Origin of the sequence: Brevibacillus aydinogluensis (genome assembly GCF_961514395.1) — a bacterium.
In the GTDB taxonomy this organism is placed as follows: Bacteria; Bacillota; Bacilli; order Brevibacillales; family Brevibacillaceae; genus Brevibacillus; species Brevibacillus aydinogluensis.
Window position 1 is genome coordinate 1,470,517 of sequence record NZ_OY569118.1, and the last position, 54,847, is coordinate 1,525,363.

The 54,847-nt window shown below is 56.9% G+C and carries 61 protein-coding genes (2 of these 61 running past the window's edge); 42 read left to right on the forward strand and 19 right to left on the reverse strand.

Translation table 11 applies throughout. The annotated features are described in order from the left end of the window. On the reverse strand, window positions 1-391 hold the 5' portion of the coding sequence (locus Q7F15_RS07210) for a hypothetical protein (RefSeq protein ID WP_171564257.1). Its footprint begins 107 nt before the window's first position; the window shows 391 of its 498 coding nt (coding positions 1-391); it begins with the start codon at window positions 389-391; its stop codon lies off the left edge, out of view. Between the two features lie 343 nt (window positions 392-734). On the opposite strand from Q7F15_RS07210, the gene Q7F15_RS07215 reads away from it, so the two are divergent. From Q7F15_RS07215 to Q7F15_RS07235, 5 genes are read left to right on the forward strand one after another with little or no spacing between them, the layout of a single operon-like run. Then, window positions 735-1,595, forward strand: coding sequence for a DUF7847 domain-containing protein (locus tag Q7F15_RS07215; RefSeq protein ID WP_304415306.1), 861 nt, complete (start codon window positions 735-737; stop codon window positions 1,593-1,595). Further along, the gene (locus tag Q7F15_RS07220; protein WP_230077125.1) at window positions 1,579-2,223 is read left to right on the forward strand and encodes a DUF4129 domain-containing protein; all 645 of its coding nucleotides are present in this window, start codon (window positions 1,579-1,581) and stop codon (window positions 2,221-2,223) included. Before Q7F15_RS07215 ends, Q7F15_RS07220 begins: the two co-directional genes overlap by 17 nt. Beyond that, window positions 2,207-3,343: a DUF4350 domain-containing protein gene (locus Q7F15_RS07225; protein WP_304415307.1), complete on the forward strand. Its 1,137-nt coding sequence runs from the start codon at window positions 2,207-2,209 to the stop codon at window positions 3,341-3,343. Before Q7F15_RS07220 ends, Q7F15_RS07225 begins: the two co-directional genes overlap by 17 nt. 7 nt (window positions 3,344-3,350) lie before the next feature. Next, on the forward strand, window positions 3,351-4,271 hold the full coding sequence (locus tag Q7F15_RS07230) for an AAA family ATPase (RefSeq protein ID WP_304415308.1): 921 nt from the start codon (window positions 3,351-3,353) through the stop codon (window positions 4,269-4,271). After that, window positions 4,222-5,592, forward strand: a complete 1,371-nt coding sequence (locus tag Q7F15_RS07235) for a DUF58 domain-containing protein (RefSeq protein ID WP_304415309.1) — start codon at window positions 4,222-4,224, stop codon at window positions 5,590-5,592. The genes Q7F15_RS07230 and Q7F15_RS07235 overlap by 50 nt, the downstream gene beginning before the upstream one ends. Here Q7F15_RS07235 and Q7F15_RS07240 read toward each other — a convergent pair. Further along, the gene (locus Q7F15_RS07240; RefSeq protein ID WP_171564251.1) at window positions 5,559-6,539 is read right to left on the reverse strand and encodes a stage II sporulation protein M; all 981 of its coding nucleotides are present in this window, start codon (window positions 6,537-6,539) and stop codon (window positions 5,559-5,561) included. The two genes, Q7F15_RS07235 and Q7F15_RS07240, sit on opposite strands and share 34 nt — an antisense overlap. Window positions 6,540-6,628: 89 nt before the next feature. On the opposite strand from Q7F15_RS07240, the gene Q7F15_RS07245 reads away from it, so the two are divergent. The 7 genes from Q7F15_RS07245 (at window position 6,629) to Q7F15_RS07275 (ending at window position 14,363) form a co-directional block, all read left to right on the forward strand. Further along, window positions 6,629-7,450 carry an RDD family protein gene (locus Q7F15_RS07245; RefSeq protein WP_171564250.1) on the forward strand — a complete coding sequence of 274 codons (822 nt, stop codon included), beginning with the start codon at window positions 6,629-6,631 and terminating at the stop codon, window positions 7,448-7,450. A gap of 106 nt (window positions 7,451-7,556) precedes the next feature. Then, complete coding sequence (locus tag Q7F15_RS07250; protein WP_171564249.1) at window positions 7,557-8,072, forward strand: coiled-coil domain-containing protein; 516 nt, start codon at window positions 7,557-7,559, stop codon at window positions 8,070-8,072. Beyond that, window positions 8,053-9,132: a phosphodiester glycosidase family protein gene (locus tag Q7F15_RS07255; protein ID WP_171564248.1), complete on the forward strand. Its 1,080-nt coding sequence runs from the start codon at window positions 8,053-8,055 to the stop codon at window positions 9,130-9,132. The genes Q7F15_RS07250 and Q7F15_RS07255 overlap by 20 nt, the downstream gene beginning before the upstream one ends. A 201-nt stretch (window positions 9,133-9,333) precedes the next feature. Then, window positions 9,334-11,364, forward strand: coding sequence for a gamma-glutamyltransferase (ggt, locus tag Q7F15_RS07260; RefSeq protein WP_304415310.1), 2,031 nt, complete (start codon window positions 9,334-9,336; stop codon window positions 11,362-11,364). A gap of 270 nt (window positions 11,365-11,634) precedes the next feature. Further along, a complete protein-coding gene (locus Q7F15_RS07265; RefSeq protein ID WP_304415311.1) occupies window positions 11,635-12,642 on the forward strand; it encodes a M15 family metallopeptidase in 1,008 nt (335 codons plus the stop codon). 213 nt (window positions 12,643-12,855) lie between these two features. Beyond that, window positions 12,856-13,389 carry an RNA polymerase sigma factor gene (locus Q7F15_RS07270; protein ID WP_304415312.1) on the forward strand — a complete coding sequence of 178 codons (534 nt, stop codon included), beginning with the start codon at window positions 12,856-12,858 and terminating at the stop codon, window positions 13,387-13,389. After that, window positions 13,380-14,363: a hypothetical protein gene (locus Q7F15_RS07275; protein ID WP_304415313.1), complete on the forward strand. Its 984-nt coding sequence runs from the start codon at window positions 13,380-13,382 to the stop codon at window positions 14,361-14,363. The genes Q7F15_RS07270 and Q7F15_RS07275 overlap by 10 nt, the downstream gene beginning before the upstream one ends. Before the next feature lie 174 nt (window positions 14,364-14,537). Here Q7F15_RS07275 and Q7F15_RS07280 read toward each other — a convergent pair whose 3' ends face one another. Next, a complete protein-coding gene (locus Q7F15_RS07280; RefSeq protein WP_171564245.1) occupies window positions 14,538-14,876 on the reverse strand; it encodes a hypothetical protein in 339 nt (112 codons plus the stop codon). 149 nt (window positions 14,877-15,025) lie between these two features. Continuing rightward, entirely contained in the window at window positions 15,026-15,592 is a 567-nt protein-coding gene (gene lepB, locus Q7F15_RS07285; protein ID WP_171564244.1) for a signal peptidase I, read from the reverse strand. 384 nt (window positions 15,593-15,976) lie between these two features. Here lepB and Q7F15_RS07290 point away from each other — a divergent pair, with 384 nt between their 5' ends. The 3 genes from Q7F15_RS07290 (at window position 15,977) to Q7F15_RS07300 (ending at window position 17,298) form a co-directional block, all read left to right on the forward strand. Then, on the forward strand, window positions 15,977-16,399 hold the full coding sequence (locus Q7F15_RS07290; RefSeq protein WP_230077900.1) for a MarR family winged helix-turn-helix transcriptional regulator: 423 nt from the start codon (window positions 15,977-15,979) through the stop codon (window positions 16,397-16,399). Window positions 16,400-16,479: 80 nt separating this feature from the next. After that, window positions 16,480-17,001 carry a hypothetical protein gene (locus Q7F15_RS07295; RefSeq protein WP_230077117.1) on the forward strand — a complete coding sequence of 174 codons (522 nt, stop codon included), beginning with the start codon at window positions 16,480-16,482 and terminating at the stop codon, window positions 16,999-17,001. A gap of 123 nt (window positions 17,002-17,124) precedes the next feature. After that, on the forward strand, window positions 17,125-17,298 hold the full coding sequence (locus tag Q7F15_RS07300; RefSeq protein WP_230077116.1) for a DUF4025 domain-containing protein: 174 nt from the start codon (window positions 17,125-17,127) through the stop codon (window positions 17,296-17,298). 186 nt (window positions 17,299-17,484) lie between these two features. Here Q7F15_RS07300 and Q7F15_RS07305 read toward each other — a convergent pair whose 3' ends face one another. From Q7F15_RS07305 to Q7F15_RS07315, 3 genes are all read right to left on the reverse strand, one after another. After that, window positions 17,485-17,994, reverse strand: a complete 510-nt coding sequence (locus Q7F15_RS07305) for an isoprenylcysteine carboxyl methyltransferase family protein (RefSeq protein ID WP_230077115.1) — start codon at window positions 17,992-17,994, stop codon at window positions 17,485-17,487. A 7-nt stretch (window positions 17,995-18,001) separates the two neighbouring features. Beyond that, complete coding sequence (locus Q7F15_RS07310) at window positions 18,002-19,066, reverse strand: type III polyketide synthase (RefSeq protein WP_304415314.1); 1,065 nt, start codon at window positions 19,064-19,066, stop codon at window positions 18,002-18,004. A 159-nt stretch (window positions 19,067-19,225) separates the two neighbouring features. Then, on the reverse strand, window positions 19,226-20,479 hold the full coding sequence (locus Q7F15_RS07315; RefSeq protein ID WP_230077113.1) for an MDR family MFS transporter: 1,254 nt from the start codon (window positions 20,477-20,479) through the stop codon (window positions 19,226-19,228). Window positions 20,480-20,824: 345 nt separating this feature from the next. On the opposite strand from Q7F15_RS07315, the gene Q7F15_RS07320 reads away from it, so the two are divergent. The 3 genes from Q7F15_RS07320 to Q7F15_RS07330 all read left to right on the forward strand — a co-directional run bounded on the left by Q7F15_RS07320 (window position 20,825) and on the right by Q7F15_RS07330 (window position 23,304). Next, a complete protein-coding gene (locus Q7F15_RS07320; protein WP_171564238.1) occupies window positions 20,825-21,469 on the forward strand; it encodes a GGDEF domain-containing protein in 645 nt (214 codons plus the stop codon). A 205-nt stretch (window positions 21,470-21,674) separates the two neighbouring features. After that, window positions 21,675-22,292, forward strand: a complete 618-nt coding sequence (locus Q7F15_RS07325; RefSeq protein WP_171564237.1) for a DUF47 domain-containing protein — start codon at window positions 21,675-21,677, stop codon at window positions 22,290-22,292. Next, a complete protein-coding gene (locus Q7F15_RS07330) occupies window positions 22,285-23,304 on the forward strand; it encodes an inorganic phosphate transporter (protein ID WP_171564236.1) in 1,020 nt (339 codons plus the stop codon). The genes Q7F15_RS07325 and Q7F15_RS07330 overlap by 8 nt, the downstream gene beginning before the upstream one ends. Before the next feature lie 68 nt (window positions 23,305-23,372). On the opposite strand, the gene Q7F15_RS07335 is transcribed toward Q7F15_RS07330, so the two are convergent. The 4 genes from Q7F15_RS07335 to Q7F15_RS07350 form a co-directional block, all read right to left on the reverse strand. Further along, window positions 23,373-23,612, reverse strand: coding sequence for a hypothetical protein (locus Q7F15_RS07335; protein WP_304415315.1), 240 nt, complete (start codon window positions 23,610-23,612; stop codon window positions 23,373-23,375). A gap of 180 nt (window positions 23,613-23,792) precedes the next feature. Beyond that, on the reverse strand, window positions 23,793-24,422 hold the full coding sequence (locus tag Q7F15_RS07340) for a Crp/Fnr family transcriptional regulator (RefSeq protein WP_171564234.1): 630 nt from the start codon (window positions 24,420-24,422) through the stop codon (window positions 23,793-23,795). A 65-nt stretch (window positions 24,423-24,487) separates the two neighbouring features. Beyond that, window positions 24,488-25,135 carry a Crp/Fnr family transcriptional regulator gene (locus tag Q7F15_RS07345; protein ID WP_212131899.1) on the reverse strand — a complete coding sequence of 216 codons (648 nt, stop codon included), beginning with the start codon at window positions 25,133-25,135 and terminating at the stop codon, window positions 24,488-24,490. 33 nt (window positions 25,136-25,168) lie between these two features. Continuing rightward, window positions 25,169-26,011: a methyl-accepting chemotaxis protein gene (locus Q7F15_RS07350; RefSeq protein ID WP_304415316.1), complete on the reverse strand. Its 843-nt coding sequence runs from the start codon at window positions 26,009-26,011 to the stop codon at window positions 25,169-25,171. Window positions 26,012-26,278: 267 nt separating this feature from the next. Between Q7F15_RS07350 and Q7F15_RS07355 the strand changes: the two genes are divergently transcribed. The 12 genes from Q7F15_RS07355 to Q7F15_RS07410 all read left to right on the forward strand — a co-directional run bounded on the left by Q7F15_RS07355 (window position 26,279) and on the right by Q7F15_RS07410 (window position 37,080). Then, on the forward strand, window positions 26,279-27,619 hold the full coding sequence (locus Q7F15_RS07355; protein WP_249178835.1) for an MFS transporter: 1,341 nt from the start codon (window positions 26,279-26,281) through the stop codon (window positions 27,617-27,619). A gap of 167 nt (window positions 27,620-27,786) precedes the next feature. After that, window positions 27,787-29,265 carry a 4-hydroxyphenylacetate 3-hydroxylase family protein gene (locus tag Q7F15_RS07360; protein WP_171564231.1) on the forward strand — a complete coding sequence of 493 codons (1,479 nt, stop codon included), beginning with the start codon at window positions 27,787-27,789 and terminating at the stop codon, window positions 29,263-29,265. A gap of 36 nt (window positions 29,266-29,301) precedes the next feature. Next, window positions 29,302-29,859: an NADPH-dependent FMN reductase gene (locus Q7F15_RS07365; RefSeq protein WP_171564230.1), complete on the forward strand. Its 558-nt coding sequence runs from the start codon at window positions 29,302-29,304 to the stop codon at window positions 29,857-29,859. Continuing rightward, on the forward strand, window positions 29,846-30,055 hold the full coding sequence (locus tag Q7F15_RS07370) for a tautomerase family protein (RefSeq protein WP_212131901.1): 210 nt from the start codon (window positions 29,846-29,848) through the stop codon (window positions 30,053-30,055). The genes Q7F15_RS07365 and Q7F15_RS07370 overlap by 14 nt, the downstream gene beginning before the upstream one ends. After that, window positions 30,052-30,597 (forward strand): 3-hydroxyanthranilate 3,4-dioxygenase, encoded by a 546-nt coding sequence (locus tag Q7F15_RS07375; RefSeq protein ID WP_304415317.1) that lies wholly within the window; start codon window positions 30,052-30,054, stop codon window positions 30,595-30,597. Before Q7F15_RS07370 ends, Q7F15_RS07375 begins: the two co-directional genes overlap by 4 nt. After that, entirely contained in the window at window positions 30,582-31,592 is a 1,011-nt protein-coding gene (locus tag Q7F15_RS07380) for an amidohydrolase family protein (protein WP_212131903.1), read from the forward strand. Before Q7F15_RS07375 ends, Q7F15_RS07380 begins: the two co-directional genes overlap by 16 nt. Before the next feature lie 2 nt (window positions 31,593-31,594). Then, window positions 31,595-32,056: a RidA family protein gene (locus Q7F15_RS07385; RefSeq protein ID WP_171564226.1), complete on the forward strand. Its 462-nt coding sequence runs from the start codon at window positions 31,595-31,597 to the stop codon at window positions 32,054-32,056. A 12-nt stretch (window positions 32,057-32,068) separates the two neighbouring features. Then, entirely contained in the window at window positions 32,069-33,538 is a 1,470-nt protein-coding gene (locus tag Q7F15_RS07390; RefSeq protein WP_304415318.1) for an aldehyde dehydrogenase, read from the forward strand. A gap of 26 nt (window positions 33,539-33,564) precedes the next feature. Then, window positions 33,565-34,350 carry a 2-keto-4-pentenoate hydratase gene (locus tag Q7F15_RS07395; protein WP_304415319.1) on the forward strand — a complete coding sequence of 262 codons (786 nt, stop codon included), beginning with the start codon at window positions 33,565-33,567 and terminating at the stop codon, window positions 34,348-34,350. Then, the gene (locus Q7F15_RS07400) at window positions 34,343-35,230 is read left to right on the forward strand and encodes an acetaldehyde dehydrogenase (acetylating) (RefSeq protein WP_171564223.1); all 888 of its coding nucleotides are present in this window, start codon (window positions 34,343-34,345) and stop codon (window positions 35,228-35,230) included. The genes Q7F15_RS07395 and Q7F15_RS07400 overlap by 8 nt, the downstream gene beginning before the upstream one ends. 22 nt (window positions 35,231-35,252) lie before the next feature. After that, window positions 35,253-36,281 (forward strand): 4-hydroxy-2-oxovalerate aldolase, encoded by a 1,029-nt coding sequence (dmpG, locus tag Q7F15_RS07405; protein ID WP_304415320.1) that lies wholly within the window; start codon window positions 35,253-35,255, stop codon window positions 36,279-36,281. A 13-nt stretch (window positions 36,282-36,294) separates the two neighbouring features. After that, entirely contained in the window at window positions 36,295-37,080 is a 786-nt protein-coding gene (locus Q7F15_RS07410; protein WP_304415321.1) for a 2-keto-4-pentenoate hydratase, read from the forward strand. Between the two features lie 266 nt (window positions 37,081-37,346). Here the strand turns inward: Q7F15_RS07410 and lgt are convergent, their stop codons facing one another. Both lgt and ligD read right to left on the reverse strand, forming a co-directional pair. Further along, window positions 37,347-38,147: a prolipoprotein diacylglyceryl transferase gene (lgt, locus tag Q7F15_RS07415; protein WP_171564221.1), complete on the reverse strand. Its 801-nt coding sequence runs from the start codon at window positions 38,145-38,147 to the stop codon at window positions 37,347-37,349. A 116-nt stretch (window positions 38,148-38,263) separates the two neighbouring features. Continuing rightward, complete coding sequence (gene ligD / locus Q7F15_RS07420; RefSeq protein WP_171564220.1) at window positions 38,264-39,169, reverse strand: non-homologous end-joining DNA ligase; 906 nt, start codon at window positions 39,167-39,169, stop codon at window positions 38,264-38,266. 161 nt (window positions 39,170-39,330) lie between these two features. Here ligD and Q7F15_RS07425 point away from each other — a divergent pair, with 161 nt between their 5' ends. The 4 genes from Q7F15_RS07425 to Q7F15_RS07440 are packed head-to-tail and all read left to right on the forward strand — an operon-like array spanning window position 39,331 to window position 43,718. Beyond that, entirely contained in the window at window positions 39,331-40,950 is a 1,620-nt protein-coding gene (locus Q7F15_RS07425; RefSeq protein ID WP_304415322.1) for a spore germination protein, read from the forward strand. 4 nt (window positions 40,951-40,954) lie between these two features. Next, window positions 40,955-42,118, forward strand: coding sequence for a Ger(x)C family spore germination protein (locus Q7F15_RS07430; protein ID WP_304415323.1), 1,164 nt, complete (start codon window positions 40,955-40,957; stop codon window positions 42,116-42,118). After that, entirely contained in the window at window positions 42,111-42,347 is a 237-nt protein-coding gene (locus Q7F15_RS07435; RefSeq protein WP_304415324.1) for a hypothetical protein, read from the forward strand. The genes Q7F15_RS07430 and Q7F15_RS07435 overlap by 8 nt, the downstream gene beginning before the upstream one ends. Before the next feature lie 12 nt (window positions 42,348-42,359). After that, a complete protein-coding gene (locus Q7F15_RS07440) occupies window positions 42,360-43,718 on the forward strand; it encodes a GerAB/ArcD/ProY family transporter (RefSeq protein ID WP_171564216.1) in 1,359 nt (452 codons plus the stop codon). A gap of 4 nt (window positions 43,719-43,722) precedes the next feature. Here the strand turns inward: Q7F15_RS07440 and Q7F15_RS07445 are convergent, their stop codons facing one another. From Q7F15_RS07445 to thiC, 3 genes are all read right to left on the reverse strand, one after another. Then, on the reverse strand, window positions 43,723-44,673 hold the full coding sequence (locus tag Q7F15_RS07445; protein ID WP_304415325.1) for an ATP-dependent DNA ligase: 951 nt from the start codon (window positions 44,671-44,673) through the stop codon (window positions 43,723-43,725). A 137-nt stretch (window positions 44,674-44,810) separates the two neighbouring features. Further along, window positions 44,811-44,981, reverse strand: a complete 171-nt coding sequence (locus Q7F15_RS07450) for a hypothetical protein (protein ID WP_171564214.1) — start codon at window positions 44,979-44,981, stop codon at window positions 44,811-44,813. Between the two features lie 51 nt (window positions 44,982-45,032). Beyond that, window positions 45,033-46,814, reverse strand: coding sequence for a phosphomethylpyrimidine synthase ThiC (gene thiC, locus Q7F15_RS07455; RefSeq protein ID WP_304415326.1), 1,782 nt, complete (start codon window positions 46,812-46,814; stop codon window positions 45,033-45,035). A gap of 436 nt (window positions 46,815-47,250) precedes the next feature. Between thiC and Q7F15_RS07460 the strand changes: the two genes are divergently transcribed. Next, on the forward strand, window positions 47,251-48,129 hold the full coding sequence (locus Q7F15_RS07460; protein ID WP_171564502.1) for a cation diffusion facilitator family transporter: 879 nt from the start codon (window positions 47,251-47,253) through the stop codon (window positions 48,127-48,129). Window positions 48,130-48,391: 262 nt separating this feature from the next. Next, window positions 48,392-48,601 carry a YcdB/YcdC domain-containing protein gene (locus tag Q7F15_RS07465; protein ID WP_304415327.1) on the forward strand — a complete coding sequence of 70 codons (210 nt, stop codon included), beginning with the start codon at window positions 48,392-48,394 and terminating at the stop codon, window positions 48,599-48,601. A 299-nt stretch (window positions 48,602-48,900) separates the two neighbouring features. On the opposite strand, the gene ku is transcribed toward Q7F15_RS07465, so the two are convergent. Beyond that, window positions 48,901-49,827, reverse strand: a complete 927-nt coding sequence (gene ku / locus Q7F15_RS07470; protein WP_304415328.1) for a non-homologous end joining protein Ku — start codon at window positions 49,825-49,827, stop codon at window positions 48,901-48,903. 133 nt (window positions 49,828-49,960) lie between these two features. On the opposite strand from ku, the gene Q7F15_RS07475 reads away from it, so the two are divergent. Both Q7F15_RS07475 and Q7F15_RS07480 read left to right on the forward strand, forming a co-directional pair. Next, window positions 49,961-50,188: a hypothetical protein gene (locus Q7F15_RS07475; protein ID WP_212131906.1), complete on the forward strand. Its 228-nt coding sequence runs from the start codon at window positions 49,961-49,963 to the stop codon at window positions 50,186-50,188. Window positions 50,189-50,309: 121 nt separating this feature from the next. Further along, complete coding sequence (locus Q7F15_RS07480) at window positions 50,310-50,810, forward strand: GNAT family N-acetyltransferase (RefSeq protein ID WP_212131907.1); 501 nt, start codon at window positions 50,310-50,312, stop codon at window positions 50,808-50,810. Between the two features lie 109 nt (window positions 50,811-50,919). On the opposite strand, the gene Q7F15_RS07485 is transcribed toward Q7F15_RS07480, so the two are convergent. After that, a complete protein-coding gene (locus Q7F15_RS07485) occupies window positions 50,920-51,063 on the reverse strand; it encodes a hypothetical protein (RefSeq protein ID WP_171566931.1) in 144 nt (47 codons plus the stop codon). A 383-nt stretch (window positions 51,064-51,446) separates the two neighbouring features. Here Q7F15_RS07485 and rsmD point away from each other — a divergent pair, with 383 nt between their 5' ends. After that, window positions 51,447-52,055 (forward strand): 16S rRNA (guanine(966)-N(2))-methyltransferase RsmD, encoded by a 609-nt coding sequence (gene rsmD, locus Q7F15_RS07490; protein WP_171566932.1) that lies wholly within the window; start codon window positions 51,447-51,449, stop codon window positions 52,053-52,055. Further along, on the forward strand, window positions 52,052-52,537 hold the full coding sequence (gene coaD, locus Q7F15_RS07495) for a pantetheine-phosphate adenylyltransferase (RefSeq protein ID WP_171566933.1): 486 nt from the start codon (window positions 52,052-52,054) through the stop codon (window positions 52,535-52,537). Before rsmD ends, coaD begins: the two co-directional genes overlap by 4 nt. A gap of 4 nt (window positions 52,538-52,541) precedes the next feature. Here coaD and ylbJ read toward each other — a convergent pair whose 3' ends face one another. Further along, window positions 52,542-53,771, reverse strand: a complete 1,230-nt coding sequence (gene ylbJ / locus Q7F15_RS07500) for a sporulation integral membrane protein YlbJ (RefSeq protein ID WP_171566934.1) — start codon at window positions 53,769-53,771, stop codon at window positions 52,542-52,544. Between the two features lie 218 nt (window positions 53,772-53,989). On the opposite strand from ylbJ, the gene Q7F15_RS07505 reads away from it, so the two are divergent. Then, window positions 53,990-54,784: a patatin-like phospholipase family protein gene (locus Q7F15_RS07505; protein ID WP_171566935.1), complete on the forward strand. Its 795-nt coding sequence runs from the start codon at window positions 53,990-53,992 to the stop codon at window positions 54,782-54,784. Next, window positions 54,781-54,847 carry the start of a SepM family pheromone-processing serine protease gene (locus tag Q7F15_RS07510; protein ID WP_304415329.1) on the forward strand. Its footprint extends 1,010 nt past the window's final position, so the window shows 67 of its 1,077 coding nt (coding positions 1-67); its start codon is at window positions 54,781-54,783; its stop codon lies off the right edge, out of view. The genes Q7F15_RS07505 and Q7F15_RS07510 overlap by 4 nt, the downstream gene beginning before the upstream one ends.

Below are 54,847 nucleotides of genomic sequence, written 5' to 3' on the forward strand. Positions count from 1 at the left end.
CGCGAACCAGGTTCCCGAACCGGTAACGGCGACTTTGCGCTCCCCAATCGACGGACAGGATGACTTCAACGGCTTTTTGGTTTTTCATGCAGCGTTCCAGTTCCTTTCGCAGGCTGTTCATGCTGATCGCATCCGCCGTCTCCGGAGAGTCGACATCTACTTTGACGACAGGAGCCGGGATGATGGCGGGCGGGGGTGCGTCCACACGAACCTCGGGTGCCGTGACGTTCACCTGTGGGGTCGGAGTGGTGACATTCACCCGCGGCGGTCGGACATATACGCGCAGCGTCTTGTCATTTTTCTTTATGCGCCGCGTTGTTCTAACGGTGAGAGAACGGGAGCGGGATGCGGAACGGGCTATCCTCTTTTTTGCTGCTTTGGCCGCTTTCATTACTGACACCTCCATCTGTGCATGGTGTAGTATATGCACGGCGGGAATGCAGGAATTGGACAAATATCCAGCAGGTGAAAAAATGAGCCAGTCCTGGCGGAACTCGACACATTTTTCCAAACATAGAGGAATTTTTTAAAAACGTAGGAAAATCGTGTATAATGGTCGGGGAATCGCTAATACATAGGTGGAGGTCTCGTGCATGAATTACTCGCAGTTTAAACCGATGGGAGTGGGAAGCCTGCTGGATCGGAGCTTTTCTCTCTATCGGCATCACTTTGTTCAATTTTTTCTATTGACGTTGCTGCTACTTGGACCATGTCTCCTGATGCAGGAGGTATTAATGACAGATCTTGACAGCGTGCCTCTGGTGAAGAGCGATGAAGAATCGTCGACTTTTTGGGAAATCTGGCAAAACCGCCTGGTTGAGCCCGACCCCGCCCTGAACGACAACGTGGGGGATAACGTGGGGCTCCTGCTGTTGAACCTGCTTGTCATTGTGCCGCTGACGTTGCTGTTTGCCTATCCGCTGACGCTCTCGGCGACACTGCTGATGACCAGAGCGGGGGTGACAGGGGAGACGATCAGCATGAAAGCGGCGCTGAAGCAGGCGCTGAGCCGGGTGTGGCCGCTCGCCGGCAGCACGTTTGTATTTGGACTGTTCATTTCAGGCATCCTGGTTATTTTGACTGTGCTTTTTATGGTGGTCGGCATCAGCATCGTAGGCATGGCGACCGTGGATGACAGCGATCTTTCACCGCTCGCCCTCATCGGTTGGCTAATCGGCGGGTACATCGCACTGATTATCACAGTCGTGCTTGTATCGAGCTTTTTTGTGATTCGTTGGGGGTTTTACCTGCCGGTAGTGTTGCTGGATCATGAAGGGCTTGGTATTGGAAGGAGCTGGAAGATAACAAAGGGCAACTTCTGGCGCCTGGCAGCGCTGTACCTGGTGATGACGGTGATCTACACCATCTTCTCTGGCGGCATTTCCGCCTTGTCGCTCGTCGTTTTTGGCACGTCCATCCTGAGCAAGCTGATCCAGGTGCTGGTCTCGTGCCTGCTGATGCCGTGGATGATGATTGTCTACGCTCTTTCCTATCTGGATCTGAAGCTGCGTTATGAAGGAACAGACGTGGAGGCGCTGCTGAAGCGGCAGGCTGCGGCTTCGGCTGCGGCGGAGTTGAATGGCAGCCATGATTGATGCGGATCAACTCTCCCGCGACAAGGAGCGGCTGGCGCAGATATTGTCTGCCGATGAGTATGCCGTTCGGGCAGAGGAGGGAAAAAGCTGGCTGGATGTGCTGATGGAGCCCATCGTGGAGATGATCAGCCGCCTGCTGAAGCACGCTGACGTGTCGCCGGGAGCAGTCAGCACACTGTCGGGTGTGATCATCATCGCCGCTCTGATCGGCCTGTTCGTGCTGATCATCTGGCTTATCAGCCGGATGGTGCGGACGGTACAGCGAAAAGCAGCGCCGCTTTCGAGAGGGGAACACATCCGCACGCACGCCGATTGCCTGCGGGAAGCCAAGGAGATGGGACAGCGGGGCGAGTGGCGGGAAGGCATGCGCCTCATGTTCCTGTCCCTGCTCTTGTATCTGCAGGAGCAGTCGTGGATCCGGGTGGAAAAGTGGAAGACCAACTGGGAGTATATGGATGAGCTGCGCGAACGCCAGCCGGCTTTGGAACCGCTGTTTCGCCGCCATGCACACGCCTTTGAACAGGTGTGGTACGGCAGGAAGCGCGTGGAGGAGTCGGTCTTTTGGCAGCATGTGAGCGAGCTGGAACAGCAGTGGAACGGGGAGGGACAGCATGGGGACCGTCGCTAAATACCGTCTGGCTCTCGCCGCCGCCGTACTGCTGCTAAGCGTGCTGGGCTGGCTGTTCATCAATCCGGCAGCTCCGTCGTATCCGCCGTACGTCTCGTTTTCGCCCCAGCCAACCGGTCTCAAGGCAGTCGCGACGCTGCTGGGGGAAAAGCGAAGCGGCGTCAAAGAGTGGCGTCAAGCGTGGCGCTTTTTGCCGTCGGGCAGCGGCCAGCTGCTGATCGTGGTCGAACCGCTCCAGGTGACGGACATCGAACGGGAGGATATCCTCCGCTGGGTGGAGAGCGGCAACGACCTGGTCGTGTTTGAAAAAAATCCGACCGGATGGGAGGAGGCTGACCTGTCGGCCGTTTCCGCGGGGGAGGCAGGAGATGAGGCAAAAAAAGAGAGGCCCATCTACACCTCTATCCCCGGTCAGAGCGGGACCGGGCTGGTGTATGCGCACAAGCGGCTGGACGACACGTCGGGCATGGAGAAGCTCCTCTCCGACGATCTGGGCATTATCGCTGGACGGACGAAGGTGGGGGCTGGCACGGTCACGCTGTTTCTCGTGCCCGAGTGGCTGACGAACGAGCAGGTGATGAACCACTCCCACTTCGAACTGATCTGGCCGTACTTGCAGGGGGACTGGAGCGTCATCTGGCTGGATGAATACCATCACGGCTATCGGCAGCAGCCGGGCATGCTCGCCGTCTACCCGGGTTGGTTGGTGGCGGCTCTGGCCCAACTGGGGCTGGTGCTCCTGTTTTGGCTGTGGCGGAAGGGCAAACGATTTGGCCCTGTCTACACCCTGCGGGAATGGACGGTTCGCCGTGGGGATGAAACGCTGCTGGCCGTGGCGAGCTGGTACGAACGGCGCCGCCTGACCCTGGATGCCTTGAAAATCCGGGAGGCGTACCTGCGGCAGGTCATGCAGGAGCGCTGGGGGCTTCACACCCGGGCTTCGTCCGCTGAAATCGCGGCGGCAGCCAGGGCGAGGTGGAGCGAAGCGGAGGCGGCCGCGCTCATCAGTCTGCTCGATCGGATCGAGAGGGCAAAGGCGGAGGGGCGCTGCTCGCTCAAGCAGTTGGTGGCCGAAAGCCGCATGCTGGATGACATGACAGAGCGCGTGGAAAAGGAGTGATTTAGACGTGGAACAATTGCTGCAAGAAATGGAGAAACGCGTGTTGGGACAGCGGCACAACATTCGGTTGCTGCTCGCGGCACTGCTTGCCGGCGGTCACGTGTTGCTGGAAGGGGTGCCCGGGATCGGCAAGACGAAAATGGTCCGCATCCTGGCCGGCTTGATCGGCGGCGAATACAGACGGATTCAGTTTACCCCCGACATGATGCCGAGCGACATCATCGGCAACGTCGTGTTCAACATGCAGCAAAACCGGTTTGAAACGGTGAAGGGACCGGTCTTTGCCAACCTGCTTCTGGCTGACGAGATCAACCGCACGTCGCCCAAGACGCAGGCGGCGCTGCTGGAAGCAATGGAAGAGCGGCAGGTGACGATTCACGGCGTCACCTATCCGCTGCCTGATCCGTTTTTTGTCATCGCGACGCAAAACCCGGTGGAGTACGAAGGCACGTACGCCCTGCCGGAAGCGCAGTTGGACCGGTTTCTGTTCAAACTGCAGGTCACCTATCCGTCGCATGAGCAGGAAACGCAGATTCTCAGGCAGCACGTGCCATTCTTTGCCGAGCCGGCGGAAGGGAGCGAGCCGGTCATCAGCATGGAGGAGATCGTCCGCGAGCGGCGGAAGCTGGCCGACGTGGTGGTGGAAGATTCGATCATCGAGTACATCGCCACACTGATTCGCAAGACGCGGGAGACCAATCGGCTGCTGCTGGGGGCCAGTTCGCGAGCAGGCATTGCCGTCCTGATGGCGAGCAAGGCCTGGGCTGTTTTGGATCAGCGGACGTACGTCACGCCGGATGACGTCAAGACAGTCGCGCGGCCGGCTCTGCGCCACCGGCTGATTCTTGCGCCGCAAGTGGAATTGGAGGGGGGAACCAGTGACCACATCATTGATGAGACGCTGGCCGCGATTCCGGTTCCTCGCTAGGTTTTTCTTCGACGACTTCATCTTGCCGACCAGGCGGCTGATTCTCCTGGCGCTGTCCGGCTGCCCGCTGGCGGCGCTGGGATACCTGCTCGGCTGGGGGTATGCCGTGTTCTGGATGGTGAACGGGTTGCTCGTCATCGCGAGCGTAATCGACCTGGCATCGCTTCCCAGGCGCAGGGAGCTGATCGCGGTGCGTGAACTGCCGGAGCAGATTGATCTTGGCCGGGCGCTGCCCGTCTGCATCCGCCTGGAAAACAGGAGCGGCCAACTCGTCTGGTACGAACTGCTCGACGATCTGCCGCTCTCATTTGATCGGCTGGAGCCGCTCGCGGGAGAACTGCCGCCGGGCTCCGTCACGGTCCGCTACGAAACCCGCGCCAGGGAGCGGGGGACGTACACGTTGTCTCATCTGTATCTGCGCTACAGGGGGAGCATCGGATTGTGGCAAAAGCAGGCAAAGCTGTCCTGCAAGCAGTCTGTCAAGGTGTATCCCGATCTGTCCGCCGTGCGCGGGTACCTCAACTCGCTCCAGGAAAGCCTGATCGTCGATGGCAGGAAAGTGATGCGTCGGGCCACGTCGGGTTCAGAGTTTCACGCGATCCGCGACTACGTACCGGATGACGATCCCCGCCACATCAACTGGTCGGCCTCTGCGCGGACGCGCCGCCTGATGACCAACCAGTACCGCCCTGAGCAGGGAAAAGTCGTGACAATTCTCCTGGACTGCGGCCGGATGATGGGCGTGGAGCTGAACGGCCGGACAAAGCTGGACTTGTCGTTGGAAGCGGCGCTGACGCTGGCCGCCGTTGCCCTGCGGCAGGGGGATCAGGTGGCGCTGCTCGCCTTTTCCCATGAAACCAAGGTGTACGTGCCGCCGGGCAGAGGGCTTGCCCACCTGCACACCCTGCTGGACGCGGTCTTTGACCTGCAGAGCGACTTCGTCGAATCCAATCCGTTGCAGGCGCTGGAGTACCTGTTTCGGCAGCAGAAGCGGCGCAGCCTGACGGTGCTGTTTTCCGACATGGAAAACTACCTGCTTGAAGATCAGATGGCTGCGTACCTCAGGCGGTTTCGGCGCAGTCACCTGTTGTTATTGCTCTCCCTGGCCGACCCGCTGCTGCACGCCTGGAACAAGGCGGAGACTGTCAGCAGCCGCCTGGCGTATATCAAGGCCTTGGCCCAGCGCTTCCAGCTCGATCGGAAAGCGTTTCAGCAAAACATGATCGGCGCGGGCATCCAGGTTCTGGACGTCCCGGCCGATCAGCTCACGCTGGCGGTAGTGAACCGCTACTTGGAGATCAAGGCGAGAGAAGCGCTGTGACGCTGCCGCTTCAGCCCGTATATGTACCAGCCGACAATGACGATGAGGGTGAGAATCGCCACCGCGTATTTCGCCTCGAGGGAGAGTGCGGAGGGCGTGATGTACCCTTCGATGATACCGGCGACGACAAACAGCGGCAGCGTTCCGAGCAGCAGTTGGGCCGATTCCTTGGCCGCCTGCAGGAACTGGTATTTGCGGTGGTATGGTCCAGGTACGAGCATGCGGTAGCCCATGTGCAGACCGGCCCCGCCGGCGATGAAAATGGCCGTCAGCTCGATCACGCCGTGCGGCAGGATGTAGGCCCAGAACGCGTAGCTGGCGTTCGCCTGCCAGTAGACCGCGGCCAGCGCTCCGACCAGCAGGCCGTTGAACAGCAGCAGATAGAGCGGCACCAGGCCAAGCGTCACACCGCTGATGAAGGCGAGAATCGCTACCTTGATGTTGTTGAGCATGATCTCCGTGGAGATCAACGGACTGTCAATCGCTGCGTGTCCCTGGCCGAGCTGGCTGGGATCGATCCGTTCGGCCATCCCTTCCGGCAGGACGTAGTAGAGATTCAGCGGATCGGCCATGACGGCGGCAAATCCGGAAACGCCGCCGATCAGAAACAGGACGGCCGCCCAGCCGATAAACGGCAGGCGTTTGCGGATCAACTCCAGCAGGTTGACCCAGAAAAAACGGGAGAGCTGTCCGCCGCTGGTCGACTGCTGCTTGTACGCGATGTTGTGGGCACGGGCCACCAGTCGGTTCAAGTAGCGGGTCACCTCATCGTGCGGGTGATAGGTGCGGATGTAGGCCAAATGGGCAGAGGTCTTTTTGTACAGCAGCGTCAGCCGGTCAATGTCAGCCGCGCCAATCTCCCGCGGCCGCTTGTGAAAACGATCCAGCAGCCGCTCCAGTTCGGCCCAGGTGGATTTGTGGGTGTGCCAAAACGACGTCACATTCACGATGAACCCTCCGTTTGCGTGGTCTATTTACAAATAATAGGAATATGAATGGTACTTACTCGTTTCGGAGAAGGGAGAACGTTTTACCCATGAGTGATCAGAAAAGCATCGACCGCCCATACAGAGAAACGGCCATCGTCACTCCCGAGCACGTACAGCTCCGGTTTCAAACGGCCGGGTTGGGCAGCAGGGCGGCGGCCCAGCTGATTGACACGCTGCTCCTTCTCTTGGTTAATCTTACTGTATTTGTGTTGATTGTCATAGTCGTATTTGGCAGTGAAGAGGAATTTTTCCAGGATGAAAATAGCTACGCCCTGGCTATCCTGCTGATCGTCCTGACTGTGTTGAATTTCGCCTATTTTTTGCTGATGGAGTACTTCCGCGGCGGACAGACGCTGGGAAAGAAGTGGATGGGCCTTCGCGTCATCCAGGAAAACGGCCAGTCGCTGACGTTTTTGTCCGCCGTGATTCGCAACTTGTTCCGCATTATTGACAATCTCCCGGCCGGCTACTTTCTCGGCGGATTGGTCGTGTTTTTTCATCCCCGGGACAAACGGATCGGCGACATGGTGGCCGGAACGATTGTCGTGTTGGAAGACGAGGGGATGCGTCTATCCCGAAGACACAAGAAGCGGAAACTTGCCCGCTGGATGGCGGATGCACCGCCCTTTGTGTTGACCGAACAGCAGAAACAGGCAATCACCCGGGAAGACTGGCAGCTTCTCTCCGCCTATGTTGATCGCCTGATGACCATGGCGGAGGACAGGCGAATGATACTGGCCCTGGAAATCACACGACGGCTGTGCGACAGGTTGGATTGGCCTGACCGGAAGACGGCGATGGCTTTTCCGATCGGATTTTTGCTGCAACTGCACGAGCAGCTTCAACATGAGTGGAAGATTGGGCCGTAATCAGAAAGATCGGAGCGTTCCGATCTTTTTTGCAATGCGGTGTCGCCTGCCGTGATTGTGTTATAATAAAATGTCAACTCATGTCGCACAAGAGGAGGGAGAGCAGATGAGCGACAAGTACGTTACCGCTTCATCGACTTCATCGACCACACTGCGCCTCCCGGAACAGGGGAAGCAGGGAGGAAAGCGCAGGAGAAACGGCCTGTTCACCAGTTTGGTGCGGGCGGTCGCTCCCGGGACGGACGATAAGCGCTCGCTTGTGCCCACAGTCATCGCTGTGCTGTTGTGGCTGGGACTGGCCGGCGTCGGATACGCGTTTGCCGTTCACACGCTGGACAAGCAGCAGCAGTTCGTGACCCAGCGCCTTCAAGAGGTGCAGGCTCAGAACGAGCAGCAGATGAAGCAGGTAGAAGAACAACTGGCGCTCGTCCAAAACGAAATGAAACAGGTGCAGAGCGGATTGGCGACGCTCCAGGAAGATCTGCAGCTGACAGGCGAAACCATCGGCGGCACCAACAAGACCAAACAAGCCCTGCAGGATCGGATCGATCAGCTCAACAAGCAGTTGGGTGAGCTGAAGGCGTCGCTGAAAAAACTGGAGGATGCGGCCCGTGCCTGGTAAGATTCACCGCTTCTTCGCGTTTCTTTTGGCACCGGCGGTGGGGTTCCTGCTGGCGTTTTCCCAGGCCAACCCGGTGGACAAGCTGCCGGTGGAGCAGTTGACGCCGCCGGTGGAGGCGACCGGCAATCAGGTGGCGGCGCTGATGAAGCAGCTCGATGACACAAATGACCAACTGCGCGAGGCGTCATCCATCATGGAAGAGCTTCGCAGCCGGGCGGACAAGGAGAAACGGGAGTACGAGGAACAGCACAAATCAATCAACAACCTGTTGGAGACGAGCAAAACGCAGACGCAAAAGTCAGCCGACGTGCTGGACACGATCTTGTCCAGCATGCTGGGCAATCCGGTCGGGCAGAGCTTTGGCCCCAACTCCATCGTCAAAGTGTATTCCTTGGAAGAAGCCGGATACCGCGGTTACATGGCCAAAGTACGGCTGAAAAACCCCAACGCGCTGCGGATGGTGCTGGCGCATGACGCGGTCAAAAGCAAGGGAGAGACGACCAGCAGCGCCGGCAAACGCACGGGAGCGGTGCTGGCGATCAACGCCGGCGGCTTCATGAAGGATAAAAACGGCTATCTGACCCCGCTTGGGATTACTGTCGTTGACGGCAAGATTCGCACCTTTTCGACGAACACCAATCTGAGCTTCGTCGGATTCAACAAGCAAGGGCGGCTGGTCGGCGGCAAAATCACCTCGCAGCAGCAAATCACCCAGCAGGGGATTTTGCAGGGGGCCAGCTTCCTGCCGACGCTCCTCAAGGACGGCAAGCGCATGCCGATTCCGCGCGAATGGGCCAATGCCCGGCAGCCGCGTACGCTGATCGGCCACTTTGACAACGGCGACCTCTTGCTGATCGTCATCGACGGGCGGCGCAAGGGGTGGAGCAACGGCGTCACGCTGGAAGAAGCGCAGCGCAAACTGCAGGAATTCCACGTGGTGGACGCCTACAATCTGGACGGCGGCGGTTCCAGCGCCTTCTACTACAATGGCAAGATTCTGAACAAGCCTTCCGACGGCAGGGAGCGTCCGGTGGTCAGCAATCTGGTGATCATGCCGTAGCTGGACAGCTCGGCAGCGGATGCCGAAAACAGCCTGATTGAACATCGCTTCGAAGAACAGTCACTCGTCATGCGGGTGGCTTTTTTCGTTGGGTTCAGTCCTTTTGTCCCAGATGCACTCGCGCCTTTCTCACGTTGACCGGGCCTAATATTCAGAAATATAATAATTTTCATAGATCACCGGAGGGTGAGGAGGGATTTAATGAAAAAGGCAAAAGTGCTTCTTGCGTCCTTGGCGGCGCTGGTGTCGCTGGCAGCGCCGGTGCAGGCGGCCGTGCCGGGAATTCCTGCAGGTGCGGACGGAGCGACACAGGGCATTGTGGCGGTTTCCCACCCGGCGGCGGCACAGGTGGGCCGGGACATTCTGCAAAAAGGCGGCAATGCAGTGGACGCCGCAGCGGCGATCCAATTTGCCCTCAACGTGGTGGAGCCGCACATGTCGGGGATTGGCGGCGGCGGTTTCATGATGATTTACCTCAAGGATCAGGACAAAATCACGGTCATTGACAGCCGGGAAATGGCTCCTCAGGGAGCAGACGCCCGGATGTTTCTGGATGAAAAGGGTGAGCCAATCCCGTTTGCCGAACGGCACACCAACGGCAAGGCGGTCGGGGTGCCCGGCACGCTGCTCGGTGTGGATAAGGCGCTGACATCATACGGCACGATGTCGCTCGCCGAGGTAATCGAGCCGGCGATCGAGCTGGCAGAGAAGGGCGTTGAGGTAAACGGGGTGACCGCCCGATATATCGCCGCCACGAAGGACAAACTGCTGAAGCACAAGACGGCCGGAGAAGTGTTTGTGCCAGGCGGTACGCCCTTGAAAAAAGGCGATCTGCTGATCCAGCCCGATTTGGCGAAGACCTTCCGACTCATCAAGGAAAAGGGGACGGACGCCTTTTACAAGGGAGAAATCGGTGAGGCACTCGTGCGCGAAGTACAGCGGACCGGCGGTTCCATGACCATGGACGATTTGCAGCGGTACGAGGTCAATGAACGCGAGCCGGTGCGCGCCAAGTTCCGCGGCTACGAAGTGGTCTCCATGTCTCCCCCCAGCTCCGGCGGATTGACGGTGATCCAGATTCTCAAGCTGATGGAGGGCTTTGACAACAAAAAGGCCGGGTTTGGCTCGGTGGAATACCTGCACAATCTGATCGAGGCCAACCGTCTGGCTTACGCGGACCGGGCCGCGTACATGGCGGACGAAGACTATTACCCCGTGCCCAAACAGGGCCTGATCCACGACGACTACATAAAGGAGCGGCGCTCATTGATCCGGCCGGATGCGGCCAACCCTGAGATTACTGCCGGCGATCCCTGGAAGTACGAAACAGACAAGAAGCCGGTGCCGGCCCTGAATCTGACCGACCCCCAACCCGTCAAGCAGACGACCCACTTTGCCGTGATGGACAAATGGGGCAACCTCGTCTCCTACACGACGACGATCGAAGACGTCTTCGGCAGCGGCATCATGGTCCCCGGATACGGATTTATGCTGAACAACGAGCTGACCGACTTTGACGCCGTGCCGGGCGGAGCCAACCAGGTGGAACCGGGTAAGCGTCCGCGCTCCAGCATGAGCCCGACCATCGTGCTGAAGGACGGCAAGCCGTTTATGGCAGTGGGATCGCCCGGCGGCTCCACGATTATCGCCTCCGTGTCGCAGACCATTTTGAACGTGATCGAGCACGGCATGGAGATCCAGGACGCCATCCTGGCGCCGCGCATCTTTACCAGCAGCTATCCCAACGTCACCTGGGAGGCAGGCATCGACCAGGACGTCATCCTCCAACTGATGGCCAAGGGGCACGTGTTCAACGAGCATCCGGAAGACATCGGAAACGTGCAGGCAATCATATACGACTTTGAGACCGGCAAAATGTACGGAGGAGCCGACAACACGCGGGAAGGAACCGTGCTTGGGGTGGACGCGGTGGCGTATACGTCGGCGGAGCCGGAGCCGCTTCCCCCGGTGGAAAAAGGACCGTTCGTGCTGAAAGTGAACGGCCACGTCTACCCGTACACGGCTGACCAGAAGGCGTTGATCAACGGTACCGCGTACGTCGAGGCGGAAAAACTCCTTCTCGGACTGGGCGGCGATCCCTCCCGCTTCCAACAGGACGTCGTCACAGTGGGCGGCAAAGCGTTTCTGCCGGTGAAAAAAGTGGCCGAAGCGCTCGGTTACACGATTAGCTGGGACGCGAAAGAAGCAGCCGTCCTCCTCAAAAAACCGTAAACAGATTATTCCCTTCGAGGCCCTGCCGAACATGGCAGGGTCTTTTGGTTGTTTGCACATGTGGGAAGAAGCGGTATGACGTATTGGTCAGGCAGGGGTGTATAATTAGGGGGGATTATGCGCGCATCGTCGGCAGGCTGTTTCCCGTTTTGTACGGTTGAGGGAGCAAACCTGGCAAAAAGCGTAACATTTAAGGCTATGATTCCGTCATTCTACATGGTAATGTAGAACAATACACATGTGTGTGCAAGGAACCAGGAGGTATATCGCATGAAAACACGAAAACCCGCCGGTCTAGCAGTTGCAGCCGTACTCTCCGCCGTGCTGTTGGGAGGATGTGAAGGGCTGCAGCCGACCGCTCCGGCGGACTCGCAGCCGACTTCGACGGATGGGGCTAACGCTCCGTCATCCTCATCGATCAGCCTGGCCGCCGTTCCGGACAGCATGGTGCTGGCACCGGGGGCCAAAAAGACCTTGCCGTACGGGGATGGCGTCACGTATCATTCTTCTGCGCCCGATGTCGTGACAGTCGGTTCCAACGGGGAGCTTTCCGTATCTTCCCAGGCAAAGGTCGGTTCCACAGCGACTGTTACCGTGGAGTATCAGGGCGAACGCAAAGACGTGACGATCACCGTCAAACCCTCTCTCGCTGCGACCGTGACGATGGTGAACGGCATTCCGACCGTTACCAATCCGGACGATTTGGTCGTGGTGGTCAACAAGGAACGGGCCCTGCCCGCCGATTACGTGCCGCCTCGTCTGGTCGAACCCAACGTGCCGTTCACGTTTTCCGGCAAGGCGGAGAAGCGCCTGTTGCGCGAAGAAGCGGCCCGTGCCCTGGAGGAGCTGTTCGCCAAGGCGAAACAGGATGGCATTCAGTTGTACGGTGTCTCCGGTTACCGTTCGTATCAAACGCAAAAGGGACTGTTCGAAGGTTACGTGAAAACGCAGGGAGCTGAGCACGCGAACCGCTACAGCGCCCAGCCGGGGAAAAGCGAGCATCAGACCGGCCTGGCTATCGACGTAGCAGGCACCGATCCCAGCACCTTGCTGGAGGAGCCGTTTGCCGATACCCGTGAAGGCAAATGGCTGGCGGAGCACTGCGCCGAATTCGGGTTCATCATCCGCTATCTGAAAGGGAAAGAAGAAATCACCGGCTACGCCTACGAACCGTGGCATATCCGCTATGTCGGAAAAGAAGTGGCCAAGGAGATCATGTCCTCTGGTGTTACGTTGGAAGAGTACTTCCAGGACAGCGGTCAGGTGCAGGCTCGTTAGGCATCCGATATACTGACAGATTGACGAAGCGGCTTTCCGCCCCGGTGTGGGGACGGACAGCCGCTTCTTTCGTCGTCGGTTCGTGCGGCTGCCGGAGTGAGACGACCGCCTGGAACGAATCCCGGCGGTTTTTTATTCTGTAAGAAAAAAATGGCCGCTTGTATCTAACTAAATAGAAAGAAAGGAGGGAGAACGCTGGAACAGAACCATCTGTTGACGGACGGTGCCGTACTGAACCAGACCAGGGATGCCGCATTCGAACAACTGATGCAGACGCAGATGGCTCGGGTGTACCGGCTGTGCTGCTGGTTGGTCAACGACCGGACGGCTGCGGAGGACATTACCCAGGAGGTTTTCCTCAAGGTGTACAAGCATCTGTCTGCGTTTCGGGGAGACAGCCGGATTGAGACATGGCTCTATCGGATTGCGGTCAATGAGTCCAAACGGTACCTGCGCTCTGGGGTGTTTCGCAAACGGTTTTCCGCCTCCCAGGCAAACCGTGTAGCGTGCGCCGACATCGAGAAGGAGGTCATGCGGAAGGACGAACAGGCCGCGTTGTCACGGCTGATCGACACGCTGCCGTTTCGGCACAAACAGGTACTCATTCTCCACTACTACGAAGAACTGAGAGCGGAAACGATCGCCGAAATCCTGGGCATTACACCCGGAGCAGTCTACACCCGCCTGCACAGGGCGCGGGAAAAGCTGAAAGCATTGATGCGCAAGGAGGAGGAGCGATGGATTTAGACAAAAGGCTGCGCGAGCTGGCAGCGGCGAAGCGGAAGGCATTTCAACCGTCCAGGGCGGACATGGAGCGGATCGAACGGAACATCCGCGAAAGGATCGGACAAAAACAGGGGAGGTTCCGTCGTGCCGCAGTCTCCATCGCGGCCGTGGCGACAGCCTGCGGGGCGGGCGCGTTCCTCCTGACGCCTGTTGTTATGGACTGGCAGCGCGATGCGGGAGGCGGCCGCGTTCCTGTCGTGGAGCCGGCAGACCCATCTGTTGAGGAGCAGTTCCCGTTTGCTGAGGAATTCATCCGATTCCTGAAGTCGTATACCGACCTGGAGCTTACACAAATCGAGCCGTCGCCATTTGCAGACGTTTTTGCGGCAACGAATCAAGCCGTTCGGCTGACCACCAACCAAGGGAAGCTGGACGTCGTGTTTTTCCCCAATCCGGGGCAAGCGGAAAAGGTGGAGATCGACGAGGATTTTTCCGTGCCGGGCCACATTACCTTAACCTTCACTGGCGCTGAGCTAAAGACGGGCTTTACTCCGATGAAAGCATCGGGGCCGACCTATGTGTACGCGCATGATAAGCTGTTGCTGCTGACGAACAAGAGCGGATTCCTGCATTCGTTCCAAATCAAGTTGTTTCTCCACGACGTGTACCGGGATGTGTTTGAAAGTTTCGGCATCGATCCGGAGGAGTATGAATTCGACCGAGGGATCAAGCAAGGGAAGCAGGCATCTCACCTGTCGGAAAAAGCGTGGAAAGGATTGGATGCAGCCTGGACACAGGTAGCCGTAAACGGAAAGGTCGGCGACATCATCCCTGGCCTGTTTCTTAAACACGATGGCCAGGAAGCGCTGATTGTCTACAAGTCGTCCGATGCAGTCAATCACCTATACCGTTACGCGTGGGAGGAAGAGCGGGGCGAGTGGGTGCTCACGGCACACGGCAGCAAGCAGGGGAAAACCATCCGGAAACGCCCATGACTGACGATTCCCCGTTTCCTTGCCGTCGCTGTCTGGCGGAATCTGGGATACGTGCGGTTTAAGGAACCTGTTCCAAAACGAAACACAGCTCTCCGCGCAATCCGGACGGGAAACGCGGAGAGCCGTGTGCTGTTCGCGACAGTCAATGTCCGCCGCACCGTGAATGCGGCCGAATCAGTGACGGGTCTGGTAGGTTGGCAGGGGTGACGGCTGCTGCTGCAAGGGAATCTGCTGTGTGACTGACTGCTGCAGCTCCCGCTCCATTTGCTCGCACAGTGTGATCGCGTGCTGCATCTGGCGAATCGCCATGTCATGACCTTGCAGAGCCTGCTGAATCATCTGGACCGCCTGCTGCTCGCGAGCAGCCAACTGCTGCAGCGTGGCGGCGTTTTGCTGTTCCTGCTGCAGAAGCTGACGGTAGGTGGCGCTTGCTTGCATTGTCTGTTGGATCAACTGCTGGATGGTCTGTTTGCACTGAGACAATTCTTGTTGGGCATGGGTGATCGTATGCACGAAAAAACGACCTCCTGATTGTGGGATTGATGCATGCGATTACCCTTTTATGTTGTGCAACATACGGAAAATTATCAGTCGTGTTGGTCAGATGCGCCCGTGACACCGCATGTGTTGTTCTCATGCAAAAACCAGCATCCCGGCTGCACTTACTTGGGCAGGCGGATGCTGTTCAACGGCCAGTAGACCAGTTCCGCCCGGCCGACCACGTGCTCCAGGCTGACGGGGCCGATGACCCGGCTGTCCATGCTGTTGTTCCGGTTGTCGCCCATGACGAAGACGTGGCCGGGGGGGACGGTGATCGGGCCAAAGTCTTCGGTGAGTGTGATGCCGTTCGCTGCCGCTTTCAACTTGTTGGCGGTGAGGTATTCCTCTTGTACAGGCTGGCCGTTGACATACAGCTGATCGTCTTTCGCCTCCACGGTATCACCCGCGACGGCGACGACTCGCTTGATCCAGTTTTCCCCGCTCGCGTCGGGGTGGATGATCACGATTTCGCCTCTTTTTGGCTGCTGCAGGTAATAGATTGCCTTGTTGACGATCACCCGTTCGCGGTCGTGCAGGGTGCTCTCCATGGAACGCCCTTGAACGACGTAAGGGGCCATCACAAACACATAGATAAAGGCGGTCAAGCCGCCAATCAAGACGAACGATTTCAACCAGTCTGCCAATTCCGTTTTCCATTTTGCCTTTGCCGTGCTTTGCGTATGTTCCATATGCCAATCTCCTATGTATCAGGTTTGTCGGGAGGCCGCCGGTTGGTTTCGAAAACAGGAGGCGCTGCCGTATCTATTATTATACATACGATACAGACGGAAACGGAAGTTGTTTTGTGGAAATAGGTGGAAAATAGGCTGTATTTCGCCAATTGTCCGTCACGAATTTGTCACGGAACTCGCCCCTTGCATCGTTTGCCATTTTGCGGTAAGATGTCAATGTAAAAAGTTTTACAGTAAAAATATTAAACGGTAAACGTATTGTCCTACTCACATCCCCTTTTTCAGAGGCCGACTGAATAACGCTTGCGCAGACTGTTAACAGCCGATATATTTTTATAGTAAAAGTATGAATTTTTGAAAAAGGGTGATGATGTGAGCGAAATGTCCCGCGCCGGTAAAATCGAGGAACTGGATCAGGTGTTTGTTGAGTTGGCTCGCTTCTTCATCAGCCATTGGCTGCTGGAAGAAGAAGTAATTAGCCCCAAGCAGTTCATCTTGCTGCGGGTGCTCTATGACAGAGAGCGCAGCACGGTGTCCGAATTGGCCGCTCTCTTGAAGCAGTCGAACAGCGCCACCACCATCGCACTGAATCGACTGGTCAAGGCGGGCTACGTCAATCGGCTCCGTGATGAACAGGACCGGCGGGTCGTCTGGGTTACGCTCTCGGACAAAGCGGTTCCGCTGATGGAGCGATTGTTGTCCAGACGGAGGGAACTCCTCACCAAACTGCTGGAAAACCTGACCGACAGCGAACTGGAACAGTTTACACTCTATCTCCGAAAACTGAAGCAAGGCTTGCAGTAACCTACTTGCCGTATCGGAGCAGCGGGCGGGGGATATTTCACAGGACAGCGTGAACCAACAGAAGATGGGAGTGTACGAAAATGAAAAAATCGACAACACTGTTGATGGGAACCATGGTTCTCGGCGCCACTCTGTTCGCGAACGCTGCTTATGCAAACGAAGCTGTTCAGGCTCACGGTTGGATCAACATGCCGGCAGAGGATCAATGGGTAGTCCAGCCGGGAAACAACGCGACTGTCACCAACCAAAGCGGCTGGATCAACATACCGACAGAGGATCAGTGGGTGGTCCTGCCGGGAAGCAACGCGACTGTCACCAACCAAAGCGGCTGGATCAACATGCCGGTTGAGGATCAGTTCGTAGTTCAGTCGAGCGTTACAGCACAAGTAACCACGCAAAACGGCTGGATTGCCATGCCGGTAGAAGATCAAACGATCATCCTGTCGCCCAAAAGCGAGCAACCCACCGGCGTGGCTCACGGTTGGGTGGCTGCTCCGGTAGAGGACAGCGTGATCGTGGTGAAACCGGCTGCCAGCACCAACGATACCACTCAGGCTCACGGCTGGAGTTGGTCGGTGCCGTATGCGAACAACGACAAGTAAACACGCTCTTGCCCCTAACCCCTTCTCGATGCAGAAGGGGTTTTTTGACGCGCTCGCTTTGGCTAAATGGCAGGGAAGCCGCACACACTACGAATTGACCTAAATCAGGAAGGAGGAACTGACATGGCAGATGAGCGCCAAAATGAATTGGACCGCACTGCTGACACATCGATCAGGACATTTGCGTCAGAGTCCAGAGCAGATGCGGAGCAATCCCAGGAGGTGAACATCACCCAAGAGCAGGTGAGCGATATGTACAAAATGGGGACGATCGACGATGCCCAAGGACTGAACTGATGTCCTGATCTCGACCGTCCCCGCTTGCCTGCCGGGCGGGTACAGCAGACGGCAGGCTTGATCGTCTGATCCATCTCCTCTGATCCGTCTCCATCAAACAGCAACAACCCGGACTGCATATTTGTCCGGGTTGTTTGTTATGTCAAAGCGGCAGTCGTCCTTTCCCCTGATCACAATGCGTACCGCTTACGGCCGGTCGTAGACAGCCCGCTCTTCCGCGGGTATCCGGACGCGCCACAGCAGCCAAAAGTTGGCCAGGGAAAAGACGACGGCGGTCACGACGGCGGAAAAAGTGAGCGGCAGGACGAGCAGTTCAATCGACACCACCAGGTAGTTGGGATGGCGCAGGAAGCGGTACGGGCCGCGCCGCACGGGTTCGCTGCCGGGAAGGATGTAGATGCGCGTGTTCCAGCGTTTTCCCAGGCTGACGATGCACCAGTACCGCAGTCCTTGGGCCAGTGCAAATACGGAAAATGTCCAGGCCCACCACGGCGCGGTCCTGCCTTCATGGAGGAGTCCCTCCGCGAGCAGGCTGACAAGAAACAGCACATGCAGGGTGACGATGTACTTGTAGTGTTCGGCCCCTACTTCCCGTCCGCCCGCGGCGAGGATGTGGCGGGCGTTGCGCCGCGCGAGGGCCAGTTCCAGCAGGCGTTGGGCGACGACGACGGTATAGACGGTGACAAAAAAGCTCACGCTCTGCTCACCTCGCTTCCAACAGGATCAACTCCGAACTGAAGCCAGGTCCGAGGGCGGCCAGCAGTCCCTTTTCGCCCGGCTGCCAGTCCTCTTCCATGCACTTTTCCAGCACAAATAAAACGGTGGGCGACGACATGTTGCCAAAGTCGCGGAGGACGTCCTCGGCCAACCGTGTGGCTTCTGCCGGAATCCCCAACGCCTGCCGGTAGGCGGCCAGCACCTTCGCCCCGCCGGGATGGAAGATAAATCGCTGCACGTCCGGGACAGATACGCCAAACGGTCCGAGAAATCCCTCGACGTTGGCCCGCATCGACTGCCGAACCAGGCTGGGAATGTCGCGGGAAAAAATCACTTTCAGGCCCGGTTCGGTCAGTTCCCAGCCCATGATGTCCAGCGTATCCGGCCATGTTGTCGTGCGTGCCCCCATGAAACAGAGGCGGGGCGGAGCAGACGGCCGCTTCACCTCATCACCTTCCACCAGCACGGCAGCGGCTCCGTCAGCAAACAGGCAGGTGGCGACCAGGTTGCTTTTGGACAGGTCTTGTCGGATAAATGTCAATCCGCACAGTTCTACTGCCACCACCAGGACGCGGCTTCTGGGGTACGCCCGGGCGTATTCAAATGCCCGTGTAAGACCCATCGCCCCGCCGACGCATCCCAGTCCCCACAGCGGCACGCGGGCGATGTCCGGCCGCAGGCCCAAGCGGTTGATTAGATGGGCGTCGATGCTTGGGGTGGCGATGCCCGTGCTGGAGACGAAGATCAGGCAGTCAATCCCCGAAGCCGCCGTGTTGGCCTTGTTCAGGCAGCGCCGGGCGGATTCGGCACCAAGGGAGACGGCATGCTCCACGTACAGCCGGTTTTTTTCAGCAAACCCGTGTTCTGTTGTAAACCAGTCGAGCGGCATGCAGAAGTGGCGCTTGCGAATTTGGCTGTTGGCAAAGACGGCGAGCAGGCGATCAATGTCGGGGAAGGCTTGTTGGAAAAACGCACGGGCGACCGCCATGGAATCGTCCTGAGTGATTACATGTTCAGGAACAGCGGTCGCCGTGGCTTCGATGCGGGGCATCGCAATCCCTTCCTTTTCGTCAGGTAAGTAGTTCCAGTTTTCCCTAAACGCAGTTGTCCGATTCGTGACACACGGGAAAACAAAACGAAAGCGGAAGGGAGCGAGAACAGAATCGCTTGAGCTGCAGGCGGTCGTTTTCGGGAAATTGCCAGCCGCCCTTTATGACGCGGCAATCGGAGGCTTGGAACCGTCAAAAGGAGCCGGCTGCCGCTGGCTCATGGCCCGCTTCACCAGCCGGTACTGGAACAGGCCGGCGACGAGCAGGAGGACGGCGAGCAGGGAAAACCAGTAGGCGCCGCCGATGCTGCGGAACGACACGGCGCCAAGCGACGGGCCGATCGCGCCAGTGATGCTCCAGTTGGCCCCGAAAATGGAAAAGTAACGGCCGCGGTACGCTTCCGGCGCCATGACGGAAATTGCCTTTTGGATTTGCGGGCCGTACAGCATCTCGCCCAGCGTAAAGATGGCCTCCGCCACCACCAGCAGGAAAAAGGTGGGGGCCCAGCCGTAGCCGATGCCGACACAGGCGAGGAGCAGGTAGGCCAGCAGGATGACGCGATGGGCCGGAAAACGTTCGGCAAACTTGGCGATCACGATCTGGCAGCATACGACGAGCAGGCCGTTGATCGTGATCAAGGTGGCAAACACGGTCAGGAAATCATCAAAGCGCGTCCGCAGGTGCTGCGGCAGGATGATCTCCACCTGGGAGTACAGGAGCGAGACCGGAACGGCCGCCAGCGTCATCCACAACAGGGTGGTGTGCTCGTGCAGCCGCAGCTTGGGCGCTTTTGGCTTGTCTGCTTGTCCTTGGCTGCCCTGCTTCCGCTTCTCACGGGGGAGTGTCTCCGGTACTTTCCACACGATCAGCAGCATATAGGTGAAGAGTGCGGCCGAACAAATGCCGAAGACGATTGCCGGGTTGATTTTGTACAGCGTAACCCCGATCAGCGGTCCCGCCGCCGCGCCCAGGTTGAGGGCGGTATGCAGCAGGGCGAACACCTCACTGCGCTTTTCCTCCGGAACCACGTCCGTCACCTGTGCGCTGGCTGCCGGCCAGAACAGGGACGAGCCGATTCCGTTCAGAATGGTTAAAGCCGCAAAGTCATAGAGGGACTCCGCCCAGATGTAACCAGCCATGGAGATCGCTTCGATCGCCAGGGCGGCCACCATCAACGGCTTTCGTCCGTAACGGTCAGCCAATCCTCCAGAATAAAGTCCGGCGATCATGCTGGTCAGCGGCTGCAGACTGGTCACCATGGCCGCCACCACCAGATTGTTGTCCATTCTCTCATATAGATAAAAGGCCAGGAAGGGTCGGAGCATGAATCCGGCAAATGTGGTCAGAATCGTCCCGATTACGCGGATCCAGATGGTCGAGTCATAACGTGTAAAGACGGATTGAAGCCATGCCATGTCGTAAATTCCTCGCTTCTGATAAAAGAATTTTTTAGTAGTATACGAATTTTTTGTGAAATGAAAAAGAAGGTTTATACATATCTGAATACTGAGTTTTTCGTTAATGCCTTTTGCGTGAGCACGGCTTCCATGAGAGGGGGCGCGAACGGAGCGAGCGATACGCGAGTCGGTTTACACGTTGTCCCGACACTGCGCTGGCGATTTTTTTCCTTGAACTCACTGGAACAGACAGGTAAAATATTCCTATGAATAAGATAAAAGTCCTATATTTTCCGTGGTTATTTAGGTCTTTTGTATCATATCCAACGCGTTTTTGTGCGAACTACGTCGGAGGGGATATCGTTGGACTTACGTTGGATAGGGTTGGGGATATCCTGCCTGTTTAGCCTGCTGTGGACGGTTGTATACGGACTGCCGTCCCATCAGCTGACGGCCGTACTGGCCGCAGTGGTCGCGGTGATGCAGGCAGCAGCGGGTTACCAGATGGGATTGTATGCCGAGAGACTGAGAGAGGAGGCCAGTCTGGACTCGCTGACAGGTGCTCTTGTCAACCGCCGCTTTTTTGCATTGCTGGAAAAGGAGATAGAGCGGGCCCGCCGCCACGACTATCCGGTTACCTTGCTGTTTATCGACCTGGACAATTTTAAGATATTCAATGACAGCCATGGTCACTTGGCGGGAGACGAGCTGCTGTGCCGCTTTGCCGACATTCTGAAACGCAGCATCCGCGCGCAGGATGCGGTCGGCCGATGGGGCGGCGAGGAGTTTGTCATCATGCTGCCTCATGCGGAAACGCCGCACGGTGTAGCCGTGGGGGAGAGAATCCAGCGCAATGTTCGGGAGGATCTTGGGGGCGTAACGGTCAGCATCGGCATTGCCTCGTTTCCCGCGCACGCGTCCACGGCAACGGAACTGGCGGCGAAGGCAGACACCCTGATGTACGAAGCGAAAAAAAAGAAAGACTGCATTTTGGTAGCGCACCATTGAGGGAAGGAAACATTTGGAGATAATTGAACACCCGCATCCGGGAATAGGGCGGGTGTTTTTCGCTTGTCATGCGTCTTTACAAAACCTTTACAATATCTTAATGAAAAAAATACGCGTTTGTCCTTGTTTTTAAATTTACCTTTCGAAAGTTGTTCGGTTATAATCGTTGAGGCGCTATTTTTCCAAAGGAGTGACGACGGAACATATGTGGAAATCCAACAAGGACATCTTCTTTGACCTGTTTGAACAGCAAATCGCCAATGTTCACAAAGGCACCCATCTGTTTTACGAGATGATTGGCAACTATCAGGATGTGGAAGCCAAAGTGAAAGCGATTAAAGCGGTTGAAAAAGAAGGGGATGAAATCGTTCGTCGGATCATGAACGAGCTGAACTCCACGTTCATCACCCCGCTGGAGCGGGAGGACATTCACCAGCTCGCGCATACGATGGACGAAATGATTGACTATATCGACGGGGTAGCGGATCGGATGTACCTCTATCAAGTGCACCAGCCCGATCCTCGCGTTCTGGCTCAGGCCAACATTCTGGTGAAATGCTCGGCCAAACTGATCGAGCTGATTCGCACCCTGCGCAAACTGGATCACAAGGTGGTGTCCCAATACGCTTCCGAGATCAAGGAATTGGAGCATGAGTCCGACTCCAACTACCGGAAAATGGTGTCCGACCTGCTCAACGCACCCGACGCCAATCCGATCGAGGCGATCAAGCTGAAGGAGATTTACGACAAGCTGGAAGACTGTGCGGACTTCGCCGAGGATGTTTCCAACCTGGTAGAAGGGATTGTGCTGAAGAATGCTTAGTCTTTCGCCTGACATAATCATACTCATCCTTGTCGTCATCATGGCGCTCAGCTTTGACTTTATCAACGGCTTTCACGACACGGCCAACGCGATCGCCACGTCCGTGTCCACCCGGGCGCTGAGTCCCCGCACGGCCATTCTGATTGCGTCGGTACTGAACCTGATCGGTGCGCTTACCTATACCGGCGTGGCCAAAACGATCGGGGGAAGCATCGCCGACCCGTTCAAGCTGGAGAACGGTCTGGTCATCGTCCTGGCCGCGCTTACGTCCGCCATTCTGTGGAACCTGATCACCTGGTGGTTCGGGATTCCCAGTTCGTCGTCACACGCCCTGATCGGCGGGGTGGCCGGTGCGGTTGTCGGTGCAGCCGGTTTCGACTCCATTAACATGGCAGGCTTTATCAGCATTGTCCAGGCGCTGATTTTCTCACCGATCGTTGCGTTTGTAGTCGGGTTTGTCATTATCAAGCTGGTCTCCGCACTGGTGGCCAACATGCCGTATCATCGTACGAACAGAGGCTTTCGCTTGTTGCAGGTGCTGTCGGCGTCCTGGCAATCGTTCAGCCACGGGGCCAACGACGCTCAGAAGACCATGGGGATCATCACTTTCGCGTTGATCTCCGGCGGCTTTATGACCTCGGAGACGGGTGAAATCACGATTCCGATCTGGGTGAAAATCTCGGCGGCGATCGCAATGGCGCTTGGCACGTCGTTTGGCGGCTGGCGGATCATTAAAACGATGGGTGGCAAGATCATGAAGATCAAGCCGATCAGCGGCTTCTCCGCCGACTTGTCGTCTGCCCTGATTATTACCATTTTTACCATGCTGAAACTGCCCGTCAGCACGACGCACGTGATCACCTCGTCCATTCTGGGCGTGGGAGCGTCGCAAAAATTCTCCGCAGTAAAGTGGGGATTGGCCGGCCGGATCCTGGTGACATGGGTCATTACACTGCCGGCGACAGGACTGCTCGCAGCTGCCTGTTACGTGGTATTCGACGTCTTTTTGTAACGGAATCGAGTTCCCGCCTCTCTCTCTTAACGGGGAGAGGGGCTTTTTTGTTTTACGGGGAAAGCGGATCAGGAAGTGCCGGTCAACCGCTCCCAAAAGCCGGGACGCGGTTTGATCTGCACCATCCGGACCGACGTATACGGGATGTAGGTGAGCGAGCCGTCCGCTGCTTCCAGCAGCAGCCCCGCCGTGCCGTAGTCGTGCAGCTTTCCTTCCTCATAAGCAGACAGGCCTGGCCCGAGCATGCCCGGAGCGAAGTGAACGCGCACGTTCCGGTCCAGATACGCTTCCAACATGTCGTCATCCATGTGATCCTCCTCCTGTTCCTTTCGTCGTTTTCTTTCAGTTATGCCCACCTTTGCGACAATTCAGACCAGAAAAAAACACCCGACCCACCGGTCAAGCCCCCGTTGAGCAGTCTCGATTCTTCAAAAAAGGGAAACCCCCTCCCACTGCGGAGGGGGTTACAAGGACGTACTTTGCTCAAACTACACACTTTCCATTTGGGTCAGTATCTCTCGAATCCGCTCGATCTGAATCACCTGAATCACGCCGTTGGAGAATTGGATAAAGCCTTGCTGGCGCCATTTCTGGATGATCTTGTTGACCGTGATCCGGGACGTGCCGATGTATCGGGCGAACGACGTCTGGTTGATGGGAATGTTTTCATTCTCATGAATTTGAATCAATTTCAACAAAAAGTGAGCCATTTGGTGTTCGACCGGGCTGTCCAGATAGGAAATGATTTCGGCGAGGAGTCGTACTTTATAGATATGGGAGTTGGTGAAGATCATCGCCGCATGGGGATGATCCTTGCACACTCTTGACAAGGCTTCATCGGAGAAATGATAGAGAATCGAAGGTGTAGTGGTCACCGCGGTTGTCAAATAGGTTCCTCTGTGAGCCCCGTGTTCCCCTAGCAAGGTCCCGATCGGGACGTAGTCAATGACACGCTCGTGGCCGTTATCGGATAGCAGGCTGATTTTCACCCCGCCCTGCCCAAGGTAATAAAAGCCTCTGCCGTTTTCTCCCTGGCGATACACGAACGTATTCTTTTTCAGTTCCAGTTTTTGTCCATATGATAAGAACGGAGTCCACTTGTAGCGAAGGTTTACCATACGATCACCTTTCCTTCCCAACATCATTCTCTGTGCAACATTGGACAGGGAATGAGCGCCCCAGACTAAACCGTTTTCGCTGTCGGTGCAGACAGATTCAACTTCCGCAACACATCCGGACGCTTGATCACAAATTTGCGCTGCTCGATGTCGATCAGTCCGTCTTCTTTCCACTGTTTCAGGATTTTGTATACGGTGATTCGGGTTAATCCGGTGCAGTGCGCCAGGTCCTGTTGGGTGAGGGGGACTTCATAGTTTTTAAACTCATCGCAGATGTTGAGGAGCAGCGCGGCGATCTGCTCTTCGGAAGAAAGCGCTTTCATATTAATCGCATAAAGAAGAATCCGCATTTTTTGATTGACGGTTTGAGCAAACAGGGGCAGTAATTCCGGCCGCTCCTTCATCAGTTTCGCAAACTGTTCGCAGGAAAAATGATAGACCACCGAGTCCTTAACGGCGATCGCGGTGGTAAAGTGCGTTTGCCGGTCCATGGTTTGAATCCCGAGCAGTTGGCCAGGCACCACGATGTTCAACAACCGGTCTTTTCCTTTTACCGTGGAGGTGACGATTTTCACCAAGCCCTTGTGAAGGTAATAAAACCCGTCTCCCAGACTTCCCTGGTAGTAAATGACGGATTTTCCTTTCACGAATTGCCTCTTCCCGTACTTTAGAAACGTCTCCCACTTCAGGTCGGTTTCAAAAGGGGATACCATATCGAACACTCCTTTCAATATGGTTGTAAACGATTAACGGCTGTGGTTAGTGGCCGGCTTGGATCTGCGACATCTGCTGCAGCAGGCATGCCTCCTTGGTAACGTCTTGAATGGCGGAAGCCAGTTCCATAATCCCTTCTGTCTGTGCCTTTGCGAGATTTTTTGATGCAAGCACCATTTGTGAAAGAGAGGTGATCTCCTCCTGCAGCGAAGAAAGGCGCTTGGAGATTTCCTTTGCCAAACGCCGGACGTCGAAGCCAAACGACGCATTTCTCCCGCAACGATCGCAAAGCCTCTGCCCTGCTCTCCTGCACGGGCGGCTTCAATCGAGGCGTTCAACCCGAGTATGCCCGACTGCTTGGCGATGTCTGAGATTGATTTCAATACGGAAAAGGTTGTTTCTACTTGCTGCAGCATTCCGGTCATGACCTGATGAAGCTTCTCGCTGTGTGACGACAACGTCTCAGCGCTTGACTGCATCACCACGGACTGGGCGGAAACCTCTTCCACAATGGCCGACAGGTGTTCGGCAATCTGTACTAGCTTATTTTGGCGATCCAGACTGACTCCGAAGACGAGCGCACCGGAAATCCTGCCGTCTTCCTCAATCGGCAGTCCGTCGGCAATGTAAGCGATTCCGTACACCGAGGAATCCATCAGCTTTGTCATCGGTCTTCCCTGCTTGATAATCGTATTGGCCAGACTGCCTTTCTTGATTGGATCATGCGGCGATAATCCGAATTGCAAGGTCTTTACGGGCAGGTAGGTTAAAAATTTCTCCCTATCCGTGATCCCGAGCGTAAAATCATCTTCAAAGCACAAAACCATCCTGTGCATGATGGAAGATACGTGCACGACACTTTCCAGCAGGATCATACCCTTCAAGCCCCTATGTTTCATAAATCTAAATTTTCAGAAACTATCAGCACAATTATAAATGGGCGAAGAGCATATGTACAACGTAATCATTCTCGTCGCGAAAAAAAGTCTGAAAAAATGTTAACTGGTTTACAACCGGCGTGACGGAAGGATTCGAAAAAGGGATTGGAACGTTAAGCGATTTACACAGGGAGGTCCTCCCTTTTAGTACAATCAGTTCACGGCAATTTTAAATATTTAAACAATTATCAGGGGGAGGATATGATGAAAGGGAATCTGCAAATGGATGCGCCCGTTCTCGATCCGTCGTCGAAACCGGCAACCAGGACAATGCCAGCCATCACGCTGCTCGTTGTTGTCATCTGTTGGTTCAGCATGCTGGCAGACGGGTATGATCTCGGCATCTACGGCGCTGTGCTGCCTTCGTTGATGGAGTACAAGGATTGGTCGCTGTCTCCGGCGAAAGCGGGCGCCATTGGAAGCTATGCGCTGGTCGGCATGTTGGTGGGAGCCATCTGTGTCGGAACTGTCACGGACATGATCGGGCGCAAAAAGACATTGGCTTTTTGCGTATCGTTGTTTTCCATCATGATGGGGTTTGCCGCGATGGCACCCTCGCCTGACATGTTCGGTTTGTTTCGTTTTCTTGGAGGTATCGCGCTGGGCGGCGTGATTCCCACGGCGTCCGCCCTCACCATCGAGTATTCGCCGGTGGAACGGCGGTCGTTGATGTACGCCGTGATGTACACAGGGTACCCGGTCGGCGGTCTGCTCGGTGCGCTGCTGTCGATGTATTTCCTGCAGGATTTCGGATGGCGGTTCTTGTTCTGGCTCGGCGCCGTCCCGATTCTCCTCGTGCCGTTCATTCTCACGTATTTGCCCGAATCGATCAGCTTCCTGCTGGCGAAGAACAGACGCGAAGAGGCGGAGCAAATTGCCGCCCGGTACAACATTCCGCTTGATACCATCGGAGCGTACCAACCGGATCAAGCGAACGAGGGAAAGGGTAAATTCGCCTCGGTCGCCGCGCTGTTCGCCAAACAAAACATCCGCGCGACCATCTGTTTCTGGATCGCCTTTTTCATGGGCCTGCTGATGATTTACGGGTTGAGCACATGGCTGCCGAAAATGATGAAGGAGGCCGGGTACCCGCTCGGATCCAGTCTGGGATTCCTGTTCATGCTGAACCTGTCGGCTGCGGTGGGCGCGCTGTTGGCGGGCAGGGCGGCAGACCGGTGGGGATCGCAGAAGATCATCAGCATCTCCTACCTCCTCGCTGGGGTCTCGATGGCCCTCTTGAGTGTAAAATCGTCGATGCCGGTGGTGTACGCCCTGGTCGGCCTCGCCGGTTTCGGGACGATCGGTACCACGTTGATCATGAACGCCTACATTTCCAAGTACTTCTCCGCAGATAACCGGGCGACCGCGCTGGGATGGGCGATCGGGTTCGGTCGGATCGGGGCGATTTCCGGCCCGGTGCTGATCGGATTGTTCATGTCCTGGAACATGGGGCCCTCCTGGAACTTCTATACCTTTGCCATCGCGGGAATCATCGCTTCGGTCATGGTGCTGTTTATTCCGAAGCACCGCGACGGGAACATCTAACCAACGCGTGGGAGGCTGTCGATACTATCGGCAGCCTTTTTTTCTGACGTCACTTCAAAAATCGGGTGAAAACGTTAACCGCACTACAATTTTCAAAATTGTTCAATATTATAATGCAATCACAAGACAGGAACTCATCCTAACCAAGAAAGTAGGGAGGAATTACCATGGGAATCCGAACAGGTGCCCAGTACATCAACGGATTGAAATCCCGGCAGCCGGAGATTTGGCTGTCCGGACGAAAAGTGACCCATGTATGCGACGAGGTTGTGTTCCAGCAGCCAATACGTGAAATCGCAAAGCTGTACGATATGCAGCACGATCCGGAGTACCAGGACAAGATTACGCACATCTGTACAGAAACCGGGGAACGGGTGAACAATGCGTTTCTGGTCCCGAAAACCCACGAGGATTTGCAGGCTCGCCGGGCGCTGTTTGAAGCGTATGCCAAAGCCACGTTCGGCTTGATGGGCAGAACTCCGGATTTTCTCAATGTTGTGCTTACATCGTTGTTCAGCAACGCTTCCTTTTTGGAAAAATACAATCCGCAGTGGGCGGAAAATATCCGCGCGTATTACCGGTACATCCGCGACAACGATTTGTTCTTGACGCACGCGATTATCAACCCGCAAAACGATCGCAGCAAGTCATCGCATGAACAGCAGGATCCCTTTATCCATTTGGGCACGGTGAAGGAAACGCCGCAAGGACTGATCGTCCGAGGCGCGAAAATGCTCGCCACCCTGGCGCCGATCACGGATGAAGTGATCATCTACACGTTCCCGGGATTCAAGCCCGGCGATGAGCGCTACGCGCTTGCCTTTGCCGTTCCGATTGACACGCCGGGACTGCGGATTCTCTGCCGTGAACCGATGCAGGACGGAACCCGCTCGCTGTTTGACCATCCGCTGGCGTCACGCTTTGAAGAAATGGATGCGGTGCTGGTCTTCCACGATGTATTGGTGCCGTGGGACCGGGTCTTCCTGTACAACAACGTGGAAGCGGCCAACCTGCTGTATCCGAAAACGGGTATCGCGCAGCAGCCGGCGCATCAAACCGGAGTACGCGGGCTGATCAAACTGCAGTTTGCCACGGAAGTAGCGGTCCGTCTGGCCGACTCCATCGGCGTGGATGTCTACCTGAATGTCCAGAACGACCTGGGTGAGTTGATCCAGGCGGTGGAATCGATCAGGGCGCTGTTGCGGATCGCCGAACAGGAGTGCGACGTATTGCCGTCCGGCGAAATCATGCCGGGATGGGTGCCGCTGGAAACGATACGCGGACTGCTGCCGAAGATGTACCCGCGCGCCGTGGAAGTGCTGCAAATCATCGGAGCAGGCGGTCTGCTGATGTCTCCGACGGGGGCCGATTTTGCCAATCCGGAATTGGTGGAAGACATGGAGAAGTATTTCGCCGGTCGAGCGGGTGTCTCCGGGAAGGAACGCGTCCGTTTGTTCAAGCTGGCCTGGGATCTGTGCGGAGAAGCGTTCGGTCAGCGGCTTCTGCAATACGAACGCTACTATACCGGCGATCCGATCCGCAAGCGGGCGATCTTTTTCAACAATTACAAACGGGAGCGCTCGTTTGACCTGGTCGATGACGCGTTGAGCGTGCTTGATCTTAATGAACCGGTCGTGAAAGCGTGAGGAACGGACGGCGCTTCGGACAAAGGAGGAAACGGGATGAAGCTGTTAGGCATATCAGGAACGATTGTGGGGGCAAAAACGCGCATACTCGTGGAAAAGGTTCTCGAGGAAGCGAAGAAGCTGGACCCTGAGCTGGAAGTGGAACTGCTGGATATGAAGCAGTACGATGTCCAGTTCTGTGACGGGCGTGACCCGTCCACCTACACCGGTGACACGAAAACGGTGATCGACATCGTCTCTTCCGCTGATTTCTACATCATCGGCACGCCGATCTTTCAGGGATCGATCACCGGGGTGCTGAAGAACCTGTTCGACCTGGTGCATCCGCAGGCGCTTCGCCATAAAGTGATGGGTTTTGTCGCCAACGGGGGCACGTATCAGCATTATCTGGTGATTGAAAATCAGCTGAAACCCATCGCCGGATACTTCCGGGCGTACGTCGCACCCGGCTATGTGTACGCGCATGCCGACCACTTCAACCGGCAGAATGAACTGGTGGACGAAGACGTGCTGCAGCGGATCAGGAATCTGGCCGAAGAAGTGGTCCATATGCAAAAAGCGTTAAAAGCCGGTGATATTCATGCCTATTCTTGAGATCAAGCTGCTGGAGGGACGAGATCAAGAGGTGAAGGAGCGTTTGATTGCCGATGTAACGAAAACGGTCTCCGAAACCCTGCAGGTCGCACCCGAACGGGTCAGGATCATCCTTTACGAGATTCCGTTGAACCATTGGGCGATTGGCGGAAAGACGGTGAAAGAAAACCAAGCGGAAAAGGAGCGATTGACATGAGTACGACGAGCATGTTCGCACCGATCAATTTGTGGAAATTTATCGAGGAAAACAAGGACCAGCTGAAACCTCCGGTCAACAACAAGGTGATCTGGAAAGACGCGGAGCTGATGGTGATGGTGCTGGGCGGACCGAACAAACGGCGTGACTTCCACGTCGATCCCTCCGAAGAAATTTTCTATCAGCTGAAGGGAGATTGTTATGTAGAGATCATCAACCAGGAAGGCAAACGCGAAGTGATTACCGTGCGGGAAGGAGAAATGTTCCTGCTTCCGGCCAATGTTCCGCACTCGCCGCACCGGGTGGCCGATACCATCGGCATTGTCATCGAGCGAAACAGGGCCCAGGGAGAGCTGGAGGACTTCGTCTGGTTCTGCGATCAATGCGACCATGAAATGCACCGCGTCACCGTTCAGCTGACCAATATCGAAACGCAGGTAGAGCAAGCGATCGAAGGATTCAACGGCAGCCTGGAGCTGCGGACTTGCAAAAACTGCGGATACGTCATGCCGCCGGAAGCGAGCGAATGGAAATGCGAGTAGATTTTCATACCCACATCATCCCGGAAGACCTGCCGAACTTCGCCGAAACATTCAAGGGAGAGCGCTGGCCTGTCCTGCACCGGACATGCGCATGCGGCGCCAATATCCTGGTCGGGGGAAAGGTGTTCCGCGAAGTGACCGACCAGGTATGGGACCCTGCGAAGCGGCTCCAGGATATGGACCGGGAAAAGGTGGACATCCAGGTGCTGTCTCCGATTCCCGTCACGTTCTCCTATTGGGCGCCCGCTGAAGAAGCGGAAGTGATGGCCCGCATCCAAAACGATTTCATTGCGGAAACCGTGAAACAGCATCCCGACCGGTTTATCGGCCTGGGAACGGTTCCTCTGCAGAACACGGCCGTCGCCATCCGTGAAATGGATCGCTGCGTTCACGAACTGGGCCTGAAAGGGATCGAAATCGGTACCAACGTGAACGGAAACAATCTGGATGACCCTGCATTCCTGGAATTTTTCGAGATGTGCGAGAAGTGGGACGTGCCGCTGTTTGTCCACCCGTGGGAGACGTTGGGCAGAGAGCGGATGCCTCGCCACAATCTCATGTACACCGTGGGGATGCCGAGCGAGACGGCCCTCGCTGCAGCCAGCCTGATCCTTGGCGGCGTGATCGAGAAATTCCCTCGCCTGCGGATTTGTTTGGCCCACGGCGGGGGATCATTCCCTTACATTCTTCCCCGGCTGGACCAGGGCTGGAAGGTATGGCCCCATCTCCGGCTGCTGGAACAGCCGCCCAGCCATTACGCCAAGAATTTCTATTTTGATTCGTTGGTCTATGATCCGGCGAACATCCAGTACATGATTGACCGCTTTGGCTATGAGCGGATCCTAATGGGCTCCGATTACCCGTTCCTGCTGCGGGAAATTCCCCCGGGCGAAGTCATTGACCAGATGCTGACGGTTACGGAAGAACAGAAGCGGGCGATGCTCGGGGAAAACGCGCTTCGCTTCCTGAATATGAGCCAGGTGAAGGTGAGGTAACGATGACGATACATGCGGCGACACCCGAACAACGATTGCAGGATCTGGGCCTGACGCTGCCTGCGCCGCGGCAGGCGGCGGGAAATTACGTGGGCTGCGTTCGCACCGGCAATCTCCTGTTTCTGGCCGGTCAAGGGACGGACGAGTACCGCGGCAAACTGGGCGAAGACGTCACGGTGGAAGTAGGCTATCTGGCGGCAAGACAGTGCATGCTGAATCTCCTGGCGGTCGTCAAACGGGAGATCGGCGAATTGAGCAAAGTGAAACGGATTGTCAAACTCCTGGGCTTTGTCAACAGCGCTCCTGATTTTACGGATCAACCCAAGGTGATGAACGGCGCCTCCGATTTGCTGGTGCAGATTTTCGGAGAGAAAGGCAAACACGCCCGTTCTGCGGTAGGCATGGCGCAGCTTCCGCACAACAACGCGGTCGAAGTAGAGATGATCGTGGAAATTGAGGAGTAGGGGGGGATTCCGATGAGCCAGACTGCACAGGAAAGAGAAAGAAAGTTGAAGGACGCCAAGCTGTTCATCAACGGCGAATACACCGACGCCATCTCCGGTGAGACGTTCGACACGCTCAACCCGGCGACCAATGTCAAGCTTGCTTCGGTGGCCAATGCCGGCGAGGAAGATGTGAACAAGGCGATTGAAGTGGCGCAGCGCACCTTTGAAAGCGGCGTCTGGAGCGATATGTCTGTCGAAGAACGGGCGAAGATTCTCTGCAAAATGTCCGATCTCGTCATGGAACGGTTGAACGATTTGGCCTGGGTGGAAACGCTCGATGTCGGCAAGCCGATCAAGGAGAGCCGCGGTTTTGACATTCCCAGAGCCGCCTGGAACCTGCGCTTTTTTGCAGAGATGGCCAAATACCTGATTCATGAAAACTACGAGATGCGCAATTTCATGTCGTACACGAAATACGCTCCAGCAGGGGTGACCAGCCTGATCATTCCGTGGAATCTGCCGTTCATGCAGATGACCTGGAAAGCTTCCGCGGCCCTGGCAGCCGGCAATACCGTGGTGGTCAAGCCGGCCTCCTATACTCCCCTGAGCGCCGTGATGCTGGGGGAAATCGCCAATGAGGCAGGCCTGCCCCCGGGTGTGTTGAACATCGTGACCGGCCCGGGAGGAACCGTCGGCACGGCGATGACCACGCATCCCTACGTGCGCCGGATTTCGTTTGTCGGTGAGACGACGACAGGCAAGACGGTCATGAAAAACGCCGCTTCCCAACTGATTCCGGTCTCTCTCGAACTGGGAGGAAAGTCGGCAAACATCGTGTTTGAAGACGCCGATCTCGATGAAGCGGTGACGGGGTCCATCGAAGCGATTTACCGCAACCAGGGTGAAATTTGCCTGGCCGGGTCGCGGCTGCTGGTGCAGGAAAGCATTTACGACCGGTTCCTCGACAAATTCGTGAAGGCGGTGCAGCAGATCAAGGTGGGCGATCCGCTCGACCCGGAGACGGATATGGGGGCGCTCGTATCGCGCAGCCACCTGAAAACGGTCGATGACTACGTGCAGATCGGTCTGGCCGAAGGCGCCAAGCTTGCTTACGGCGGCAAGCGAATCACCAGCCTGGGTGACGGAAACTTTTACGAGCCGACCGTCTTTTATGACGTAGACAATAAAATGCGGGTGGCCCAGGAGGAAATTTTCGGTCCGGTTGTCGTCGTCATTCCGTTCAAAACGGAGGAAGAAGCGATTCGCATCGCCAATGACTCCATCTACGGATTGGCCGGGGTGGTCTGGACGAACGACCTGAGACGTGCCCACCGCGTAGCCGCTCAGGTGCAGTCCGGCCTGCTGTGGATCAACTGCTGGTATGTGCGCGACCTGCGCACGCCGTTCGGCGGGGCAAAAGCGAGCGGCATCGGCCGTGAAGGCGGGCGGCACAGCTTCGAATTCTATACGGAAGCAAAGACAGTTACCATGAAACTATGAAATTGGAACGCAGGGAGGTAGCGTCGTTGGACTTGGCAAAAATCACGAAATTTGCCGACCATTTGGCAGAGGCGGAACGAAGCGGTCGCGGGGTAGAGCCGTTAACGGCCCTGGACCCCAATTTGACGACAGAAGAAGCGTACCGCGTGCAGCTGCACACGATTGAGCGAAAGGTGAAGGCCGGCGACGTCGTTGTCGGAAAGAAAATCGGGTTGACTTCGTTAGCCATGCAGACACTGCTTGGGGTCGACCAGCCTGATTACGGTCATTTGCTGGCGGGCATGGCCGTTGAAAACGGAGGGGAGATTCCGTTTCAGCGCGTGATCCAGCCCAAGGTGGAAGGGGAAATTGCCTTCGTGTTAAAGCGCGACTTGCAGGGGCCGCGCGTTACCGCGTCAGACGTGCTGCAGGCGACCGATTATCTCCTCCCTGCTCTGGAAATCGTGGACAGCCGGATCGCGGATTGGAAAATCAAGCTGCAGGATACGGTCGCGGACAATGCCTCCTCCGGTTTGTACGTGCTGGGCGGACGCCCCGTGAAGCCGGATCAAATCGACCTCGCACTGGCTGGCATGGCCCTGTACAAAAACGGCGAGTTGGTCAATACCGGTGTAGGAGCAGCGGCGTTGGGCAACCCTGCGAACTGCGTGGCATGGCTAGCCAACAAGCTGTTTGAGTTTGGGATAACGCTGAAAGCCGGGGGAGTGATTCTCTCCGGCGCCCTGTCTGCGGCGGTCAATGCGGCCCCCGGAGACTGTTTCAGCGCGCGAATCGCCCATCTCGGGGAAGTAGGAGTGAGATTTCATGTCTAACGTAAAGGTTGCCATTCTCGGCTCCGGAAACATCGGTACCGATTTGATGATGAAGCTGGGCAGGTCAAGCAAGCTGGAGCTTACCGCGATGATCGGCATCGATCCCGACTCGGAGGGACTGCGCATGGCGAAGCAGCGCGGTTATGAAGTGTTCGACGGCGGACTGAAGCAGTTTTTGGAAAACAGTCCGGAGCTTGCCGATATCGTGTTTGACGCCACGTCTGCGAAAGCGCATATTCGTCACGCCAAGGCTCTTCGGGAAGCGGGCAAGCTTGCCATCGACCTGACTCCGGCCGCAGTCGGCCCATATGTCGTTCCGGCCGTAAATCTCGGTTCCCACCTGCACGAAACAAACATCAATCTGATTACGTGCGGTGGCCAGGCGACGATTCCGATCGTTCATGCGATTAACCGCGTGAGCCCGGTCAACTACGCTGAGATTGTCGCCACCATTTCCAGCAAAAGCGCCGGTCCGGGCACCCGCGCCAACATCGACGAATTTACGGAAACCACCGCCCACGGCATCGAAGCCATTGGCGGCGCGAAGAAAGGCAAGGCGATTATCATCCTGAACCCCGCTGAGCCGCCGATTTTGATGAGGAACACGGTGTATGCGCTGGTTGACGAAGAAACGCTGGATGAACAGGCGATTGCTGCATCCATTGAGCAAACCGCAGGCTATATTCAATCGTACGTACCCGGATACCGTCTCCGTACCGAGCCCATTTTCGACGGCAACAAAGTCACCGTCTTTTTGGAAGTGGAAGGGGCCGGCGATTACCTGCCCACCTACTCCGGCAATTTGGACATCATGACAGCGACGGCGGTGAAAGTGGCGGAGGAATTTGCCGCGCACCACGTGAAGGCAGCATCCGTCTGAAACTGGAAAGGAGACGAAACAGATGAGTGGTAAACGGGATATTCTCATCACGGAAGTGGCGCTTCGCGACGGCAGCCATGCGATTAACCATCAATTTACCGTGGAACAGGTGGTGAGCGTGGCCCGCGCTTTGGACGAGGCGAATGTTCCCTTCATCGAAGTTTCCCATGGAGACGGTCTGGCCGGTTCTTCCTTGCAGTACGGGCTGTCCCGAACGAATGAGATGGAACTGATCGAGGCGGCAGTTTCCGTCTGCAAACAGGCGACGGTAGGTGTGCTCCTCCTGCCGGGAATCGGCACAATCAAGGATTTGAATGCCGCTGTGAAGCTGGGTGTTGGCATGGCCCGGATCGCGACGCACGTTACCGAAGCCGATATTTCCGCTCAACACATTGCCCGCTCCAAAGAACTTGGCCTCTTCACCGTCGGTTTTTTGATGATGTCTCACATGGCACCTCCGGAAAAACTGGTCGAGCAGGCGAAACTGATGGAGAGCTACGGAGCCGATGCGGTGTATGTGGTTGATTCAGCCGGCGCCCTGCTGCCTCATGAAGTGGCCGAACGAATCAGGGCATTAAAGCAAAGCATCGGCGTTGAGATAGGGTTCCACGCGCACAATAATTTGTCCCTGGCGATGGCCAACACGCTGGCGGCGATTCAGGAAGGGGCAACGCGCATCGACGGCAGTGTCCGCTGTTTGGGGGCCGGCGCGGGCAATACGCAAACGGAAGTACTGGTCGCCGTGCTGGAACGGATGGGCATCGAAACCGGCATTGATCTTTACAAAATGATGGATCTGGCGGAAGAGATCGTTGCGCCCATCCTTCAGGTTCCGCAGGAGATTACCCGGGACAGCCTGGTCCTCGGATACGCAGGCGTGTATTCCAGCTTCCGGCTACATGCGGAGCGTGCCGCGAAGAAGTTCGGAATTGATTCCCGCGATATCCTGATTGAGCTCGGGAAGCGAAAAGCGGTAGGCGGTCAGGAAGACATGATTATTGATGTCGCTGCAGAAATCTTGAAGCAGCGCAGTGCAGCGGGACTGCGATAAGGAGGTGGACAGCTTGCTTACGGAACATTCCTACAGATCATTGGCGCAAAAGCTGGTCGATGCGGAGTTCAACCGGCAGGAAGAGGTGAAACTTACGGCTGAATATCCAGACTTGTCGGTAGAGGATGCGTACCGGATCCAGGATGAGCTGGTTGCCATCAAGCGCGAGCAGGGCCATCGGGTGATCGCGCTGAAAATGGGCTTTACCAGCCGGGCCAAAATGAAGCAGATGAACGTAAACGAGCCGATCTACGGCCATGTGTTTGATTACATGTCCGTTGACAGCGGCGTCCTGTCTTTCCGTGAATTGATTCATCCGAAAGTGGAAGCCGAAATCGCGTTCATCCTCGGCAGGGATATCGAAGGACCGGGAGTGACGGGCGCTCACGTGTTGGCCGCCACGGAATACGTCGTTCCCGCCCTGGAGATTATCGACAGCCGCTACCTGAATTTTCAGTTCACCCTCCCCGACGTGATCGCGGACAACACGTCCGCTTCCCGTGTGTTCATCGGATCGAGGCAGCGCAGACCGGATGAGCTGGAACTGGATCTGGTCGGAGTTACCCTCTCCATCAACGGGGAATTGAAAGATTTGGGCGCAGGGGCGGCAGTGCTGGGACATCCGGCCCATTCCATCGCCATGTTGGCCAACATGCTGTCTCGCAGAGGGCGCAAGCTGCACGCCGGTCAACTGATCTTGACCGGCGGCATTACCGGAGCGCAGCCACTTGCTGTCGGCGATGTCGTTTCTGCCAAATGGGACGGACTGGGCTCCATTGAGTTTACCGTCAAGGAATGACCGTAATCTGCTAGATGGCCCCGGTACGCGACCGGGGTCGGCTTATTTTGTTTCAACCGTATCTGTTCCGATCAGTCCAGACACGTCCTTATGGATTTCAACTGCTTTCCGGGCGTCTCAGGGACAAGAGCTGTGGGAACGTTTGGCCGTTGACTGTTTGAAAAGAATGAACCCCTAACGTATTGATCGGTCAACCATAGGGGTTCCAACGTCTACGTTTAAGGGGTTCATACTACACGGATCGGTTTTTTGGGCGTATGTATTCGTCATTTCGGCGTTTGCTCGGAGTGATCGGACGGCTGTCTGCTCGCGCGGGCATACACCAGCATGAGCACAACCCCGACGACGATCAGGCTGAGGCTGACAAGCTGGGCGACGCGCAGCGTTTGGCCGAGCATCAGGCTGTCAGTGCGCATGCCCTCAATAAAGAAGCGGCCGAGCGAGTAGAGGATCATGTAGCTGAACAGCACCTGTCCGTCAAAGCGTTTCAACCGGTACAGCATGACCATCAGGATGGCGAAGACCACGAGGTTCCACAGCGATTCGTACAGAAATGTGGGGTGGTAGTACTGGCCGCCTATGTACATCTGTTCGCGGATAAACGCAGGAAAATGCGACATAAACTCCTCGGTGGCCGGCCCGCCGTGGGCTTCCTGGTTGATGAAGTTGCCCCAGCGGCCGAGCGCCTGTCCCAAAATGACGCTGGGCATCAGCACATCTCCCAGCTTGCGCAGCGGAAGATTGTGCTTGCGGACGTACCAGACACCGGCAAGAAAACCGCCGATCAACCCGCCGTGGATGGCCAATCCGCCCTTCCATACGGCAATGACGTCAAACAGATTGTCTTTGTACTGCTCCCACTCAAAAATAACGTAATACAAACGGGCACAAATAATCGCGGCCGGGATGATCAGCACGACCATGTTCAGCACGTGGTCGGGATCGATCCCGGCCCGTTTGGCGTTGTAGCGGGCCAAATACGTGCCCAGAAAAAACGCCAGCCCCATGATTACGCCGTACCAGTGAATCTTGATGGGGCCGAGCGTCAACGCAATCGGATCAATCATGATGAATTCCTCCTTGCCATCAACCATCTGATGCACAGTATAGCACAACCGGCACAGATAGTTCCATTACAGGGAAGGCAGAAGCAAGGAGGGGCGAGGCCGCGTTCTCAACGTGATCATCTCCGCCTGGCGAGAAAGGCGAGAATCGGGTCCAGGGATGCCCGCCGGTTGGGATCGTGGACCGGCGCGAACAAGTCTCCTCGTTCCTTTAGCCGCTGTGGCACGGTATGGACGGTAAAGTCGGTCGGATGAATCCGGGGCACTTCGTCCCACGTGATCGGAGTGGAGACCGTCGCTTGCGGGCGGGCGCGCGTGGAGTAGGGAGCAGGCAGTGTTTTGCCGCGCCAGTGCTGCAAATAATCAATGTACAACTTGGTTCCCCGGTTTTTCACCAGGCGTTCGATCGTGACCAGGCTGGGGTGTTTTTCCGCCAGATAGGTGGCGACGAATTGACTGACTTGACGGGTTTCGTCAAAGCTGTAGCGACGCTCGATCGGGATGTAGACCTGCAGGCCGCTGGCCCCCGATGTCTTGACGAATGAGGGCAGATTCAACCCGTCCAGCACTTCTTTCAACAGCAGCGCCGTCTCGGCTGCCGGTGCGAACTCGGGGGTGGAAGGGTCCAGGTCGAACACCAGCTCGGTCGGCGTTTCATCATGGGCGAGATGAAATGACACGTGCCACTCCAATGCAGCCTGATTGGCCATCCAGACCAGTGTGGCGGTGTCGTTGCACAGCGGATACCGCGTGTTTTCCCAGCGGCTCGTGGCAATCCAGTCCGGCGCGTACGCGGGCAGGTTTTTCTGGTAAAAATGCTTGTCGCCAACGCCGTGCGGATAGCGGATCACGGTCAACAGGCGGTTTTGGGCGTAGCGCAGCAGGGGAGGCGCCACCTCCAACAGGTAGCGGATATAGTCCCATTTGGTGACATTTGCTTCCGGCCATAGCAGTTTGTGCGGGTTGGTGATGGTCAGTTCCCTGCCTTCGACGCTCAATACGAGATCGGTCGCGGCTGTCGGCATCGCTTTGCTACCCTCTTTCCGGAAAAATGTTCGGGATTGCATCCGATGGTTTGCCACTACTATGCCCCGGTGCATGACGGTTATGCGGGCTAAAGCGGGCTGCATATTTTTCCGGTTCGGCACCCATAATACGGATAGCTTGCCAACGGTTGGTGAATGCGATGGCTAAGAACGGAAAGTCAAGCAAGGAAGAATTGATACATACGATCAATACCTGCAGTTTGACCGAGATGGAAGGGGTTCCTCTTTACCCCACCCTGCAGGAAAATGTGCACGTGTTAAAACAGCTGTTTTCCGACTGCTCCGACTTTGTCATCCGCGAGTTCAACATGAAAAACGGTGTCGCGGCGGTGGCTGTATTCGTCGACGGCCTGGTTGATACGAGAGAGGTCAACCAGGCGCTGGAGGCGTTGATGATCCTGGAGAGCGGCGATCGCGACGTCGATGTGATCCAAAAGAAACTGCTGCCGGTTTCGCAAATCGCCAAGGTAAAGGATTACAAAGAGTTTTTACAGGCCGTGCTGTCGGGAGACACCGGCATCGTGGTGGACGGAAACACGGAGGCGCTCACCATGGGCATGCGCGGCCCGGAAAAGCGCTCCGTCGATGAACCGGAGGGGGAGGCGGTGGTGCGCGGCCCGCGGGAGGGCTTCATCGAAAACATTCGGACCAACACCTCCCTGCTGCGGCGCAGACTCAAGACCCCCCGGTTGAAAATGAAATCGTTGGTGATTGGTAGGGAAACCAATACCAACGTGGCGCTCGCGTACCTGGAGGGGATCGCCGACCCGCAATTGGTGGAAGAAGTGACGCGGCGCATCAGTGTGATCGAAACCGACGGAATTTTGGAGTCGGGTTACATCGAAGAATTGATTCAGGACAACATCTATTCTCCTTTTCCCCAGGTCCAGTATACCGAGCGTCCGGATACGGTGGCGGGAGCACTGTTGGAAGGGCGTGTCGCCATTATGGTCGACGGTACGCCTATGGTGCTGATCGTGCCCACCACGTTCTGGATCATGCTGCAGGCGAACGAAGACTACTACGAACGATTCATGCCGGCAACCCTGATCCGCTGGCTGCGTTATTTGTTCCTGCTCATTTCGCTGCTCACGCCCGCCGCCTATGTAGCCATCACCACGTTTCATCAGCAGATGCTGCCCACCACCCTGCTGCTCAGCATCGCGGCGGCGCGGGAGTCGATCCCGTTTCCGGCGATCGTGGAGGCGCTGATCATGGAAATCTCCTTTGAAGCCCTGCGGGAGGCCGGGGTGCGCCTGCCCAAGACAGTCGGCCAGGCGGTCAGCATCCTGGGGGCGCTTGTCGTGGGACAGGCGGCCGTGGAGGCTGGGATTGTGTCAGCGCCGATGGTGATTGTCGTGTCCATCACAGGGATCGCTTCCTTTACCATACCTCATTTCAACGCTTCCATTGCGCTTAGGATGCTGCGTTTTCCGCTGATGATCGCCGCCTCGATTTTGGGCATATACGGCATTCTCGTCGGCATCGTGCTGATTATGGGACACTTGGCCAACCTGCGTTCGATGGGCGTTCCCTACTTGTCCCCGATCGCGCCGATGTCAGTGAGTGACCTGAAGGACGTGCTGATTCGTGCTCCGTGGCCGTTCATGAGAAAACGGCCCAGCTTTCTCGGCGTGCAGGACGCCCGGCGGATGCGAACCGGTCAAACCGGCCAACAGCAGCGCAAAGGCCAATCCGGGGCTGTTCGCCAAGGCGGAGGCGGGCATGGCGACAAAGGCCGCACCAAAGGAGAGGGATGAACGAATGAGACGGTGGATGAAGGGTTGTGTCGTCGCTCTCTGCGGACTGCTGATGAGCGGATGCTGGGACCGGACGGAAGTGAACGACATTGCCATCGTGATTGCGTTTTCCATCGACAAGGAGGCCAATGGTGAATATCGTTTGTCCGTTCAGGTTCCGCTGGTAAGCAGCTTGGGCGGACCGACCGGTGGCGGAGGAGGTACCAGCGGGGACAATGTCTATTACGTCGACTCGGCCACTGGCAAGACGCTGCGGGAAGCACACAGCCTGATTCAGGCCAGGATGAGCCGGCAGTTGTACTACGCCCACCATCGCGTGATCGTCATTGGGGAGGCGTTGGCCCGAGATGGACTGAGCGAGGTGCTGGATGTGGTGGCCCGTTTCCCTGAGAACCGGCTGACTGCCTACCTGGTGCTGGCCAAGGGGAAGGGGATTAACATGCTGCAGGTGCAGCCCAGCTTTGAACGCTTCTCCGGTGAGGCGATGCGGGAACTGATCAAAATGGAATCGGTTCCCGTCACCGTCAAGGACATGGCACAGACGCTGAGCACACCTGGTGTGGACCCCTACCTGCCGTACGTGGCGGCCGTCAATTCCCATCCCAAAGGACAGTCGAAGGAGATTCAAGTACTTGGGGTGGCCCAATTTCGCCGCGACAAGATGGTGGGGGTGTTCAATCAGGAAGCGGCAGGGGGACTGCGGTGGTTTCACCGTCAGTTTACGCCCTTTTCCACAAAGGTTTCCCTGACAGAAAAGGAAACCGTCAACGTCCGGTTCGACAAGGGAAAGGCGGAAATCAAGCCTGTAATCAAGCAGGGCCGTATCCAGTTTATGATCAATGTGGACACGTCGGCGTCCGTTATCGAAAACTTGACCGATGCCGATCTGGGCAGGGCGGACAACCTGGCTGCGCTGGAGCGAAAACTGTCCAATCATATTACCGAAACAGTAAAGAAGACGTTGGCCCAGATGAAACGGCAGCGGACGGACACCATCGGGCTGGGCCTGGTGTTGGCTCGAGAGTATCCCCGCGAGTGGCGAAGCCATTTGCGGGATAATTGGAACGAGCGCCTTGCGCAGGCGGAATTCCACGTCCGGACCAAAGCCGAGATCACCAATATCGGCCAGACAACAGAGAACATCACAAAGGAAGATCGCCATGAATAGTGTCGCCCTGGTTTTGTACGTGCTCTTGCTGCTAGCGTCCCTGGTCCAGTTTTTCATGAAGCGAAAAAGCATGCCAGTCAAGCAAAGGCGAGTGATGGGTTTCTTTTACCTGCTCACGATCGGGTTGTTCATAGCTCTGCAGTTTCAACTCCACGTGATCATGCCAACCAATTACCTGGCCGACGTCTTTTCCGTTGGCCTGCAGCAGTGGATGGAAAACATCAGGTAAGGAGGGCCTGTCATGATCCATAAACAGGTGATCAATCATCGGCAGATTGCCTGGCTGATCGGCAGCGTCCTGATTACGGGGGCGTTGTTCAGCCAGCCGAAAACACTGGCCCAGATCGCCAAGAATGATGCGTGGTTTGCCTTCATCCTCCCGACGTTTTACGCAATACTGGTAGCCCTGGTCTTCGCGAGGCTGTCGCGGGCCTACCCCGGAAAAAACCTGTTTGAAATCATCTTTCTGGCAGGGGGCAGGTGGATCGGTGGCTTCGTAAACGCCCTCGTTCTGTTTTACCTCTGGCTGTTGTTGGTGGCGGACATCAAGGGGGTCAGCTTGTTCCTGCAAGTGATGCTGCTGCCCCGGACGCCGCTTGAAATCATTTTGTTGGTATTCGTCCTGATGCTGGTGTACTACGGCCGAACAAGCACGGAAGTGGCTGCCCGCGTCAATGAAATGTACTTTCCCGTATTTTTTCTCATCACCATCATGCTGTACTTCACACTGAGCAACGAGTATGCGGTTGAACGGCTGGAGCCGGTGCTGGAGAGCAACATCGCGGCCGTCGGTCTCGGTAATCTCCTCCCGTCAGGGGTGTTTGGCAGCATCTTTTTGTTCGGTGCGTTTCTGCATGCCATTTCCCATCCCCGGCTCCTGTATTCCGCAATGAAACACGGGGCGATCATTGCCGGGTTCTCGCTGACGCTGTTGATGGTGGTTCAGTTGGGCGTGATGGGGTATCTGATCACCAGTCGGTTGACTTTCCCTGTTTACGCGCTGGTACAGCAGATCCACATTACCGACTTCCTGGACCGCGTGGAAGTGATCGTGTTCAGCATCTGGTTTCCGGCCTTTACAATCAAGGCAGTCGTCACCTACATCGCCTTTCTTGTCGGCGTCGGATCGTTCGCCGGCCAGCAACACTACGCCGCCTCCAATGGGCCGTGCGGCTTGTTCATCGTGGTCTCCTCGCTACTGTCGTTTCCCAATACGGATGACGTGCTGCGCTTCTTCAGCTACGGCATACCGGCAATCACGCTTATCTTCCAACTTCCCCTGCTGGCCTTCCTGTTTGCCGCAGCCCTTCTGCGAGAACGGGGAAGCGGACGTGACTCGCATTCCGCCCATACGAGAGAGTATAGGCGCTGTCAGATCTGGGCCTGGATCAACAAACTGGCGTTAGGTGTGTGTCTCGTGTCGATCGTCGGCGGGGCCTTGCTGGAGAATCAGTACAGAGTGGCCGGCCTGATCAGCGGCGTAGCGTACTTTCTAAGCTTTCTGGTGGCGCTGGTGAGCTCCTATCTGGAAATGCAGGCGGTCAATCACCTGAAACACAAGCAGTCGCAGGGGAATGATACAGCCTCTGCGGACCACTAGCAGATCATCTCATCATCTCCCTGTCCAGCCTGCAGGCGTGCGGCGGTACGTCCACGATCGCCTGAATGGATGGCTGGCGAAGTGATCGCCCTTCTGTCCATTCCGCGTACTTGATTTTGGCCGTCAGCGTGGGGGTCACCCAGAATACGCCATGGTGACGATCGGGCCTGTTTACGAAGGGTTTTTCCCGGATAACTGCAGGCATCAGCCTGTCGGTCAGCTCCCGCCACTCCTGGCGGGACAGTTTGCCCGTTCCCGCATGACCGATGTACCAAAACCGGCCCTGCTCATCGTAGAGGCCCAACAGCACCGCGTTGACGACTCCGCCGTTCAAGGTGAAACCGCCAATGGCGGCTATCACATCCCGGTAGTGTTTGATCTTCAGCCACACGGCTTTTTTCGCACCGATGAGATAGGGGGCATCCAGCCGCTTCATGACGATGCCTTCCATGCCGTGCTGCCGGATCACCTCAAACAGGGCGGAACCGTTATCATGGGACGACACCACTTGCACGTGGCTGTTCGGTTCGATCGTTTCGGACAGCAGTTTGAGCCTGTCCTGCAAGGAGCGTTGGTTGATCCATTCCCCGTTTAGGTACAGACAGTCAAAAATCATGTAGGTAACCGGCACAGTCTGCTGCATCCGGGGCACGTTCTGCATGCGGCGAATCCCGTCCCGGCGCATCACTTCATGAAAGGACGGTTTGCCGTCGCTCCCCAGCGCGATCACTTCACCATCCAGGATCACGGAGTCGGCTCGGCAGTACGTTTCAATATCTGCTAGTTCAGGGTAGTGATGGGTGCGCTCGTTTCCCTTTCGATTGAACAGCTGCACGTGTTTGCCGTCATAATAGGTAAGGATGCGAACGCCGTCCCATTTCACCTGGGCAATCCAGCCCGGCTCCTGGGGGATGGTGTCGCTCGCCACTGGCTCCATCGGGATGATCGGTTTCATGTTCCACCTCGTCCAGGTAACGGAATTGGCCGTCAGACGGAAGAAAGGAGCCGTCCGAATCAGCCTCATCCATGATTGTTCCCCATTAGGACGAAGAAGAGGCGATGAGCGGCATCCGTCTCATCGCCTCGGGCTGTTTAGTAGTACGTACTCTCCGTGTACAGGCATTTGCGGCAGGTCATCGAAAGCTGGCCGCGGGCAAAGTCGTGTTCGCATTCGGATTGGAGCTTTGCCAACTGCTGCTTTACCTTCTTCCATTCAGCCTCCAGTCGTTTTGCTTCCGCGAGAAGCTGTTCCGCCTGATTCACGCGATCTCCTCCTCGTCTTGCAGGTGCGCAAGCGGAGCCAGGGAGCGCCGCTTACGTGTAGAGCTGGTTCCCCTGTTTTCGGAAGGCGTTCGCCTGCTTTTTCATCCCTTGTTCCACGGCTTTCTCTACAGTCAGGTTGTTCTGCTGCGCGTACGCGCGGATTTCCTGCGTGATGTTCATGCTGCAAAATTTGGGGCCGCACATCGAGCAGAAGTGCGCTGTTTTCGCCCCTTCCGCCGGGAGTGTCTCGTCGTGGTATTCACGGGCCCGTTCCGGGTCAAGCGACAGGTTGAACTGGTCGTTCCAGCGAAATTCAAACCGCGCTTTGGACAGGGCGTCGTCCCGTTCTTGGGCGCGCGGGTGACCTTTGGCCAGGTCGGCGGCATGTGCGGCAATCTTGTAGGCGATCAGCCCGTTGCGGACGTCTTCCTTGTTCGGCAGGCCAAGGTGCTCCTTGGGCGTCACGTAGCACAGCATCGCCGTGCCAAGCCAGCCGATCATGGCTGCTCCGATCGCGGAGGTGATGTGGTCGTAACCGGCAGCGATGTCAGTGGTAAGCGGCCCCAATGTATAGAAGGGGGCTTCCTGACACACGGTGAGCTGCCGTTCCATGTTCTCACGGATCAGGTGCATCGGCACGTGACCGGGGCCTTCGATCATCACCTGGACATCGTGTTTCCAGGCGATCTTGGTCAGCTCTCCCAGCGTTTCCAACTCGGCAAACTGTGCCTCGTCGTTGGCATCGGCGATGGAACCGGGGCGGAGGCCGTCTCCCAGCGATACGGCGATGTCGTACGTCTTCAGAATTTCGCAAATCTCTTCAAAATGGGTATACAAAAAGTTTTCCTGGTGATGCGCCAGACACCAGGCAGCCATGATGGAACCGCCGCGCGAGACGATGCCGGTCACCCGTTTGGCCGTCAGGGGAATGTAGCGCAGCAGCACGCCGGCGTGGATGGTGAAGTAGTCCACCCCCTGTTCGGCCTGTTCGATCAGCGTGTCGCGGTACACCTCCCAGGACAGCTCCTCCGCCTTGCCGTTCACCTTTTCCAGTGCCTGGTAGATCGGGACGGTGCCGACCGGAACCGGGCTGTTGCGGATGATCCATTCCCGGGTGGTGTGGATGTGTTTGCCCGTAGACAGGTCCATGATCGTGTCTGCCCCCCAGCGGACGGCCCAGATCATTTTTTCCACTTCCTCGCCGATGGAGGAGGTGACGGCGGAGGTGCCGATGTTGGCGTTTACCTTGACGTGAAAATGGCGGCCAATGATCATCGGTTCGCTCTCCGGATGGTTGATGTTGGCAGGGATGATCGCCCGGCCGCTGGCCACTTCCTGACGCACAAATTCCGGCGAGACGCCCTCGCGGATCGCCACAAATTCCATCTCCGGCGTTATGATGCCGCGGCGGGCGTAATGCAGTTGGGTGACGTTTTTCCCCTGGCGGGCGCGCAGCGGCTTCTGTCTTTTGGCGGGAAAGATAGGGACGGATGGTTCCTGCGGGAAGTTCCGGTAGCCGTCGTCCTCCGGCTTGGGCTCGCGGCCCTCGTATTCCTCGGTGTCGCTTCTTTCCGCGATCCAGTTGCGGCGCAGGGCGGGCAGTCCCTTGGTGATGTCGGCGATGTAATCGGGTGCCGTATACTCTCCGCTGGTGTCGTAAACGCGCAGCGGCGGGTTGGGCACTTCGCCGTTCGGGGTAATAGTAGGCTGCTGGGAAATCTCCCGCATCGGCACGCGGATGTCCGGTCTGGAGCCCTGGACGTACGTTTTGCGGCTGCCCGGAAACGGCGGGACGGCCGCTGTGGAGATAAAGGGGAAGGGGGAAGTGGACATGAAAAAAACCTCCTTGTCACGGTTGCACGTGTCGTGAACCCTGCGGGAGGCGGAGAAACTGCGTCACGAAAAAACGCCGCATGAACCCATGCGACGCCAGACGCAGACGAAGAAAGAGCGTGCGCGAACAGACGCACACCGCATTTCTTGGTGTCAACAACATTCCTCCGCTGGCATTACCCAGTTCAGGTTCAACGGTCGACGGCGGATCAGCCATCCTCTCAGCCTGGTTCCCCAAGCTCCCGTGCATATCTGTATTGTTGTACAGCACCAGCTTACCATTTCCAATTCTATCCGGCAAGAGGTTTTGGCAGTGTCCAACTTATTTTCCCTCTGCCTATCATGCTGACCCGGACAAAAACTGTTTCCGTAGACCCACTCGGGAGTCGTCTGGTACGATGAAGGTCGTGTGAGAAGGAATTTTGAGGTGATGCAGGTGGATGTGTACGCGAATCTGAAGCAGGGAGAACGCGGGGTGTGGGTCAGCATCATCGCCTATGTCTGCTGCTCCCTGGTGAAAGTGGGGGTGGCGCTGCTGGCAGGCTCGGAAGCGCTGCTGGCGGACGGACTGAACAACACAACTGACGTGGTCGCGTCCGTCGCCGTACTGATCGGCCTGCGCATCTCTCGCAAACCGCCTGATCACGACCATCCCTATGGCCACTTACGCGCAGAAAGCATCTCAGCTCTTGTCGCATCCTTCATCATGTTGGCGGTCGGGATCGAAGTCCTCAGCCGGGCAATCTCTGCGTTGTTCACCCCGGAGATGAACGCGCCTGACATGCTGGCCGGCTGGACCGCCCTGGCAACCGCTGCCGTCATGTTCGGCGTTTACCGCTACAACCGGCGGCTGGCGCAGGTAACCCAAAGCCAGGGCTTGATGGCTGCGGCAGCAGACAACCGCTCCGATGCGCTGGTCAGCGTCGGCACATTTGTGGGAGTGGCCGGCTCCCAGTTTCAACTGCATTGGCTGGACCCGTTGACAGCGCTCGTGGTGGGCGGGATCATCCTGAGGACGGCGTGGTCCATTTTCCGCGAGGCGGCCCACCGATTAACAGACGGGTTTGACCGCAGCGAACTGGTTGCGCTGCGCTCCACCATCGCCGAAATCCCCGGGGTCAAGGACGTTACAGATATCAAGGCGCGCTACCACGGAAGCAACGTGCTGGTCGATGTCGTGATTCACGTGGACCCCACTCTGAACGTGACGGAGAGCCACACGATCACCGAGGAAATCGAGGCGCGGATGAAGGCCGTTCACAATGTCAAAGCCGTGCACATCCACATAGAACCGGAAGGACAGTCCGAGCACTGACGACACGACAAACCTGTCTTGTGCCCGCAAGGAGGGCATGGGACAGGTATTTTTCATCTTTTTGGCTTTGGTATAATGTGGATGCAACAAGATGTACTCGGCAATCAGGGAGAAAAATTGAAAGGGTTCAGGAGGTTGTGCACCGTGCGGAAACAGGATGCGGCAGGCGTGGAGACAGCGCTGGACAGACTCAGGAAGCGGGCGATGTCTCTGTTTAATATCCCATCGTCGTACCGGCTCATGATCGAAGACGGGGAGCGGCTTGAAGAAGCTGGAAGCATTCCCTCACGTGACAGTGACCACCAAAAAAGACGGCGTCTGGTTTCACTTTCGCCAGAAGGCGCTGGGTTTGCCGCTGCCGCTGTCTGGCTGCCGCGTTAAGGTGCATGTAAGCGGGGCGGTGACCGATTTGCCTGTTTCGGCGAGCAGCGGCTACCGGAACCGCCCGCGCAGTTGGTTGGGGAGGAAGTGAGTGAGCGCTTCCTGGAACACGACGTAACGCTTAGGCTCATGCTGAAGCTGCTGCCGAAAAGCGTTTTCGCTGGTGGGAGAGGAACGTGGCGGCTGGTGTATGAGCCGGAGCCAATCTGCTTGACGTTTTCGGCGGTAACAGGCCCGCAGGCAAAACGCAGCACGTTTAGAGTGCTTTAACAACGCCGCTTCAATATCGGCGGCGTCACCATGGACGGCACGATCACCATCCGCCTCTTCGAAGAGCACGTCCGCTCGTCCTTTCTCTTATAAAGAGAATATGAGCAGACTTGCCGCAGATCAGGACGACTTCGCTTTTTTGCGCTTGAGCTTCTTGGTGGTCGTCGGGGTGGTGTCGGCAGCCGGCTCCTCACGTGCCTCTTTGTCAGCTGCAGTCCGTTTTTTGGTGGGTGCGGCCGGCGTTGGCTCCGGCTCCAGTTTGACCGGAGTGGAGGCTCCGCCGGTTGCGGCGAGACTCTCTTTCAACGCCTGCATCAAATCAATCACGTTGGCGCGCGGTGCCGCCGGAGCGACCGCCACTTCCTCTCCTTTCCGCTTGTTCTCGATCAGTGTCTGCAGTTGGCTGCGGTATTCGTCACGATACTTGGCCGGATCAAACGGCGTCGTCATGTTGCGAATCAGCTCTGCGGCCATCTTCAGCTCGTTGTCAGCCAGCGGGACGTCCGATTCGGGCAGCGAAGGCACCTGTGAGACGGGGCGAACCTCGTCGGGATAAAAGATGGTTTCCAGCATGATGCAGTGTTCGTACAGCCGGACCACCGCCAGACTTTGCCGGTTGCGCATCGTCACGCGGGCAACGGCAATTTTTCCTGTTTCCTCCATGGCTGCCCGCAGCAGAGCGTACGCTTTTTCTCCGGTTTCCTGGGGGGAGAGAAAGTAGCTTTTGTCAAAGTAAACCGGGTCGATTTCGTGCAGATCGACAAAATCGAGGATCTCGATTGCTCTTCGCGTTTCCGGGGAAATCGCTTCCAGATCCTCGTCGCGAATAATTACAAAATTGCCTTTTTCGTATTCAAATCCCCGCACAATCTCCGACGCGTCCACTTCCCGCTGGCAGTGCGGACACATTTTGGCGTACTTGATCGGCGTGTGGCATTCGCTGTGAAGCTGGCGAAAGCGGATGTCCCGCTCTTCCGTCGCGGTATGCATCCGCACCGGGATATTGACCAGACCAAAACTGATCGAACCTTTCCAGACCGTGTGCATGGCAGTCCTCCTGTCAGGGTTTGCTGTCCGTAGTATTTGCACCCCGTTGGAATTACCAGGAGGGAAATGCAGGTTATTTTGCTCGACAAGGCGCGCTTTCTTTTTGTACAGTGAAAGCAAGAGGGGGAGAGCGATGGAAGAGTTGAAAAGCATGATCGCGGGATTGGGGCAGCAGTTGAGAGGGCTGGACGAGCGGATCGGCGGGCTTGAACAGCGCATGGATCGATTCGAGCACCGCTTGGACATCATTGAAAGTGACGTGCGCGAGATCAAGGACCAGGTGATGTTGATCAAAGCGCAGGTCGCCCATAACACGGAGAAGAATGGGAGCATTCGCGAATTGCAGGAACTGGTGAATTAGCACGACACGGATATTCGCCTGCTCAAAAAAGTGGTGGCCAACCACTAACAGCCCCCGCCTGCACATCGCGGTGAGCAGGGGAGGCGCCCGCCTGGCCATAACAGGAGGAGTGTTATTTCGCATGCTGGAAACGGATCGTTTGTTATTTCGCCCGTATTGCCTGGATGATCTTCCTTTTCTTGCCAGTCTGCTAAAAGACCCGGACGTGGTCCGCTACATCGGGCATGGCAAGCCGAGAACGGATGAAGAGGTCACACGCTTTTACGACTGGGTGCAGCAGTCCTACGCTTCCGGTCTGGGGCTGATGGTGGCAGTGCGGAAACAGGACATGCAGCCCATCGGCCATGCGGGACTGGTGCAGCAAATAGTGGACGGGAAGCCGGAGACAGAGATCGGTTACTGGATGGCGAAGGAATACTGGGGAAACGGCTACGCGTCCGAAGCGGCGATGGCGTTTCGCGAGTACGGAGCAGCGGCGAAAGGGCTGAGGAGATTGATCTGCCTGATTCAACCGGGAAACGCCGCATCCGCACGAGTTGCCCAAAAGATCGGAATGTTCCGGGAAAAAGAGACTGTCTTCAAGGAGAAACTGGTGCACGTATACGCGTGGGAACAAACCTGACAAACGCTTTACGAAAGGGACATTCCCTGGCAGCGGAGCTTCATCACCCATCCAATTTTCAATACAAAGCCAGCCGTTTCTTACGTACGGCTGGCTTTCCGTCATTCATTTACTGCCCGTGTTTGATCACTTCGGACTTGTCGGCTTCAGACTGCATGCGGCGCGCCTCTTCCTTGCCGATGCCTGTGCGGTCGGCGAGGGACTGGGCGGCAGCGGCTTCCTGTTTTTGTTTCGACGGCTGTTTTTCTGCCATGGAGTCTGCCTCCTTTTTAACGGATAGTGTGCCGCCCGGATCACAAAAAAATACCTCACCGCCATTGGCGATGAGGCAGCGGTTTAACTTCTCCCTCAGGGAGATCGGCCACGGCATGCTCCTATCAGACACGCAGTGCGCCAAAGTAAACCGCCTTTCAATTATGGGAGAGGAGAAACCGGAGGAAGAGCTTATGGGGAAACGTAAGTCTTCTCCGCGGTTGTCAGCGACACCGTTGCGTCGCTATCCATATTCTTTGCCAGAACTTCCATCTCTTATACATGCACGGCGCAATTTTTTTCCACGGCACAATTTTACGCAGCAGACCGGTTGTGTTAGTATGAAATCATTCTCATTCTCCATACATACAAAGGTGAGGCATTATGCGAGTCATCGCAGGTGAACACAAGGGACGCAGGCTGTTGGCCGTCCCCGGCAAAAGCACGCGGCCCACGACGGACAAGGTGAAGGAATCCATTTTCAATATGATCGGCCCGTACTTTTCCGGCGGCTGGGCGCTCGATCTCTACGCCGGAACCGGCGGGCTGGGGATCGAAGCGCTCAGCAGGGGAGCGGAACGGGCCATTTTTGTGGAACGGGACGCGAAAGCACATGCGGTCGTCAAGCAAAACATCGCTGCCTGCCGGCTGGAAGACCGTTCCGAGCTGTACCGCACGGATGCGTCTCGGGCGCTGAAGGCACTGGGGAGACGTGGGGTCGCGTTTGACCTGGTCTTTCTCGATCCGCCATATGCCCAGCAAAACATCGTTGCGGACATCCGTGTCATGCAGGAACTGGGTTTGCTCGCTGACGGGGCGTGGATCGTGGCGGAACACGACAGCGACATCCGCCTGCCGGAAACGATTGGCCGCTGTGCAGTGGAGCGCGTCGCCACCTATGGGGAGACGACGGTGACGCTTTATGCCCACGAATTGGAAAAAGACGATCAAGCCGAGCAAACGGCGTCGGAAGGAGATGCATCCATCTCATGAACATCGCAGTATGCCCAGGCAGTTTTGACCCTGTGACGAATGGACACCTCGACATCATCACCCGCGGCGCCAACATTTTTGACAAGGTGATCGTAGCGGTGTTGATCAATGCCAAGAAACAGTCCTTGTTCAGTGTGGAAGAACGCATCGAACTGCTGCGCGAGGCGACAGCCGGATTGGACAACGTCGAAGTGGAGTCCTTCAACGGCCTGTTGATCGATTACGTTCGCCAGCGTCAGGCACGGGCGGTGATCCGCGGACTGCGGGCCGTCAGCGATTTTGAGTACGAGATGCAGATGGCTTCCATCAACAAAAAGCTGGATGACCATGTTGAGACGCTGTTCATGATGACGAGCCATCAGTATTCGTTTCTCAGTTCCAGCATCGTCAAGGAACTGGCCCGATACAGCGCCGACGTGAGCGACCTGGTGCCGCCGGTTGTGGAGCGTGCGCTGCGCGCCAAATTTGCTGCACAACCCTGAGCGATCAGTGTATCTGGTGCCTGTTGGCAAGACGCACGAGCAGACTGAGCAGGGCCAATGCAGCGAGAATCACGGCCGCGAGCAGTCCGGAGTGCAGCAGCGTATCCCACCAGTCCATGACCGGAATCCCGGACGTAGACGGCAGAAAGACCGGGATGCTGCTACCCTTGAACCAGGAAGATGCGGTGAGCGGTTCCCACGCCAAATAGGTAAGCACAGCCGAAAGGATCGCGTGAATGGCGCGGGCGAGCAGGTACGGCGCCACCCTGAGATCCGTCTGGCTGAGGATGCTGGCCACCTGGGCATGCACGCTCAAGCCGCCCCAGGAGATGACCGCGCTGGCGATGACCGCCTGCCAGATCAGCGGGACGGATGGGGGGACTTCACTTGCGGCCTGTGCGCCAAGCGTGACCTCGAACAGCCCGGCAATGATCCCGTTGGAGAGGGCGGGCGGCAGACCGATTGGACCGAGCAGCACCGCCAGCAGGCTGCTCAAAAACCGGGTCAGATTGATGGCGGAAAACAGCTGAATCAGGACGGAAAAGACGATAATGAAGCCGCCGATCATCAGCAGCGTGTGCAGGGCAGACTGGACTGCTTCCCCCATCAGCCGCCCAAACGGCCGGCGGTCGCGCAGCCGCGCCCGATGCATCGCCTGCAGCGCCCGGAGCGGGAGAGGGAGCTGGTTCTTTTCCAGCGCCCTGCTCATGGGAGCGTACGGGGAGTAAAAGCGGTACAAGAGCCCGATCAGGACGGCTGAGACGTAATGGCTGAACGCGAGGACGACCCCGACCTGCTCACTGTGAAAGAAGCCGATGGCGACCGCGCCGATGACGAAAAGCGGGTCCCCTGTCGTGGTAAACGACACGAGCCGTTCCCCTTCCGCCTGGGTCACGCTGCCCTGTTCACGCAAGCGGGTCGTCAGCTTGGCCGCGACGGGATAGCCGGAGGCAAAGCCCATCGTCAGGACGAAGCCGCCCGTCCCCGGTACGTTGAAGAGCGGGCGCATCAACGGTTCCAAAAGCACGCCGGCGAAGTGGACGACCCCGACGCCCATCAAAATTTCGGAAAGAACGATAAACGGCAGGGTGGAGGGAAACACCACCTCCCACCAGATTTTCAAACCGCGGAGCGCCGCCTCAAACGACATCTGCGGGTGCGACACCAAAATGACGACGAGGGCAATGGCCGACAAGGCGAGCAGCAGTGTAAGAATCGGAGAGCGGCGTGACATAGCTACCTCCTGTACCAGCGAATGAGCAAAGGGAAACCCGGCAGGTCGTGCATCCGGCCTGGCCGTGCCGCAGTGCTCATGGGCAGCGAGGCAGGTCCGGCGACCGGCCGAGATAGTACATGTCTACGTGAACGAATCAAAAACTATGCTCCGCCCGTCTGCTTTGTCCGAAAGGATTGGCGGTACCCTGCATACGTTTGTGAGAGGGGGAGAGGCGCATGGGAACTACGAGAAAACCGAAAGTGGGACTGGCGCTCGGCTCGGGAGGAGCACGCGGATTGGCCCACATCGGTGTGTTGAAGGCACTGGAGGCACACGGCATTAAAGTTGACATGCTGGCCGGCAGCAGCATGGGCAGCTTGATCGCCGCCGTGTACGCTAACGGCATCGAGCCGCACATGATGGAAAAACTGGCGTTGAATCTGAAGCGAAAACATTGGCTGGATCTAACCGTTCCCGGCATGGGGTTTGTCGCGGGGGAAAAGATCAAGCAGTTGATCCGCCTGCTGACCCATGGCAAACGTATCGAGGAACTGTCCAAGGAGTTGGCTGTGGTCGCGACCGACATCGAGACCGGGGAACGTGTCGTCTTTCGGGAGGGGCCGGTGGATCAGGCTGTGCGGGCGAGCATTTCCATCCCGGGCATTTTTGTGCCCGAACGGGTGGGAGACCGCCTGCTGGTGGACGGCGGGGTCATCGATCGGGTGCCGATCACGGTCATTCGCGACATGGGTGCCGATCTCGTCATCGCTGTCGATGTCGCCCAGTTTGACACGCCGATGAAGGTGACGACGATTTTTGACGTGATCGCCCAGACGATCGACGTCATGGAGCGGGAGATTTTGCGGCATCAGATTTTGGCTGCCGATCTCGTAATCCGTCCCGATGTTGGACATTATAGCAGTATCGCGTACACCGGCGTGGAGGAGATTATCGCCCTCGGCGAACGCGCCGGACTGGACTCTGTGGAACGGATCAAGGAATTGATCGCCGACTGGGAGGCAAAACAATGAGTGAGGAGAGGCTGATTACACGCAACCGGTCGGGCCGGGGGTCCCATTCCATACCCTGGCTGT

What these genes read in the sequence shown, in the direction of transcription:
- Q7F15_RS07310 (WP_304415314.1), bottom strand. Translation starts at nt 19,066, where the DNA reads ATGCCCCGCATCGAAGCCACGGCGACCGCTGTTCCTGAACATGTAATC.
- Q7F15_RS07440 (WP_171564216.1), top strand. Translation starts at nt 42,360, where the DNA reads ATGATCCATAAACAGGTGATCAATCATCGGCAGATTGCCTGGCTGATC.
- Q7F15_RS07250 (WP_171564249.1), top strand. Translation starts at nt 7,557, where the DNA reads ATGAGCGACAAGTACGTTACCGCTTCATCGACTTCATCGACCACACTG.
- lepB (WP_171564244.1), bottom strand. Translation starts at nt 15,592, where the DNA reads ATGGAACATACGCAAAGCACGGCAAAGGCAAAATGGAAAACGGAATTG.
- Q7F15_RS07375 (WP_304415317.1), top strand. Translation starts at nt 30,052, where the DNA reads ATGAGTACGACGAGCATGTTCGCACCGATCAATTTGTGGAAATTTATC.
- Q7F15_RS07435 (WP_304415324.1), top strand. Translation starts at nt 42,111, where the DNA reads ATGAATAGTGTCGCCCTGGTTTTGTACGTGCTCTTGCTGCTAGCGTCC.
- Q7F15_RS07340 (WP_171564234.1), bottom strand. Translation starts at nt 24,422, where the DNA reads ATGGTAAACCTTCGCTACAAGTGGACTCCGTTCTTATCATATGGACAA.
- Q7F15_RS07330 (WP_171564236.1), top strand. Translation starts at nt 22,285, where the DNA reads ATGCTTAGTCTTTCGCCTGACATAATCATACTCATCCTTGTCGTCATC.
- Q7F15_RS07275 (WP_304415313.1), top strand. Translation starts at nt 13,380, where the DNA reads ATGGATTTAGACAAAAGGCTGCGCGAGCTGGCAGCGGCGAAGCGGAAG.
- Q7F15_RS07475 (WP_212131906.1), top strand. Translation starts at nt 49,961, where the DNA reads ATGGAAGAGTTGAAAAGCATGATCGCGGGATTGGGGCAGCAGTTGAGA.
- Q7F15_RS07430 (WP_304415323.1), top strand. Translation starts at nt 40,955, where the DNA reads ATGAGACGGTGGATGAAGGGTTGTGTCGTCGCTCTCTGCGGACTGCTG.
- Q7F15_RS07355 (WP_249178835.1), top strand. Translation starts at nt 26,279, where the DNA reads ATGAAAGGGAATCTGCAAATGGATGCGCCCGTTCTCGATCCGTCGTCG.
- Q7F15_RS07265 (WP_304415311.1), top strand. Translation starts at nt 11,635, where the DNA reads ATGAAAACACGAAAACCCGCCGGTCTAGCAGTTGCAGCCGTACTCTCC.
- Q7F15_RS07245 (WP_171564250.1), top strand. Translation starts at nt 6,629, where the DNA reads ATGAGTGATCAGAAAAGCATCGACCGCCCATACAGAGAAACGGCCATC.
- Q7F15_RS07370 (WP_212131901.1), top strand. Translation starts at nt 29,846, where the DNA reads ATGCCTATTCTTGAGATCAAGCTGCTGGAGGGACGAGATCAAGAGGTG.
- Q7F15_RS07225 (WP_304415307.1), top strand. Translation starts at nt 2,207, where the DNA reads ATGGGGACCGTCGCTAAATACCGTCTGGCTCTCGCCGCCGCCGTACTG.
- Q7F15_RS07290 (WP_230077900.1), top strand. Translation starts at nt 15,977, where the DNA reads ATGTCCCGCGCCGGTAAAATCGAGGAACTGGATCAGGTGTTTGTTGAG.
- Q7F15_RS07335 (WP_304415315.1), bottom strand. Translation starts at nt 23,612, where the DNA reads ATGGATGACGACATGTTGGAAGCGTATCTGGACCGGAACGTGCGCGTT.
- coaD (WP_171566933.1), top strand. Translation starts at nt 52,052, where the DNA reads ATGAACATCGCAGTATGCCCAGGCAGTTTTGACCCTGTGACGAATGGA.
- ku (WP_304415328.1), bottom strand. Translation starts at nt 49,827, where the DNA reads ATGCACACGGTCTGGAAAGGTTCGATCAGTTTTGGTCTGGTCAATATC.
- Q7F15_RS07215 (WP_304415306.1), top strand. Translation starts at nt 735, where the DNA reads ATGACAGATCTTGACAGCGTGCCTCTGGTGAAGAGCGATGAAGAATCG.
- Q7F15_RS07315 (WP_230077113.1), bottom strand. Translation starts at nt 20,479, where the DNA reads ATGGCATGGCTTCAATCCGTCTTTACACGTTATGACTCGACCATCTGG.
- Q7F15_RS07220 (WP_230077125.1), top strand. Translation starts at nt 1,579, where the DNA reads ATGGCAGCCATGATTGATGCGGATCAACTCTCCCGCGACAAGGAGCGG.
- Q7F15_RS07350 (WP_304415316.1), bottom strand. Translation starts at nt 26,011, where the DNA reads ATGATCCTGCTGGAAAGTGTCGTGCACGTATCTTCCATCATGCACAGG.
- Q7F15_RS07295 (WP_230077117.1), top strand. Translation starts at nt 16,480, where the DNA reads ATGAAAAAATCGACAACACTGTTGATGGGAACCATGGTTCTCGGCGCC.
- thiC (WP_304415326.1), bottom strand. Translation starts at nt 46,814, where the DNA reads ATGTCCACTTCCCCCTTCCCCTTTATCTCCACAGCGGCCGTCCCGCCG.
- Q7F15_RS07325 (WP_171564237.1), top strand. Translation starts at nt 21,675, where the DNA reads ATGTGGAAATCCAACAAGGACATCTTCTTTGACCTGTTTGAACAGCAA.
- Q7F15_RS07385 (WP_171564226.1), top strand. Translation starts at nt 31,595, where the DNA reads ATGACGATACATGCGGCGACACCCGAACAACGATTGCAGGATCTGGGC.
- Q7F15_RS07380 (WP_212131903.1), top strand. Translation starts at nt 30,582, where the DNA reads ATGGAAATGCGAGTAGATTTTCATACCCACATCATCCCGGAAGACCTG.
- ylbJ (WP_171566934.1), bottom strand. Translation starts at nt 53,771, where the DNA reads ATGTCACGCCGCTCTCCGATTCTTACACTGCTGCTCGCCTTGTCGGCC.
- Q7F15_RS07400 (WP_171564223.1), top strand. Translation starts at nt 34,343, where the DNA reads ATGTCTAACGTAAAGGTTGCCATTCTCGGCTCCGGAAACATCGGTACC.
- Q7F15_RS07345 (WP_212131899.1), bottom strand. Translation starts at nt 25,135, where the DNA reads ATGGTATCCCCTTTTGAAACCGACCTGAAGTGGGAGACGTTTCTAAAG.
- Q7F15_RS07255 (WP_171564248.1), top strand. Translation starts at nt 8,053, where the DNA reads ATGCGGCCCGTGCCTGGTAAGATTCACCGCTTCTTCGCGTTTCTTTTG.
- Q7F15_RS07505 (WP_171566935.1), top strand. Translation starts at nt 53,990, where the DNA reads ATGGGAACTACGAGAAAACCGAAAGTGGGACTGGCGCTCGGCTCGGGA.
- Q7F15_RS07425 (WP_304415322.1), top strand. Translation starts at nt 39,331, where the DNA reads ATGGCTAAGAACGGAAAGTCAAGCAAGGAAGAATTGATACATACGATC.
- ligD (WP_171564220.1), bottom strand. Translation starts at nt 39,169, where the DNA reads ATGCCGACAGCCGCGACCGATCTCGTATTGAGCGTCGAAGGCAGGGAA.
- Q7F15_RS07480 (WP_212131907.1), top strand. Translation starts at nt 50,310, where the DNA reads ATGCTGGAAACGGATCGTTTGTTATTTCGCCCGTATTGCCTGGATGAT.
- Q7F15_RS07445 (WP_304415325.1), bottom strand. Translation starts at nt 44,673, where the DNA reads ATGAAACCGATCATCCCGATGGAGCCAGTGGCGAGCGACACCATCCCC.
- Q7F15_RS07365 (WP_171564230.1), top strand. Translation starts at nt 29,302, where the DNA reads ATGAAGCTGTTAGGCATATCAGGAACGATTGTGGGGGCAAAAACGCGC.
- rsmD (WP_171566932.1), top strand. Translation starts at nt 51,447, where the DNA reads ATGCGAGTCATCGCAGGTGAACACAAGGGACGCAGGCTGTTGGCCGTC.
- Q7F15_RS07300 (WP_230077116.1), top strand. Translation starts at nt 17,125, where the DNA reads ATGGCAGATGAGCGCCAAAATGAATTGGACCGCACTGCTGACACATCG.
- Q7F15_RS07390 (WP_304415318.1), top strand. Translation starts at nt 32,069, where the DNA reads ATGAGCCAGACTGCACAGGAAAGAGAAAGAAAGTTGAAGGACGCCAAG.
- Q7F15_RS07485 (WP_171566931.1), bottom strand. Translation starts at nt 51,063, where the DNA reads ATGGCAGAAAAACAGCCGTCGAAACAAAAACAGGAAGCCGCTGCCGCC.
- Q7F15_RS07360 (WP_171564231.1), top strand. Translation starts at nt 27,787, where the DNA reads ATGGGAATCCGAACAGGTGCCCAGTACATCAACGGATTGAAATCCCGG.
- lgt (WP_171564221.1), bottom strand. Translation starts at nt 38,147, where the DNA reads ATGATTGATCCGATTGCGTTGACGCTCGGCCCCATCAAGATTCACTGG.
- dmpG (WP_304415320.1), top strand. Translation starts at nt 35,253, where the DNA reads ATGAGTGGTAAACGGGATATTCTCATCACGGAAGTGGCGCTTCGCGAC.
- ggt (WP_304415310.1), top strand. Translation starts at nt 9,334, where the DNA reads ATGAAAAAGGCAAAAGTGCTTCTTGCGTCCTTGGCGGCGCTGGTGTCG.